Here is a 57,671-nt window from a genome sequence, read left to right as displayed (position 1 = left end):
TGCCTTCATAAAATTTCTTTTTCGTCGCTGCAACCAGAGCTTGTTCAAGCGCTTCGAAAATTGCTTCGCGACTTACACCTTTTTCATTACTAACCGTTTCAACGACGGTAAGGATTTCGCGTGCCATAAGTCACCTATTTGTTCAGATTCTTATAAAATAAATTAATCTTGGTAGACCAGATTTGCTTTGTCGATATTACTACTATCAATTTCAAGTACTTGTTGCTTTTCAACTTCAACCTGAATGATTTCATTCTCCAGATCTACTGCAACTAATTTGGCTTGAAACTTACGACGATTATCTACAGCACTGATCAGACGTAATGCGACTTGTTGACCGATATATGCCGGCATCTGTTCCAACTGGAAAAATGGTCGATCCCACCCTGGAGAAGACACTTCAAGTGCATATTCGCCGGAAATTGGATCATGAACATCAAGCATGGCACCCACTTGCTGAGTAACACGCACGCAATCTTGCACACCAACACCACGGCCAAGCTCAGCCTCGCCGTCTTCATTGATCATTGGTTCTACATTTTCATCAACAACTTTGTCAATATAGATACGTAATAATGAACGTTTGCCTTGTGGGATAAATTCAATCCCCCAAAGATCTACATCACAAGCTTGCACTGCAGGAGCGATTAAATCTTGGAGTGCTTGGGTTTTATTTGATAACTTCATTTACTCTCGTCATTCTTGTGCGATTCAATAGTCTTGAAGACCGATGAGACAGACCTACTATAGTGAAGCATGACTATTTGACCAATTGATGTCGACACTACACGATAGCCAATAAAAAAGGGCGTAATCGCCCCTATTATTACACAGAAAACTAAAGTCCACTGTGCAAAAAGGCCCACCTTGTTGTGAGCCTCTTTTAGAAACTTGGTAGCGGGAGCTGGATTTGAACCAACGACCTTCGGGTTATGAGCCCGACGAGCTACCAGACTGCTCCATCCCGCATCAACGTGCAAAAATTATATACAAATATGAAATATTTTTCAATCTAAATACTTCGTACTTGCTCTGATTTAGTTGCACCTAAATCAAATTGGTAGCGGGAGCTGGATTTGAACCAACGACCTTCGGGTTATGAGCCCGACGAGCTACCAGACTGCTCCATCCCGCAACAAAACGCAAAATTTCTTAATTTAACAATTTAAATTACTTATTTTAGTTTGCTTCTAAAACAAGGTTGATTGGTAGCGGGAGCTGGATTTGAACCAACGACCTTCGGGTTATGAGCCCGACGAGCTACCAGACTGCTCCATCCCGCATCAACAGATTTGCTGCATACACCAACTTAATCTTCTGGATTCATAAGTTGGTGCGGAAGGGGGGACTTGAACCCCCACGCCCGAAAGCACTACCACCTCAAGGTAGCGTGTCTACCAATTCCACCACCACCGCAGCTGTGACGCATTCTAGTAGCATCGTCACAAAAAAGAAAGGATTAATTCTAATTATTCGCTCGTTTTAGGTGCAGCTGGCGAAGTTTCACCCGAATTGATTGTTGCTGGCGCTGTGGTTTGTACAGATTTTAAACTATACGCTTCTGTGGTTTGCTGTTTGGCAAATACTGCGAGCGTTAAACTGGTAATAAAGAATAAAGCCGTCAAGATCGCGGTTAAACGTGTCAAGAAGTTGCCTGAACCCGATGCGCCAAACACAGTTGCAGCACCGCCACCACCAAAAGAGGCACCAGCATCCGCACCTTTACCATGCTGTACGAGAATCAAGCCGATCATTAATACAGCAAGAATAATATGTACCACCAGCACAAAAGTATGCATGATGAACTCCTCAATGATTATTTAAGCGCAAACGCCTGAGCAATTTGATAAAAAGATGCAGCATTTAAAGATGCTCCACCCACTAAGGCGCCATTAATATCTGGACAGGCCGCTAACTCTACTGCATTTTCCGGTTTAACACTACCACCGTACAAAATCGGCATAGTGCCACCAAATGAAGTTAACTGTTTCAAACCTTCACGAATTTTGGCATGCATATTTTGTGCATCCGCAGGTGAAGCAGTTTTGCCTGTACCTATCGCCCAAATCGGTTCATAGGCAATAACGATGTTTTGCCACTGTTCAGCACTAACACTAGCCGCAATATCACAAATCTGTTGCAGTACCACCTGATCCGCCTGACCATTTTCACGCTGTTCTAGGCTTTCACCCACACAATAGATAACAGTTAGGCCTTCGGCTAAAGCATGTTTGACTTTTTCACGAATGACTTGCGGATTATCACCAAAAAATTCACGACGTTCTGAATGACCAATTAAGACATGTTCAATCGCACTGTCTTTTAATAAAGTGGCACTCACCTCGCCCGTAAATGCCCCAGTCCCTGCCATACGCGATACATCTTGCGCAACAACAGCAACCGGTCTACTCGCTTGCTGTAACTCACTCTGTACAAAACTTAGCGCGATTGAAATCGGAGCCACCGCTAAATGACATTGTGCTGCGGTAATTTCATTCTTGTTCAATAATTCTTTAAATTCATTTATAAGTTGTTTGGCATTGGCCTGCATTGGATTCATTTTCCAATTACCCACAACCCAAGGCGTGATCGTCGAATCCGACATACTTAACCCATTCACAAAACAATTGATTTAAACGGCGACATTCTACACGGAATTCCCGATTTTGAAGATAATTTTCTTGACGGTTTGGTATGAACTTTACTTTTTTATATTTTTTTCAGTCAGTAAAATAGTAAAAAATGTCAGTTTGATTAGACTGGTTCATGCTTTTCTACAATACATAGCCAGACACAACATTTTAAGATATGGTATTTTTATACAACAAAAGTATAATTTTACGATACCAATTATAAACAATTTAATTGAAGTAGGCATATTGCGAATGACAGCACTACAAGGTTCTCCACGTTTTACCGGTTTTATTCGCCGTTTGGTCGAAGATGGGCTCATTTCCACAGAAAATATGCAGGCTGCAATCGTCAGTGCAAAAAAATCCAATCAAGATATTGTTCCTTATCTGATTGAGCATCAAAAGCTTAAGCCCATCACCATTGCGGAAAAAATTTCTGAAGAATTCGGTGAACCTCTATTTGACCTGTCAACTTATGATTCTTCTCATATTCTTCGGGATGTCGTTGAAGACAAACTGATTACCAAATTCAAAATTTTACCGATTTTCAAGCGCGGTCATCTACTTTTCGTCGCAACCAGTAATCCCACCCATATTGATGCCATGGATGCGATTCGATTCAATAGCAAGTTAAATATTGAAGCGGTGATTGTTGAACACGATAAACTCGAAAAAATTATCGAACAAAATTTCACTGAAGATACCACTTTTCATTTTGATGAAGACTTCGATATTGATATTCAAGAAAGCAATATCGAAAAGACTGAAGATGATGATGACCCTCAAGAAGATGAGGCCCCGATTGTCAAATATATTAATAAATTATTAATCGATGCGATTCGCATGGGGGCATCAGACTTACATTTTGAACCTTATGAAAAAGTTTATCGGGTACGTTATCGTGTGGATGGGGTATTACGTCAAATTGCCACCCCTCCTCTGCAATTGGCCAATCGTCTTGCTTCACGTCTAAAAGTCATGTCACAGATGGACATTGCGGAAAAGCGAGTTCCTCAAGATGGACGTATTAAACTTAAAATATCAAAAAATAAAGCGATTGATTTCCGTGTCAACTCACTGCCGACACTGTTTGGAGAAAAAATTGTACTGCGTATTCTCGACCCCTCGAGTGCAATGCTCGGCATTGATGCCTTAGGTTATGAGCCAGAACAAAAAGCCTTGTTTATGGAAGCACTCGAAAAACCTCAAGGCATGTTACTGATCACAGGCCCGACGGGTTCGGGTAAAACCGTTTCCCTGTATACCGGTTTAAATATTCTAAATAAAGAAGATACCAATATTTCCACCGCCGAAGATCCCGTCGAAATTAACTTGGAAGGGATTAATCAGGTCAACGTCAATAATAAAGTCGGACTGACCTTTGCCGCCGCTTTAAAATCATTCTTACGTCAAGATCCAGATATTGTCATGGTCGGTGAGATTCGCGACCTGGAAACTGCTGAGATTGCGATCAAAGCCGCACAAACGGGTCATATGGTGATGTCGACCCTACACACGAACAGTGCACCAGAAACATTAACTCGCCTAAGAAATATGGGCGTCCCTTCCTTTAATATTGCAACCTCTGTAAACTTGGTGATTGCACAACGTCTGGCTAGACGACTCTGTTCACAATGTAAAACACCGATTGAAATACCCAAAAACAGTTTGTTAGAAATGGGCTTTACCGAACAGGATATACAACATCCAGATTTCCAACTCTACCAACCAGTGGGGTGTTCTGAATGTCGCGAAGGCTATAAAGGGCGTGTGGGGATTTATGAGGTAATGAAAGTTACACCTGAAATATCCAAGATTATTATGGAAGATGGCAATGCAATTCAAATTGCGGAAGCATCGGCAAAATCGGGGTTTAATAATCTTCGTAGTTCAGGCTTAAAGAAGGTCATGCAAGGGGTCACTTCACTGCAAGAAGTCAATCGTGTGACCAGCGAATAAAGTAAGTATTTAAAATAAGGATAAATGCATGGCTGTCAAAAAAGCACAGATGATGCCAACCTTCAGTTATGAAGGAGTTGACCGCAAAGGGGCAAAAATTAAGGGGGAATTGCCTGCACGTAATATGGCTTTAGCCAAAGTCACATTACGCAAGCAAGGTGTGACCATCAAAACCATTCGGGAAAAACGCAAAAATATTCTCGAAGGGCTACTCAAGAAAAAGGTCGGCACGCTCGATATTACCATTTTCACCCGTCAGCTCGCCACGATGATGAAAGCCGGTGTTCCCTTAGTACAAAGCTTTGAAATTGTGGCTGAAGGTTTAGAAAATCCAGCCATGCGTGAAGTGGTTTTGGGCATTAAAGGGGAAGTGGAAGGCGGTAATACGTTTGCAGGGGCTTTACGCAAATATCCGCAGTATTTTGATAATTTATTCTGTTCTTTGGTTGAATCTGGTGAACAATCTGGTGCCTTAGAGACCATGCTGGATCGTGTCGCCATCTATAAAGAAAAAAGCGAACTGTTAAAACAGAAAATCAAAAAGGCCATGAAATATCCGATTGCGGTTATTGTGGTTGCCGTGATCGTGACTATCATTTTGATGGTCAAAGTTGTGCCTGTATTCCAAGACTTATTTACTTCCTTTGGTGCGGATCTGCCTGCATTTACCAAAATGGTGGTGAATATGTCGGAATGGATGCAAAAATACTGGTTTATTCTAATTATCGCGATTGGAATTTTAATCGCTGCATTTCTAGAAGCAAAAAAACGTAGCAAAAAGTTTCGAGACTTCTTAGACAAGGCAGCCTTAAAATTGCCTATTTTTGGTGACTTGGTCTATAAAGCGATCATTGCACGCTATAGCCGTACTTTAGCCACGACCTTTGCTGCGGGTGTGCCGTTAATTGATGCACTCGAGTCTACTGCAGGCGCCACCAATAATGTGGTCTATGAACAAGCCGTGCTTAAAATCCGTGAAGATGTCGCAACTGGTCAACAGCTGCAATTCGCCATGCGCGTCACCGATAAATTCCCGGCCATGGCGGTGCAAATGGTCGCCATTGGAGAGGAGTCTGGGGCACTAGACGCCATGCTGGATAAAGTCGCAACCCACTACGAAAATGAAGTCGATAATGCCGTAGATGGTTTAACCTCAATGATGGAACCTTTAATTATGGCAATTCTAGGTGTCCTCGTTGGTGGTCTCGTGATTGCGATGTACCTGCCAATCTTCCAAATGGGCTCTGTGGTTTAATGCAAGATTTAATCAATATTTTTATTCAAAACCCAACTGCCCTATATGCTGCAGTTGGGCTTTTTAGTTTATGCATCGGTAGTTTTTTAAATGTCGTGATCTACCGTACACCAAAAATGATGGAACAAGAGTGGCGCCAAGACTGCCAACTCCTGCTTCATCCGGAACAAGCAATTATTGATGAAGAAAAGCTAAGCCTAAGCAAGCCCGCATCAACCTGCCCCAAATGTAAAAACCCTATTCGCTGGTATCAGAACATTCCTGTCATCAGCTGGTTGGTTTTACGTGGTCAATGTGGTACTTGTCATAACCCAATTAGCATCCGCTATCCTTTGGTTGAATTACTCACTGCCATTTGCGCCTTAACAGTCGTTGCAGTTTATGGTCCAACCATTCAGATGTTGTTTGGCTTAATTTTCACTTATACCCTAATCGCGCTCACCTTTATTGATTTTGATACCCAACTTTTACCCGATCGCTACACTCTGCCTTTGGCCGCTTTAGGATTGGGCATCAATAGCTATGCGATTTATGTCTCTCCCACGACAGCAATTTGGGGCTATCTGATTGGCTTTCTATGTCTATGGATTGTCTATTACCTGTTTAAAATCATTACAGGTAAAGAAGGCATGGGTTACGGTGATTTTAAATTACTGGCGGCTTTAGGTGCATGGATGGGGCCTTTAATGCTGCCATTAATAGTCCTGTTATCCTCGTTGGTAGGTGCCATTATTGGGATTATTTTGCTCAAAGTGCGCAAGGAAAATCAACCTTTTGCATTTGGTCCCTATATTGCGATTGCAGGTTGGATCGCATTTCTTTGGGGCGAACAAATTATGAAAGTTTATCTTGGACAATAGGTATGCAAAAGCCTTTCATTCTTGGTCTTACAGGTGGTATTGGCAGTGGAAAATCTGCCGCCAGCCACTGGTTTGAAGCACAAGGCATTCAGGTGGTGGATGCCGATATTGTAGCTCGTGAAGTTGTCGAGCCTGGCCAACCTACCCTACATGCGATTCAAACAGCCTTTGGTGACTGGGTACTGGATAAAACGGGTGCCTTAAATCGTAAAGCCTTACGCGAACATATCTTTCAGCATGCTGAAGCGCGTAAAGTTTTAGAGGGCATCACCCATCCTGCCATTCGCCAATCTATCATCCAACAATTACAGCGTGCAAGCAGCCCCTATGTAATTTTGGTGTCTCCCCTGCTCTTAGAAACCAATCAACATCAACTCACGGATCGTGTATTACTGATTGATGCCAGTGAAGATTTGCAAATTGAACGCGCCAGCCAGCGGGATCGACAAAACATTCAACAGATTCAAAAAATTATTCAAGCGCAAATGCCACGCAAGCAGAAACAAGAACTTGCACATGATATCGTGCTGAATGATGGGCATTTATCGCATCTATATGCGCATCTTGAACCTTTACATCAGCAATATTTAGACCTAGCCCAGCAAAAGCAGTCGAATTAACGCGACTTCTTTTGTTGCTGCAATTGGCTGCTTAAACTGTCTTTACGTAACCAACGCCAAGGCTGTAATGCCCCCACGCCCATTCCCAATAAACCGCAGATAATGGCAAAACTTAAAGGCTCATGCAGCAAAGGGACCGCTAAAATTGCAGCAATAAAAGGCGCTAAAGTCACAATACTACCAGCCTTAAAAGCCCCTAAACGCTTAATTGCTTCTACATAGGTCAGCGTTGCCACAATCACCACAAAGATACCGTGGAATAGCGTTTGCATCAGCAAATGCATCGGTTCGGGCTGATCGAGATGTTTGGGTAAAAATAATAAATAGATTGGCAAATAAATGATCGCTGACCAAATGGCGACACTGGCCATGGAATGCCAAGCAGAAAGTTTCCATTGCCGTAATAAAACCGTGAAAATCCCCCACCACATCGCACTCAGTACAAACAACAAATCACCAAAACCAAAGGCAACGCCAGTTTCCTGATACATCAAATAAGACATTGAAGCAATTGCAGTCAGCATAATGGCCAGACTCAACCAGGTATGCCGATCAAAAGGTTGTTTAAACAGTAGATAGGCCGCGATGGCAGTACACAGGGGTAAACAGCCATTCAGGAAAATTGCCGCATGTGCTGCGGGTACATAATGAAATGCACTATAGGAAGTCAAACAATATGCCACACCACCAATCAACGCTAAAATCACGGGTTGCTTGTGCCATAAAAATGCCGTGTCTTTTTTATAAATTAAGATCGGCATTAAGATACAGAACGCCAAGGCAAAACGCAGTGCGGTAATATCCCACGCACTAATATGCCACTGTGCACTTAAACGAGAGCTCAGTGTAAAACCGCCCCAAATGCACATCGTAATGGCAACAAATAAATAGCCTTGGGAGCGGTGAGAAATCATGTTTTAGACAATATTTTTTGACAAGAGACGTGGCTTAAATACTTTGACGTTGGCGACAAGCCTCATACAACGCCATACCTGTTGCGACGCTAACATTTAAGCTTTGCAGGTTGCCCGACATTGGAATATAGACGGTCTGATCACATTGGGACTGGGTAACTGGACGTAAACCTGTATCTTCAGCCCCCATCACCACGCACACCGCGGTGCCTGTAAAATCGAACTGTTGCAATGGCAGTGCTTTTTCATCCAGCATGGTACCAACTACACGTACGTTAAACTGCTCTTTAATTTGTCCCAAAGTCCTTGCCAGATTCGTCACCTGAATAAATTTAACCTTTTCCGCCCCACCGGCAGCCACTTTACGTGCAGTCGGTGTTAAGCTGGCAGAACGATCGCGCGGGACAATTACTGCTTCAACGCCCATCGCTGCTGCGGTACGAATACAGGCACCTAAATTATGCGGATCGGTCACTTGGTCTAAACCAAGCAACAAACAATTTGGCGACTGTTTCAGTAAATCTTCTAAATCTTTTTCATTTAAAGTCGGATGCGGACGAACTGCCGCCACGACACCTTGATGAAAAGGCAGACCGGCCAACTTTTCTAGACTGTCTCGACTGGCCTTCTGCACACTAATCCCAAAAGGTTCAGCCAATTGTAAAATCTTCTGCAGGCGTTGATCGTCGCGACCTTTTAAGGTGAACAAAGTCAGAACACGTTCAGGCTCCAATTCTAACAGCGACTCTACCGAATGAACGCCATAATAATATTCAGGTTTTGCCATGAACGACCTCGAGCAAACACAAAGACAGGGAGAAAAGAAAACAGAAAATCCTGCAAAGTTGCCTTTACAGGATTTTGTCATGGGCAGTAGTTTAACCGATTTTGATTAAAATAGCTGTGTAAATCGATCCGAGACTTAGCCTTCTAAATGGCAAACATAGTCCAGAACTTCATCCGTTTCAATTTTAAAACGGCTATTGCCAGGGACATAAAATGACTGCCCTGCACGGAACAACTCGCTTTCTTCGCTATCGGCAATTTTAACGCGGCACTCACCCGAAATAATTTCCATACGCTCAGGCACATGCGTTTCAAACGTTAGCGCTTGTTCAGTCGGAAGAATAACGCCGAGTGTTTTTTTAGTTCCATCTTCAAATTGAACCGTGTGGCTAATACATAGACCACCAAAGTAAACGTTTGATTTTTTGATAACTGATACATGATCAAACTGAGCTGACATGCGTATTCTCCAGATGATGCGCATAAATATCTTAATGATTGATGTAGTTTAAATAGGCAATAACAACTAATCAATCGGTGTTTGTCTGCAAAAGGCATTTTTCGTAGAAAATCTACAGTCACACTTTAACCACTCTGCATTTTGCGGAAAAGTTTAAAAGATCATCTGGAAAGATACAAATCACTTTGCGGTTAAAACTTTACTATGCAATTGAAGAATTTACGCTAATATACATCTAAACACAGTTTCAGCTTCGCTTGATGCTTGTGAGAATTAAAAAACTTGACTATCTTACAGAAACCAAACTTTTCGCAGCTTGGACGCGTTTATGCTGACACATTTAACTCTCATCAATTTTGCCTTAGCTGATCACTTAGCCATTGATATTGATCAAGGTTTTAATGTTTTAACAGGCGAAACTGGTGCAGGAAAATCTTTATTACTAGATGCCCTTTCGGCCTGTTTAGGTGAACGCACCGATACCAATTACGTACGCTATGGTGCAGACAAAGCTGACATCACGGCTGTGTTTAGTTATCAAACACAAAGTCCTGAAGCGAACTGGTTACAACAGCACGAGCTGGATGATGACTCTGGTGAAATTCATTTAAGACGCGTGATCTTTGCCACAGGGCGTAGCAAAGCCTGGATTAATGGTCGTCCAAGCAGCCTGTCTGAGCTGAAAGAACTGGGACGCCTCTTGGTACAGCTCTACAGCCAGCACAGTCAGCAACAACTTTTAGAGCCGCCTTATCCAAAACACTGGCTTGACCGCTACAGCAATTTTGCTCAACCTGCCCAGCAGGTCAAAGATGCGTATTCACATTGGCAACAAACCATTCGTCAGCATCAGGCTGCGCTGGATGCTCAAGCGACACGTAAGCAAAGAATTGAAACGCTTGAATTACAGCTTGAAGAATTAGAAGAGGTGGTGCAACTCGAATATAAAGACATTGAACAAGAATTCGATCGCCTCAGTCACCATGAGCACATCATGCAAGACTGTAGTTATGCCCTAAATGCCCTAGATGACGCAGAACAAAATATTAATCAAGAACTCTCAGGGCTGATTCGGCGTCTAGAATCTCATGCAGGACGTAGTGAGCAGCTGGCAGAAATTCATACCTCTCTCCTGAATGCACAAAGTGAACTGGATGATGCCACTGGCAATTTACGTCAGTTCATCGATCGCCAAAGCTATGATCCCGAGCGTATGGAAGAATTAAATACGCAGCTCGAGGTATTCCACCGTTTTGCCCGCAAATACCGTACTCAGCCCGAATTACTCAAAGAAGAACACCAAGGCTGGCAAAGCGAGTTAGAGCAGTTACTTGCACTCGAAGATCCTGAAACCCTCGCCGAGCAAGTCGAACAGGCGCATCAGGACTTTTTGAATAAGGCCCAGCATTTAGATGACATTCGACGTGAAGCAGCAGCACCGTTAGCCAAACAATTAACGGAACAAGTCAAACTATTGGCACTGCCAGAAGCGCATTTTGAGTTTAAATTTGAAGCGCTTGAGCACGCTTCTGCCGATGGTCTGAGCTTTATTCAACTGTTGTTCACTGCGAATAAAGGGATTCCTGCCCAACCCTTGGCACGTGTCGCTTCGGGCGGTGAATTGTCACGTATAGCCTTGGTCATGCAGGTGATGAATGCCGAGAAAACCGAAGCTGAAGTGCTGGTCTTTGATGAAATTGATGTCGGGATTAGTGGGGGCACTGCAGAAATCGTGGGGCGCTTACTGGCAGATTTGGCACAACATGTACAAATTCTTTGTATCACCCATCAGGCACAGGTCGCGGCTCAATCGGATCAGCATTTACTGGTGAAAAAACAGCAAACCGATCCGGCCAGCAGCACCATCATTTCTCTAGAAGAACAACAACGTATTCTAGAGCTGGCACGCATGACCGGTGGCGTGGAAATTAGTGAAACCACACTGCAACATGCCAAACAACTGCGCCAATTAAAATTTCAAACGGCGTAAATTTAGTGCCAAAGCCGTAAAAAAAGATTGGTGAATACTACAAAGTCTTGTAAGTTGAAAGGATACAGACTTGCTCATCGTAAAGATGAATTTTTAAGGAGAAATGCTTAGGTGACCAAACAATATCTCACGCATCGTTGCCTGATTGCCCCGCCAGAAATGAAAGATGAGTTTTTTGCTCATACCGTCATTTATTTGGCTCGACATGATGATGAAGGTGCGCAAGGCATTATTATCAATCGACCTTCTGGCATTTCCGTAAAAGAATTACTTAATGATCTAGAAATTGATGCGGATAATGTGCATCCACATGATGTGTTACAGGGCGGTCCTTTACGTCCCGAAGCAGGTTTTGTCTTACATACTGGGCAACCAACTTGGCACTCCTCGATTGCAGTGGGTGAAAATGTCTGCATTACCACTTCTAAAGATATTCTCGATGCCATTGCCCATAATGAAGGAGTGGGACGCTATCAAATTGCCCTAGGTTATGCCAGCTGGGCGAAGCATCAACTTGAAGAAGAAATTGCCAAAGGCGATTGGCTGATTTGCGATGCCGACATGGACCTGATTTTTAATCTGCCTTATGGCGATCGTTGGGATGCGGCCTATAAAAAAATGGGCGTGGATCGTACTTGGTTATCTTCAGAGATCGGTCATGCCTGATTTGTCTCAACCGCAATTGATTATGGCATTTGACTTTGGCACCCAAAAAATGGGCATGGCGGTCGGGCAATCAATTATTGCCAGTGCCAATCCTCTGGCGTTATTCCCAATGAAAGATGGCATTCCACATTGGGATAATCTGCTTAAATTGGTCAAACAACACCAACCAAACTTATTTCTGGTTGGTTTACCGTTAAACATGGATGACAGCGAGTCGGAACTTTCGACCCGTGCACGAAAATTTGCCCGTCGCTTACGCCATCAAACCAATATTGAAACCTTGATGGTCGATGAACGCCTGACCACCCGTGAAGCCCGCGATGAGTTAGATCATTATCAGGCTCAAGGTCGTGGAAAAAAACTGACTGCCGACAGTTTGGCAGCTGCTTTATTGATAGAAAGCTGGTATCGCCATCCTGAAGGCGTTCAGCCTTAAAGCCTTTGATGGAAAAGGAACTTTTCAACTTTTCCATCGCTCCTACTGCTGGGTTTGAATATGAATGGTTGCAGTGCGACCCGCAACAAAAGCCAATTGGTTTTTCGGCATTTCATCCAGCACAATTTTGACGGGTACCCGCTGTGCGAGGCGCACCCAAGTAAAGGTTGGGTTTACATTTGCCAATAAAGTCGAACTACTCGAACGTTCACGGTCTTCAATCCCTGATGCAACCCCCTGCACATGACCTTTAATGATCTGATCATCACCCATCAATTGCACCGTGGCAGGATCACCAATTTGAATATGGTTCAATTTGGTTTCTTCAAAATAGCCCACCACATAAAGTTGCTGGCGATTCAGCAAGGCCGCAACCGCATCCCCGGTTTTGACATAATTGCCGACTTGTAAACCAAAATTCGACAGCGTTCCATCTGCAGGAGCCACAACTTCAGAACGCGCCAAATTGAGTTGCGCTAAATGTAGATTACTGTTCGCCACTTCAATCAATGCCTTTTGCTGTACAATATTGGCTTGGGCTTGCTCAATCGCTGCCAACATTTGCTCATGCTCGGCATGGGACTGATCACGTGCCGCAAACATCTGATCCTGTTCTTGTTTTGAAATTGCACCATCCATTAAATTGGCATAACGGCTGGCATTTTTATCGGCCAAATGAGCATTGGCTTTGGACTTCACCAAGTTAGCTTTGGCTTGAGCCAAGGCCGCCTCGGCTTCCGCCAGTCCGGCATGGGCTTTGGCTAAATCAGATTTCGCCTGCTCCACATCCAGTGCCTGACGTGCCACATCAATTTTAAACAGAACCTGCCCTTTCTTCACGGTTTGGTTGTCTTCAACCAAGACTTGCGTGACTAAGCCCGAAACATCCGAAGAAACTTGCATGACATCACCTCTGACCCGCCCATCACGTGTCCAAGGTGCTGAATTATAGTAATTCCACAAATGCACCACCACGTAGATCGCGGCCAATAGCATGACCACGGTCACGATCGGTCGGATGACCTTACGCGTATCTAAGGTATTCATGTCGGTTTCCTCTTTCCTAATTCAATCATCTGTACGGCCTAAACACCCCAAAACACCAAAGACACTTCATGGATGCCCATCAACACAAGCAGATACAGGCAGAGATTGAAGACACCCGGCAACGCAATCCAACCTTTATCTATCCACGAATCAGTCAAAATAGACACCCATTTAAACAGCAGATAAGCACAAACTGCCTGTATTAAAAAAACAGGAATATAGATGCCATAGGCATTCAACTCGCCCATCTCAGACTCCTTTTTCTGCTGCATCCTCTGCATTCACAAAGGCTTGTTCATGAAAAATGCTGCTGCGGATATTGTTGAGATTCATTCTGACCCGTGTACAGAGTTCAGCATTTGGTTCATCCCTCAACTGCTGCTCGACTTGCAACAGTTCAGCAAACACGTGTTGTTTCAACACCTCAGGTAAGAGCCGTTGTTTCTCTTGTGCCAGAAAGGCCTGTTCCAGACGATGTTGTAACGCAACCAATGCCTGTTGCAGATTTCGACTAATATTCGGGTTCTGCACAAATTCAGCCAGACGGCTCAGATTGATGGCCGCACTGGTTTCAATCAGGGCCAGATTCATCGCCTGTTTGATCGGCTCAGACTGTACCAGCTTGGTATTCAGCACACCGATGCGATCTAACATACTGCGTAAATGAATGCGAAACTGCACTCCATATGGCATAAATAAGGCTTCACGCATCGCACGGTAATGCAAAGACAAAATACGACTGGCACTGGTTTCGGGTGACATGGCGCGAATAAAATAAATCGCCAAGATCGAAATAATCGGACCCACGACACCCGCCATTGCCGTATCAATCAACAGTACGGCATCCGTGCTATAACGGTTTTGTAAATTCAAACTCATGATGAAATTGATCAACATGGGCAAAGCCAAACCCATTAACGGCGGATTTGGAAACATACTCAGCAAATACAAGGACAGTGGCGCCAGTACAACGGCCAACTGCCAGAACTCGTGGACCTCAGGCATAATGACAAAGGCATAGAGCATGGTTATGATTGCTGCGTAGACCGAGCCACGAATAAACAAGCGCAATGCAGGCACTGGATTGTCCAAGCCTGATAAAATACAAACACTGACTGCTGTCAGCTGCGCCATCATATAGCCTGCATGCCAACCACTATAAATCCACAGCAAAAATGAAGTGATGGTCGCAATGACCGCCGCCACCGCACTGCGCACCGCCACCCCATGATCCCGATGTAAACTCGGATAAGACGTGGTCAAGGTCACAATTTGCTCGGGAATGCGCTTATCGCCTCGCTGAATCAAATCCCACAGGCACTTGATGGTCACCACATTTTCCATAAAGTGGCGAATATCCATTTTGAAGGCATTCAAAATAATCTGTTGTTCAGCCGTTGCCAGTTCAGATAAGGTGGCAAAATCCTGCTCAAAATTGTCTGGAAGTTGCTTTAATTGTTCCGCAGCTACCTGCTGTTGTGACTGTAAAAATTGCAGTACATGTTGATGTAGCGTGGGTAAAACCTGCCGATAACGGCGATCGATCTGATCCAGCTGGGCGATGCGTTCCGACATCGCCACCAAGTTGGCCACGGTCATGCTGACCTGATGCAATAATTCTTGCAGTGACTTGGTCATGCCTTGTAAGGCACTGCGTTCATAATTCAAATGTACTGCCAAGGCATGAATATCAGAAGTATCCCGGGTGATAGCTGCCAGCAGTTGGGTATAGCTGCTGCTATGCTCGGGATCGGTCAAAATACGACGAAACACCTGACGCGTATCATCCAGTGTTTTTTGCACCCGTTTCTGCAGCAAACTGCCTAAATGTACAGGAAACAGCGTGCTGGACACCACGGCACTACACAGTACTGCCACTGAAATCTCTAAGATACGTCCTAAAGCCATATCAAATACACTATGTGTGCTGATGCTGTTGATCGAGCTACACACCACCATGACCGTGGTATAACCCGCCAACATAAACACATAACTGCGCGGCGTGCGGTCTAATAACGAAATATACAGGCATAGCCCAACCCATCCCGCCAGAACCAAGGTAAAGAAGATTGGCAGATCAATAAATTGAGGGGTCAGTACAATTGCCACAATTCCGCCAATCAGCGTCCCGAGAATGCGATAAACCGCCTTAGACGACACCATCCCTGCATAAGGATGCGCCACAATAATTACGGTGCCTGCTGCCCACATGGGATAGGTCAAATCGAGGGAAAATGCGATAAACAGCGCCAATAACATCGCAATAAAGGTTTTCATCGCAAAAACCAAATCCATGCGACTCGGGCGAAAAGCCAATATCGGTTTAATTAATAACATCGTCCCATCCTTTAGACGAAATCAGACGGATTACCAGTTTCAAAGTCACACCAATGCCGACAATATCAATATGCAAGATCTGCCCATCCCGCGCAAATTGCGGTAACAGAAATATTTATGTAAATGAGGGTGCAGATCTTGACGTGGGAGAAACGTCATTTCTGCTATTCATGCGTAAATTTTGCGCTGCAAAATTTACAGTGAGAAATTTAATGCTGCTATTTTGCGAATAATCACAGCAAAAGTCAAATAAAATATCTTATTATGATAATTTAATTATATTAATATCTAATTTTTAAGTTTTCATTAGCCAAATTATCACCAAACAGCTTGCTTTGACTCACTCGTCGATTTATTACAAAAGCCCTGCAAGCCCCAGCACAATTTGTTATAACATTACTTTAAATGTCTTTTTATTTTTGACGTTGTGGCTTGTTATGACACTTTCTAGTTTTGGTAAAATTCTCACCGTTTTAGACCTGTTTTCAGTGTCTCGCCCAATCATTAATGTCGATATCATTAGTGAAGAACTTGGCCTTTCTAAACCAACCAGCTATCGCTATTTAAAAGAATTGGTTTCTGCCGAACTCTTACACCGCCTGAGTGGCACTTCTGGGGACTATACCCTTGGCTCAAAAATTGCCGTTTTAGATTATATTTCGCGTAAATCCGATCCGCTGGTACAAATCAGTATTCCGTTTATGAAAGAGATTGTGGAACGTACAGAATTTTGCTGTCTGTTGACCCACCTCAATCATGATTCCTGTATCGATGTGCATCATGAAGTATTTAAAGATCTCACATTATTATCTTATGGGCGGGGCTGTCCACGTCCGGTCTATGTCGGCTCATCTCCAAAGACCATTATTTCGCACTTACCCAAACAGGGAATTTTGGATTATTACCACCGTTTTGCCACGCAACTTGCCGAAGTGGGTTTTGCCAGTGACGAGCAAGAATTTTTAACGAAAATGAAGAAAATTAAGAAACAGGGTTATTATTTTTCCAATGGAGAAGTCGATCCGAATGTTTCTGGTTTATCTGTCCCGATTAAATTCTCGAGTAAAGAAGCACCAATGACTTTGACCTTATTGGGTTCTAAAAATCGCTTCGAATTCGTAGACTTACAAAAGCTCATTGCAATTTTGCAAAGCAATGCCGCGCTCATTGAACAAAAATTCATGGGTTTATCCGATCACAATAGCATTTAAACTGAAGGTGGCTGTATACAAGAATTGAACAAAGCTATAGTGTCAATTTTATTGAATTAAGCATCAGATTCTCATACTATGATTATAGTTCTTCAGCGGCTTTATGTTTCCATGACATAAAAGACGCCCAACTCTCCCTCAGAAGTTGCAGTTGTTGTAGTTAAAAAGCTCAAGCCCCGTCTTGGGCTTTTTAATGCCTGTTAGATTGCTACGAAAATTCAGACATAAAAAAACTCCATGACTGGAGTTCTTTCTATTTCAACCCTTAAGGCTGCTTCAAATATGGCCATGCGGCTTTTAAATAAATAAACATCGACCATAGGGTCAGTATCACTGCGGTATAGAGCAGCAGATAAGCCAACGTTTCTAAAGGTTGCCAATTCAACAAGAACACTGAAATTGCAATCATTTGAAAGGCCGTTTTATATTTACCCACGGTAGACACTGCCACATTGGTTCGCGCCCCCAGCTCAGCCATCCACTCTCTTAACGCAGATACGGTGATTTCACGCGAAATAATCACAATCGCAGCAAAAGCCATGGAAATTGAAGGCTGCCATTGCACCAATACAATTAACGCAGCTGCCACCATAAGTTTATCCGCAACAGGATCGAGAAAACGACCAAACGCCGAGGTCTGGTTTAAAGTTCTGGCCAGATAGCCATCAAACCAATCTGTCACTGCCGCAAGCACAAAAATCGCAGTCAAAATAATATGCCGCGTCATGCCGCCATCATGCCCAGCCACACCAATCGCAGGTGGCCAGTAAGCAATCAATAAAAATACAGGAATCAAGGCGATACGCGCCAAGGTCAAGATATTTGGAATATTCAGGATTCGACCTGCTGTCATAGACACCGCCAACTTTTCCCCTTATGTGCGATGAAATAATCCGCCAGTTTGAGCGAATTGGCACACCGTAATTAGGGCTCACTTTATACGAATTGCTGGAACGTGTCACTAGGCAAACACGGTCACTGTTTGTCTCGAAATGGCAATCAGTCGATTTTCGGCATCCCATAAATGCGCATATTCGGTGGCATAGCCCTCAGCCGCATAATCTGTAAAGACTTTATATTTAAACCAATCATGCAAATTTTGCTGTAACGGATTCACATAGGTCACGTGCCAAGTTAGCGAACTGGCTGGTGCCAAAGCCTTAAACAGCGGCAACACGCCGGGTGGCCAAATATCAAATAAAGTCATTAAATCGGCAACATTTAAAGCTCGATTCTCATGCTGTACAGGGTCAAAACGACACCAGCCACCGAAGTCGCTTTGCTCACTGGCGCTACAAGGGATCTGCCCTTCGGCCCAGCGTACATCAAATTGTTGATAGCATTCTGGAAAATGTTCATGCTGCATGCTGTGTAGGGTTTCAGGCTCGGGATAATCAGGCGCTGTACGTTCCTGACGGACATGAATTTCTGATGCACGGGCTGCACCAAAACTGGCAATCAAAATACTTTGCACCGCATTGTCCTGCCATAGCCGCACTTCAATGCTGGTGACCGACTTGCCTTGCCGTAGAATTTCCGCAGTCAACCTTGCCGCCCCTTGTTGTACCGGACCCACAAAGGTCACACTGCTACTGAGTATGCGTTTACTCGGATCGGCAATACTGCTCACGGCTTTGTGCATCATCAGACCCGCAACCACTCCCCCATAGACCGTCCGTCCTTGTAGCCATCCAGTGGGAATCTCAATCCAATCATTCTGTTCAATGGCCTGATACACAGCTAACAGCGACATATTGTTCTCATTTTTTATCCCGTGGAGAATATTGTTCACCAAGTTCCAGCATTTGTGAATGATCAGTGACTACTGCGTCAATGAGTGTTTTTGCTATTTATCCGTGTTATTCATGCAAGATTTTATAAATGGTCCGTGCCATGACCTCACCCAATCCCGGGACTAAAGTCAGCTCATTTTCCGAAGCTTTCAGTACACCTTGAATCCCGCCAAAATGGGTCAATAAATCCCGACGGCGTTTAGGTCCCAACCCCGGAATGACTTCCAAAATAGAGGATCCACGTTTTTTATCGCGCTTGGCACGATGCTTGGTAATGGCAAATCGATGCGCTTCATCCCGCACTTGCTGAATCAAATGCAAGGCTTTGTGGTCTTCGGGCAACTGGATTTTAGTGCCATCGGTAAAATGTAGGGTTTCCAGCCCGGGCTTACGCCCTTCCCCTTTCGAGACCCCAACCATAAACGCATCCAACTCTAAATCCTGCATCACTTGCATCGCCATATGCAATTGCCCTTTACCGCCATCAATCAACAATAAATCAGGCAACATGTGCTTTTTATAGCGACGAGTTAAAGCTTGACGCATGGCGGCATAATCATCACCTTCGGTAATATCTTGAATAGAGAACTGACGGTAATCACGTTTGCGAGCTCCCCCCGCGTCGAACACCACACAAGAAGCTACAGTTTCTTCCCCCATGGTATGTGAAATGTCGAAGCATTCAATCCGATCGACCGGGCGACCCACCACCTGTTCCAACTGATGAAAACGCTCATTCAGTTCTAGATGATTCGCCAACTTGCCTTTAATCGCATGCTGCACATTCATCTGAGCCAGCTCTAACCATTCTGCGCGCGTTTCTCGCACCTTCTGTTTAATCTGGATTTTTTGTTCAAAATGCTGCTGTAAGGCTTGTTCTAATTCTTTGCGATTGGGAATTTCCACATTCACAATCAATTCATTCGGCACTTCATCCGCCACCTGAAAATAGAAGTTCGCCATAAACTCAGACAACATCTCGCCCAAATCATCCCCCAACATATCTGGGAAATAGGCTTTTCCACCGAGCATTTTGCCATTGCGTACATGCATGATTTGCACACAGGTCACACCTGCCTGATAGGCAATCGCCAGAATGTCGGCCTCACCTTTAATTTTATAAATCGCTTGCTGCGCCTGCACATCACGTAATAACGCCATTCGGTCACGGTAAAACACCGCTTTTTCAAATTCGAGGGCTTCGGCAGCCGCTTCCATTTTCTGAATCAACTCCTGATTCAGTTCTTTAGTATCGCCTTTTAAAAAGCGGATCGAGTTGTTGACATCTTCCTGATAATCTTCGGGACTGATTAAGCCCACACAGGGTGCGGAACAGCGCTTGATTTGATACTGCAAACATGGACGCTTACGCTGCGAAAAATAGCTATTTTCACACTGGCGCACATTAAACAGTTTTTGCAGCACCAACAGCGTATCACGTGCATTATAGGCACTCGGATAAGGACCAAAAAACTTGCCGACCTGATGCTTGCCCTTACCACGACCACTGGCAATGCGGGGATACGGCTGATCTGCCGAGATAAAAATATAGACATAAGATTTATCATCGCGCAGCATAATATTGTATGGCGGGCGATGCAGCTTAATCAGGTTTTGCTCAAGCAATAGCGCTTCGGTTTCGGAACGCACCACCAAGGTTTCAATGTCATAAATCCGCGCTACCAAAGCCTGTGTTTTCGGATGCTCAAGGGTTTTGACAAAATAACTCGACACCCGATTTTTCAGATTTTTGGCTTTGCCCACATACAGCAATTCGCCATCTTTGCCCAACATCCGATACACCCCCGGTAAGGTGGTCATATGGGCGAGAATCTTTTCAATATGTTCGCGGGCGTTTTCGTTCACAGTGTCTTGAAACCTTGAAGAGTTATGGGAGGATGTGGAGTGCTTCAGCCAATTTTCAAGCCAGTGGCTTAAATCGCTTTAGGCTGGATCAATCGCAGTTTGAGCAAAACTTAAAAGGCTTATAGCACAATGTCTTGCAGCCGTTCTGATGACTGAACAGCTGGCAGCACCTGACCATATAAATCCATATGGGTATCACCCCAGACTTTTAAGGCCATTAAAATCTCACGCAGACTTGCACCCAAAGGCGTTAAACTATATTCCACTTTCGGCGGCACTTGCGGATACACTTCGCGGTGGATCAGGCCGTCTTGTTCCAGTTCTCGCAGCTGATTGGTCAGCATGCGCTGTGTCACATTCGGAATCCGTTTACGAATTTCTCCAAAACGTAAAGTATGCTCAGTCAGTAAATGCCATAAAATAATACTTTTCCATTTCCCGTCTAAAATGCCAATTGCCGCTTCGACTGCGCAGCCTGGACTGCAATTGAATCGGGAATGCTTTGTTTTGGTCATGTTCATAGTATCCTTTTATACACTATATGCAGAATTTAACCGTATACACGCAATTTAAAACTACATTAAGATTTTCATCATAAACCCAATTTGAGATTAAGAATATGAAAGCTGTGGGCTATTTACAGGCAGGTGGTGCCGAACAATTACAAGACATTCAGCTGCCAACCCCAACCCCGAAAAACCGAGAAGTTTTGGTGGCAGTCAAAGCCATTTCAGTCAATCCTGTGGATTGTAAAATCCGGACTCGTGTTTCACCTGAGCAGGGACAATATAAAGTCTTAGGCTGGGATGCCGCAGGTGAAGTGCTCGATGTCGGCCCGGAAGTGGAACATTTTAAAGTCGGAGATCAAGTTTGGTATGCGGGCGACCTCACCAAAGCGGGTACCAATGCCGAGTTTCATGTGGTGGATGAACGGATTATCAGTCTAAAACCACAGAATCTGAGTTATGCCGAAGCAGCGGCACTCCCGCTTACCTCCATTACGGCATGGGAGATGTTGTTTGACCGCCTGCAAGTGCAACAGCATGATCACCCGCAAGAGTCGATTCTGATTATTGGCGCTGCTGGAGGTGTCGGCTCGATGGCCATTCAACTGCTCAAAGCCAAGACCCAGCTCAAAGTGATTGCTACAGCCTCGCGCCCTGAAACGCAGGCTTGGGTCACACAGTTAGGAGCAGACGTCGTTCTGGATCATCGCCAGTCTTTAGCTGAACAAATTCAGGCACAGGGATTAACTGCGCCTCGTTACGTCTTTTCCACCACGCATACGGGCAGTTATCTCACCCAAATTGCCGAACTGATTGCCCCGCAAGGACAGTTTGGATTAATTGATGACCCTGAACATCTAGACATTAACCTGTTTAAACGTAAATCGATTGCCGTGCATTGGGAGTTTATGTTCACCCGCTCCATGTTCCAAACGGCAGACATGTCGGCACAAGCCCATTTACTGCAACAGGTCGCGCAACTGATTGAAACAGGAAAAATCAAAACTACCCTAAATCAGGTCATGGGTAGCATCAATGCCGAAAATATTCGTCAGGCACACCAAGCCATTGAGTCTGAACGTACGCAAGGCAAATTGGTACTCGAAGGCTTCTAAAACAATAAAGCCCCATGCTCATTCACACGGGGCTTTATCGATGTGTTTATTGGGTTTTTAGACAGATTGCTGAGCTTGATGCAAAGCTTGAGTAAAGCCCTGTTTATCTTTGGGCGAAATCAAGATAAATTTGGCTTGACCCTGTTTTATATAATCAATGCGCAGACGATCTAAAGACAACGCAGGCGATGCAACCGAGTTATTGCTGGGACTCACCTTTGTAATTGCGGACAAGGGAATTTTCCAAGTCAAAAACAAGCAGCTAATCAGCAATTGCCCTGATGCTATCCGATACTGGGTATTGAGGACTGGCCACCACAACACGGCAATGGTCAACACATAGGTAACGGTATGAATCGGATACTGTGCCATGGTGCCTTTGGCATACATGGTCAATAATAACTGGATTAACAAGCCGGTCATGGCAATAATAAAACCTAAAATCCACCAATCTTTTTTTGAACGAAATTTTTGCATATTGCCCCCTATTTGGCTTTTATCTTACACAAAATTTGGGATCATGTAAGATCATAGCGTACTGAATCCCTGCATAAAAAAACGCCCCAAAGGGCGTTCTCAAAACATTAATTCTTAAAAAACATAAGGGCGGACAAAAATCAGGAAGAAAATCCCCAGCATCAGGAACCATTTTAAAAAATAGTACACTTGACGATTGCTTTTCTTTAAGGCTTTGGCTTTTAAACGCAACTGATACACATAGCCAAATACCTTGTTTAATCTACCTGTCTGGTCGCCTGTTTCATTCGGTGAACTGGCAGCGGTCATGACATTTTTACCAAACCAATGATTGAACTTTTGCATCAGACGCGCTTTTAACGGACGCTCAACATCAGCAAAGAAAATAATCCGGTTCTGATCCGTTTTATTTTCCGCATAGTGAATATAGGTTTCATCAAACACCACACTTTCACCATCACGCCATGAATAACGCTGTCCATCCACATCAATAAAGCAGCGATCATCATTCGGGGTAATTAAACCCAGATGATAACGGAGCGAACCTGCATACGGGTCACGATGACGAACCAAGCGGCTATCGGGTGCCAATTCGGTAAACATGGCGGCTTTAATGCTAGGCAAGGTCTTTAATAATGCTGTGGTTTTTGGGCAGAGTTCGGCTGCAGAAGGGTGCGCTGAGTCATACCATTTCAGATAAAAACGCTTCCAGCCAGTTTTGAAAAATGAGTTAAAACCAAGATCATCATAACTACTGGATGCCTTAATGCCGCCACGCTCATACAAGGCTCTGGCTTCATCGCGAATCATTTCCCAATTTTCATCTAAAACTTGCAAATCTTTAAAATATTGCGTTTCCACATAAGGTTGATTCGGCACCTTGGAAAACAGGTACATTAAAAAGTTAATTGGAGCCAATAAGGTTGAATGGTCAAAAAATTGACGGTAAAAAGAATGACGCACTTTACCGCGATTTTGGATATACAACGCTGAAATCACAAAAATCGCCAAGATAATCCACTTAATCATACAGCACTCTTTTCATTGCTTCTGATGACCACACTGTGCAGCATGATCATGGGGCTAGACACTAATTTTGGCGAAATACTAGCAAATTTGAATAGAAATTTCATGTCGACCGATTGGCGCGCGCTTTGACTCAGGCTCCCGCATCCAAAAAACACACAGCGAAACTTGCATGCCTATTGGCGATCTTTTCAGGCGAAACCCCACCATAAATACGGTTCAAATTTACTGGAAAATTCCAAAATACAATTGACTTTTTTGACACAGCTTGCATAGTGGTGAAGGCATATTTCAGCAATCTAAAACGACACAACAATTTTAATCACAGTATAATTTTTTCATAAAAAACAGAAGCATCTTATTTAACGGTTTCAATAGGAAATTTTTTCTCAAGAATAATTGCTGTAAATGAAATTAAAATTGATGACCATTGCGTCACTGCTTGATACAACTTGTTATGTTCTTTTTGGATATAGTTATCGTAAGATTAGCGAAGCATTCATGTGCGCAAAACAAGCGAACACGCTTCAAAACATCAACTTAGAAGTCCTCCAAAATAAAGGAGATCAGGCATGATCCACGCTGGCAATGCCATTACCGTCCAAATGCTTTCGGACGGAATTGCAGAATTCCGCTTTGACTTACAAGGTGAGTCGGTCAACAAATTTAACCGTGCAACGATTGAAGATTTTAAAGCTGCTATTGCTGCTGTAAAAGCAGACAGTTCAGTAAAAGGCTTGGTCGTTACTTCAGGTAAATCAACTTTCATCGTTGGTGCAGACATCACAGAGTTTGGTGAAAACTTCGCACAAGGTGAAAAAGCGATTATCGACTGGGCAATGCCAGTACATGACATCTTCAACAGCTTTGAAGATTTAGACATTCCTAAAGTTGCTGCCATCAATGGCATGGCATTGGGCGGTGGTTTTGAAATGTGTTTGGTCTGTGACTACCGTGTCATGTCTGAACAAGCACAAGTGGGCTTACCAGAAATCAAACTCGGGATCTTCCCTGGTTTCGGTGGTACGGTACGTTTAAGCCGCGTGATTGGTATCGACAATGCGGTTGAATGGATGGCGATGGCTGCGCCGAAAAAACCTGCTGCTGCGCTGAAAGATGGTGCTGTAGATGCGGTGGTGGCTGCGGACAAACTTCAAGAAGCAGCAATTGACTTGGTTAAACAAGCCCTTGCTGGTCGCGTAGACTGGAAAGCCAAACGTCAAGAAAAACTTGACCCAGTCAAGTTAAACCAACTTGAACAAATGATGGCGTTCAATACGGCGAAAGGTGCGGTGCTTGCAAAAGCTAACCCTGCTCAATACCCAGCGCCAAAACTCATGCTGGATTCATTACAAGCAGGTGCAAGCCTTCCTCGTAATGACGCATTAAAAGCTGAAGCTGAAGGCTTTGCCAAAGCTGCGGTAACACCACAAGCAGGTGCATTGATTGGTTTATTCATCAATGACCAAGTGGTGAAGAAAACTTCGAAGAAATATGAAAAAGGTGCACATCCTGTAAACCAAGCGGCTGTATTGGGCGCAGGGATCATGGGTGGTGGTATTGCTTACCAAGCGGCAAGCAAAGGCACGCCAATCATCATGAAAGACATTGGTAATCCGCAACTTGCTTTAGGTATGAAAGAAGCCAATGGCTTACTGACTAAACAAGTTGAACGTAAGAAGCTGAAGCCTGCGCAAATGGGTGAAACGCTTGCACGCATCCGTCCGACTTTAAGCTATGACGAGTTTAAAGAAGTGGACATCGTGATTGAAGCTGTGACTGAGAACCCTAAAGTAAAAGGCATTGTACTTGCTGAAACTGAGAAAAATGTTCGTGAAAACACGATCATTGCATCAAACACCTCTACGATTTCAATTACACGTTTGGCTGAAAACTTACAACGTCCTGAAAATTTCGTGGGTATGCACTTCTTTAACCCAGTACACATGATGCCGTTGGTTGAAGTGATCCGTGGTGAGAAGACTTCGGCTGAAGCGATTGCAACGACTGTAGTGCTTGCTCAGAAAATGGGTAAAACACCAATCGTAGTCAACGACTGCCCAGGCTTCTTGGTTAACCGCGTATTGTTCCCTTACTTCGGTGCTTTCGACCTTTTATTGAAAGACGGTGCTGACTTCCAACAAGTCGACAAAGTCATGGAAAAATTCGGCTGGCCTATGGGTCCTGCTTACTTGATCGACGTTGTTGGTATCGACACGGGCGTTCACGGTGCAGAAGTGATGGCGGAAGGTTTCCCTGACCGCATGAAGCCAGATTTCAAAGGCGCGACTTTAACCATGTACGAAAACAAACGTCTTGGTCAAAAGAACGATGTTGGTTTCTATAAGTATGAACTCGACAAGAAAGGCAAAAAAGCCAAAGTGGTTGATCCAGTAGCTTATGAACTTGTGGCTTCTGTTGCGACTGCTGAAAAGCACGAATTTGATGCACAAGAAATCATTGACCGCATGATGCTGGCTTTCTGTAACGAAACTGTTCGTTGCTTAGAAGACAACATTGTTGCAACGGCTTCTGAAGCAGACATGGCGATGATTATGGGTGTAGGCTTCCCTCCATTCCGTGGTGGTCCATGCCGTTACATCGACCAAACTGGTGTGGCTGAATACGTTGCACTTTGCGACAAATATGCCCACTTAGGTAAAGCTTATGAAGCGCCACAAATGTTGCGTGACATGGCTGCTAACAACAAAAAATTCTACGGTTAAGGAGCAACGTGAATGGCTACTTTAAATCCACGTGACGTTGTCATCGTTGATGGCGTACGTTCAGCAATGGGTAAAACCAAAAACGGTATGTTCCGCAATGTACGTGCTGACAGCTTATCTGCTGAATTGGTTCGTGCACTCGTTACTCGTAACCAGTTTGATGTCAACGAAGTTGAAGACGTAATTTGGGGCTGTGTGAACCAAACGCTAGAGCAAGGGATGAACATTGCTCGTAACATTGGTTTATTGGCTGACCTTCCTAAAACTGTTGCAGGTCAAACGGTTAACCGCCTGTGTGGTTCTTCGATGCAAGCACTGCACACCGCGGCTGCACAGATTGCCACCAACCAAGGTGATATCTTCATCATTGGCGGTGTAGAGCACATGGGTCACGTCGGCATGATGCACGGCATCGACCTGAACCCAGAAGCGTCTAAACACTATGCTAAAGCATCGAACATGATGGGCTTAACTGCTGAAATGTTAGGTCGCATGAATGGCATTACCCGTGAAGAACAAGATGCGTTCGGTGTTGAATCTCACCGCCGCGCTTGGGCTGCAACGCAAGAAGGTCGTTTCAAAAACGAAATCGTAGGTGTTGAAGGTCATGATGCCAATGGCTTCAAAATCCTGTGCGACATTGACGAAGTCATTCGTCCAGATGCGAACCTAGAAGCGTTCAAAGCATTACGTCCAGTATTCGACCCTAAAGGTGGTTCGGTTACTGCGGCAACATCTTCAGCTTTGTCTGACGGTGCATCTGCAATGTTGCTCATGTCTGCTGAACGTGCACAAGCTTTAGGTCTTAAGCCACGCGCTGTAATTCGCTCTATGGCGGTTGCAGGTTGTGATGCAGCAATTATGGGTTACGGTCCAGTACCTGCAACGCAAAAAGCACTTAAGCGTGCAGGTTTAACTATGGCGGATATTCAAACCATCGAGTTAAACGAAGCGTTTGCTGCTCAAGGCTTATCTGTGATGAAAGGCTTAGGCGTGTATGACAAGCAAGACATGATTAACTTGAATGGTGGTGCGATTGCGTTGGGTCACCCATTGGGTTGTTCTGGTGCACGTATTACCACGACCTTATTGAACGTGATGGAACAGAAAGATACGCAAATTGGTCTTGCAACCATGTGTATCGGTTTGGGTCAAGGTATCGCGACCATTATCGAACGTGTTTAATGTTTAGTTAAATACTGAGATAAAAAGAAACCCCGCAATAAGCGGGGTTTTTTATAAATTAAACAAATATTTGAGATTTAAAATTGGATTCAGTATATTGATTATGCCCATGTTGTAGGACATGGGGAAGGTAATCTGTTGTCAAGTATTGCACCACTCAGTATTAGAACTATTTCTAGTGCTTCTGGTGAAACAATACAAACTGTTTGGAACCAACTGCAGATAATGTATATTGAACTCCACAGAATGTAATCAATGCTTCTCATAGTATAATCCTTTCGCGATCTAAAGACGATGTAGGAGTTTTTCTTCTAGAGGGTACGTAATTGTGGGTACTTGGGTATGCTCAAGGGACTCTGTTCTTAGAATGGAGCGTGTACTACGAGGATTATCGTCAGCCTTTCCTTGAGTTTTCTAATAATGATTATTGATCACCTATTTTTTAAAGAACGCCAAAAGAAGTATTTACATTTCGATTATCCTCTCTCGCCTGAACAAGTTTATAAATACGTTGTAAATCCTAAAAACATTGAAAAACATGCCTTTTATCCTTTCATACACTTTGAATTAAGCTCAAGAAAAATTAAGAAAAATGGTTTTAAGATCGTAAATGGCAAAAAGAAAATTCTTATTGAAAAGAAAGAACCTAAAATTCGTCCAATTAAATATTCGGCTCATATTGATGGACACATCTATGCTTACTATGCCGCGTTACTAACACCAAATTACGAGAGATTACTTGAGTCATCAAATTTGACAGATAGTATTTTAGCTTTTAGGAAACTCCCTCATGCTCCTAATAATATTGATTTTGCAAAGAAAGTTTTTGATGAAATAAAGCTAAGACAAAACTGCGTAGCATTATGTTTCGATATTAAAAGTTTCTTCGATGAACTTGACCACCAAATTCTAAAAAAAGCATGGCTAAAAGTTTTAAACTTAGAAGAGCTTCCTAAAGATCACTATCAAGTCTTTAAATCTATTACAAAATTCTCTTATGTATGTAAGAAAGATATCTATCAATCTTTAGGGTTATCACCAAATCGAAGTCATAAAGATTTAAAAAGACTATGTTCAAGCCATGATTTCAGAAATAAGATTAGAAAAAATAATTTAATTATCAAAGAAAATGAGAATAAAGGAATTCCTCAAGGATCATCTATAAGTGCTTTTTTATCTAATATCTACATGTTGGATTTTGATAAGAATATAAAAATCTATTTGTCAAAATTAAATGCTTCATATTACAGATATTGTGATGACATTCTAATAATCTGTGATTCTGATCTAGGAATGAAAATTGCTCTAGAGACAGAAAAAAGAATAAAACTATTGAAAGTCCAAATTCACCCCGATAAAACAAGGCGAGTTTATTTTCAAGATGGCTTACATGTATATAACAAATCCCATATGAGTAGAGAGCCTCTCCAATACCTTGGTTTTACTTATGATGGTAATAAAATTTTATTACGAGATAGTGGGTTAGCTAAATATTCACATAAAGTCATGAAAGCTGTCAAAATGACTAATAAGAAACTTAGAAGAATCAATATTGCACGAATCAGACGTGGAGAATCTCCACTTCCAATACATAAGAAACATATCTATAGACGCTTCTCATTTATCGGCTCGAGAAACTATATTAGTTATGCACTAAAAGCATCACGTATCATGAATGAGCCAGCCATAAAAAGACAAATCCAACCCCATTGGTCAAAAATCCAAAGCCATCTGGATAAACATGAACAAATTAATATGGAACTATATGACTGTATCGAATGTAAAACAAAGTAGTATTTTAATCCCGTAACATTTAATCTTTAATTTTTTAAATCAGATCTATATACAAATTACATGACCTAAATTGACACTAAAAAGAAAAAAAATCTAATGTGAATCCATCGCTATACAAAAAATAAGAGATAAAAAGCTTTTACATCCATTTGAATCTTTTAATGGTAGGCTTAACCACAATAAAAATCTGCTTTATAAATTCTTCATAATTCGGAGTGACGAATGTTTTCATCACCAGTAAAAACCCTCATTGGTGTAGGCGTAATGGCTACACTTTTCACAGGCTGTGCCACTAAAACCCTCATTACCAAAGATACTAAAACCTATACCCGTTCCAACAAAGTCACCTTAGTCGAAGACCAAGTGGTGGCTTTTGGCAAGCCCGCCCAAGCACTCACGACTCTACCTGCCAATAGCTTGGTCATCGCAGGGCAAAAAAATAGCTATATCTTGACCCAAGGCGGAGCACAGTTTGTCACACTGATTAGTAAACTTGAGCCGAAAAATATTCAAATGACCAAAGCACTCGATTTTTATTCAGAAAAAAATGATGGTCATTTCACTGGTACACTGCCGCTGTCTTATATCAAACTCAAAGAAGACATTAGTAAAAAAGACCTCGAATTCTTTATCGAAAATGGTGCAAAAGAGTGTTCGACCTCTAGCGATGAACGCATGCAAGCGCAGCGATTCTGTTTCGACGTGGCTTTGGCAGGTGTGGTCTACCCTGCGGCAAATAATCTCAATACGCTAAAACCGTTAAGTAAGCCGTATCAGGTCAGTATTTATACCTATCAAGAACAAAGCTACCAGTCGAAATCTAGCTTGAATCCATTTGAAAAGCTGGTGCTGCTGCCTTTTGCGGTTGCGATTGATGTGGTCAGCCTACCTTTTCAGGCAGCTGAGAAAATTTTTGATTGATGCAGCATCCAGCAGTCCATGCCAATCTGCTTGGACTGCAATGTTTTGGCTAGCTTTAAGCCAATAACTCTTCCATCAACCAAGCCATGTATTTTTCCTTGTCCATAAAATCGGGGGCATTGCCCGTATCTAGGCTGAAATACTGACGGTTAAATTCAATCACGATTTGTTCGGTATGATGCCAATCTTCGATTAAGCGGAAATACTGGCTAAAAAAATAACGATTTTTACCCCAGTTACTTAAACTTTCTAGTTTTGGGTAGGCTTTATTTTCTAAAAACTCGGCATACACCTGTTGAATATCATCAAAGACCTGAATGGTTTTCATTGCTGTACCTGCTTTAAATCTGATGCGTCGGAATGTTCAACAGCACTAACTTAACGCAGTTATTTGAAAGCTGGATGACAAAGCGCGATTATGTTTAGTCATGCTTCTGTTCAAGCGCTTGCTGATTTTGTTGCTGTATTTTTTGCAGCTGTGCATTCAGGTCTAAGACTTGTTGGTACAAGGCATTAAACTGTTTCAACGGCGCATCTTCATAAAACATAAAGGTGTTGTTTTTGTTCTGCCAGCGGTTATTTTTCAACACCAGAAAAATCTGGTCTGCTTTTTCCAGAATCTGTTTTTCGATTTCAAACAGCGCGAGTGCTTCATTTTGCTTTTTGCTTTCGCGTAAATTCTCTGCCAGCTGATTGCGATAACGCGCTTGAATCGGCAGTTGTTTGGCTTGTTCCAGCGCATTTTGTTGTGCTTGCTCAATGGTGACTTGATACTCGGTCGCCAAGGCATGCGCTTGCTGTAGCATTAAATCAGTTTCTTGATAATCCTGCTTTTTATCTTTGCTTAAACGCTCAATATTTAAAAACTCATCCCAGTGAATGGCTTTTAATTCGCGTAAATAGGCATTGCGCGCTTCGGCACTTTGAATCATCTGGCTCAAAACAAAGTTGGCCATAACCTGATAATCGCCCTGCAAGCGGGCATCGGTAACATCCACCTCAATCGGTTTGTCCCAGTCTTTGGCCTGTGCATAAATCAAGTCGGTTTTTTCATATAACACTTGTTGATATTGTTGCAGTTGTACTTCTTCTTGTTGTTGGGCATGGTATTGATAAAATAATCCACCAAATACAGCAGCAGTCGCTAAACCTAAAATCAGAAAGATACGTGGCATAATTTGCTCCGACACCGCTTTGCTTCTATCATAGCAAATATCACCACATGGTGAAAATTTAAGCAAAAATCTTCTCACAACATCAGCTTAGTGCAGATCAATGCAGCCACTTATGACACGCTATTTTACAGTTGCGACTTGAGGTCGTTGCAGGGGATGGACTGGAATCGTGGGCACAAAATTGTAATCCATTTGTCCTATGGTAATTTGCTCACACACAATCTGCACATTTTTAATATTCCGATCCATACCAAACGGTTGCAGCATAATATACAAACCTTGGGTCGGGTCTGCGGACTGCAAACCTGTGGCAATATTCAGTACATGCTCGCGTAATAGCGGTGGCAAACTCTCCAAATCAGGTCTGGCCGCAACCGGCAATCTATCTAAATGATGCACAAGAGTCGGATCGACCACAAAAGACTGAGCATCACCTTATAACTGAATAATACGATGCTGAAGTACTCTGCGAATATTTTCATCGAATTGAGAAGGAATGACACCTGTTACTTCACGTCATTCCGACTCGGCCATCATTTTAAAGGTGGGCAAACGGACCACTTCACCATGGGCTTGCAGATGGTCTGAAATCACGGAAATAATGAAGGCAACCACAACAAGAGACGCTATCCCTGTCAGCCATGTGATCAAATGGTGGGCACATCGGCAGCAGCTTCAGCTCTTGTAGTTTTTTCATTGTCATGCCGTGTTATGGTCAGATAAACAGTTTAATCTCGATGCAATCGAGCCCACAATTGAACTCAGTCAGGTTGGCTTTTTTGTATGGAATGACTTTAAATTGCAAAACCTAACCCCAACATTGGCTTAATTGCTTTTTTATTTTGAGAATTTTCATGCGTGTTGATATCTGGTCAGATGTAGTGTGTCCATTTTGCTATATCGGAAAAAAACGTTTAGAAGCTGCGGCAAAACAGGCTGGTGTTGAGCTTGAAGTGCATTGGCACAGTTTTGAACTCGACCCAGAAGCCCCGCCCCGCCAAGAAATTTCCAACTCAGAGCGTTTAGCGCAAAAATATGGCCGCACTTTAGAAGAAGTGGAAGAACTGCAACGCAATATTGCGGCAATGGCTGCTGAAGAAGGCATTGAATTTAACTGGGAAAATGCCAATTCTGGCAATACCTTTAATGCCCATCGTATTATCCATTTGGCGCAAAGCAAAGGTCTGGGCTCAGAAGCCAAAGAAGCCTTCTTTTATAGCTATATGACCCAAGGTTTAGCAATCGGTGAACGTGAAACCCTTGAAGATGTGGCAGCACGTATTGGACTCAACCCAGTCGAAGTCGATGATGTCTTAAATTCAGACGAATATGCAGACTTTGTTAAATTCGATCAGGAAGTGGCACGTGATCAACTCAAAGTGACCGGCGTACCTTTCTTTGTGTTTGACCAACGGATTGCCTTAGCCGGCGCCCAACCGCGCGAAGTGTTCTTACAAGTACTCGACAAAGCACTCGAACCGACGGATACGGCTGAAGCGGACCAGTGCAATGACGAAGGTTCTTGTGATGTACCGCAACAAGACCCTAAAGCATAAGCGCATTGTAAAGCTTTAAAAGATGTGCTGATTAACCTCCTGACCTATGTGTGAGGAGGTTTTTTATTGCTCGGTATTTTTAATCCGTAGATGAAGCCATTCACTCCAGAGTGCTGACCAAATGCATACCGAATACACCATGACTCCATCAGTAAAAACAGTTTCTGCCTAAAAGTAATATGCTTGCTACACATGAAACTAACAGGATTTACATCGCGTTGGGCTAGGCTAAAACCTCATTTGAATACCCAACTGATGAGGTCAATATGAACATGCAAGCAATACATAACCTTAATGCATCAAATTCGTCCGAACACGCTGCAACACCCACCCAATCTTCCTTACAACACTCACGATTCAAACCCGCAATTCAGGGGGTAATTTTAGGCGCAATCGCAGGACGTTTTTTACCCAAAATTAGCCCATTTTCAGGAGCCATTATTGGTCTAATTTCGGCAAAAATCTATCAAAAAAGACAGGCACAGTGCCGTTAAACTGTTTATTTTTCATCATTTTTTCCATCCAGCTCAGATTGTCTTAACCGCCAAGGCAATCTTAGAGCAAAAACTCTATAATATTGATTTATAACAATAAAATAACTTAACAGTCATTTTTTCTGGGCCACATCACCCTCCAAATCTGCTTATTTTTTGATACTATTCACCTGTATTTATTTGTTCCTATCCGTTTTGGATATTCTCTCTGTAATCAAGGTGATTTTTATGAAGATCATGAAATCTATTTTGGCTGTTGCTGTGGTTGCTTTTTCTGCTGAAGTTTCAGCACAAGTGGTGTTTATTCCGAACTTCCCTGAACCAGATCAAGTGCAAACCCAAACGGCTCAACCAGCAAGCACTGAACACGTGGCTCAAGACCAAACTGCAACACCGAAAAATGCGGCTTAAGTGTTTAGACGGCATAAAAAAACAGCCCTTTCTCGGGCTGTTTTTTTTATCTAAAAAGCATCCTCGCTCGCTCGAATAGACTCTGCAATACGTCCCGACAAGGCCCATGTATCCATCCCTGTCAGCAGCTTAAAACGACCGTAATAATTATTTTTCATTAAAAATTTTAAATAAATGTCATATTCCAATAAAAATGCGTCAAACATGACAAAAATTTTCATGCTTTTTTCCAATAAATCCATATAATCGAATCATCTAGGTCGTTGAATGAAGAGTTTAAATTCATGCATATGCAAGATATTCAGGCGCTGATTCAAGGTAAGGTTCTACCGCAAGCCATCAATTTAGATGAATTGATTGCGATGGCAGAACAGTATCCGCAACATACCTCTACGGAATATAAATTACTGGAACTCGCGACCAATATTGTCTTGGCCAGTTATTTAGAACAGGCTCAACAGCATCTTTAAAGACGTCATATGAATGTTTTAGAAAAAGCCCAATTGGCCAAGGAAATACAAGGTCTGATTCATGGCTTAGATCAACGATCTTTGTCCTTTTATGAAATCGCCAAATCTAAAAGTCGTCTGAAAGAAATATTCTTGTATTGTGATGAGCCCATCTTTAGAAAACAAATTCTCAATTTTAAAAGCCTGATGCAGCCTGAGCGCACCGCGCAGGAGTTTGCACAGCAATCTTTATATGTACAAAGTTTTCGGGGTGTATTTCGTTCAGAGCAAGCCTTAGAGCATGCCCTAGAACAAAGCCCTGAAATGGGTTGGGGAATTTTATATCAAGCCGACTTAGGCTTCCAATTTTGGTATATCCCTGCTCCGCATCGTACTGCACTTCTCAGTGATTGGGAGGGGCTGGAGCATAATTATGCTTGGATGCAAGAACAACAAGAACTGTATCATGGGCTTAAAACCGATGCTGAATTGCATTTAGAAGCCCTTGAAGCCCCTAAAGGGTTTAAAGCAAGTAAGAAACTCCGTGCGACGGCAACGCGTACACAACCTCAACCATCTTTTTCTTCTGCCCGCGTAGCCGATTCGACCATGTCAACCAGTGCCATTCATTTTGAACCATTATCTCTTCAGCAACACGCTACAGCCCATCATACGGCAGAACCGAAACCAAGCTTCAATGACACATTCAGCGATGTAGAGTCAAACTTGCAGCCAACATCGGAACCAAGCAAGAAAGTTGCCGTCACACCTGCCAACATTCGCGCCCTGTTTACACCAACCGAAACAGCTCAAATTCTGCCGCAAATGCTTGAATTAGGAAGCTGGAAATGTGGCTTAAAAGCCCTCGAGTTCCCGCAAGCACAAGAATATGCGCTATGTAGCCTCAGCCTAGAAAATGTACCTGAGCTGTTTACCAGTTTGGACATGATTGTTCCAGCTTCTCGATTAGAACAATTGGCGAATCAACCCGTCTATTTGGCCGAGCAAATCAATGCCCAAGGGCAGTTTATGAAATATTTGGCAATCTTAGGCGCTGAAGATCAACTGCAGGCTATTCGTTTTGCCAATATTGTCAGCCAGCATTATGCCTATCAAGTCACCGCGTTAAAATTGCTGGAAACGGATCATGCCTTAAAATGCTGTAAGAATACGACCCAGTTATTTGAGTTATATAGCGAACAGGCACAATTGGTATGGAATACGGAACAAGCGCTTCCCTTTATTCCAGCCAACTGTTTGCAAAAGCATAAATTAATTGCGTTTGAAGAAACCTCTGCCAGCTATACCACGCCACTTATTCTGCTAAAAGAACGACAAAAAATTCGGGTCATTCATGGTCAGCAACGCTTGCAGTTATCGCGCCAAGAAACCGCCTACCCTTATATCCTGCTGGATCGTAATCAGGGGATTTCATGGCAGCTGATCCAACGGGTGGTTCAGACATTGCCCCAGCCAATTTCAGCCACAAAACTGCATGAGGCACTCCAAATTTATATTGACAGTTAATTTATTTTATTTTGTAGCAAAAGCTTGATTTTCATCCCTAAAATTTACCAAACTGGAGAGGTAAATTTAGAATAAAAGATCTTGATAATGCCTACAATGAGAAGAACTTTTACCCAGCCACTTATGTTGATGGTTGCCTTGGGGATAGGCCAGACCTCAGGCTGGGCAAATACGACCGAAACTTCAGAATTATCCTCTACCGCGCCACCCTATTTGATTGAACAAGCACCCGAGCAAGAGGATGGTGTACTTTATACCATCCCGCGTTGGATTGATGCCACGCCAACCATGCTTCCCGAACAGTCAGATGAGCAAGTGGTCCCCTCTACGACCCTGACCGAAAATCAGACCTGGCTTGACCGTAAGCAAAAGCAGATTCGCAATTGGGCAGATGATACTTCGCAAAATATTGATGGCTGGTTTGGAGACCAGGAAACCGATACCCCAGCCTCTGCGACCTTAAGGGTACTGATTGATAACCGCTGGAATAAATACGATGAATACGATGTTAAGCCCCGTATTCGCGGAAAAATCAGTTTGCCAAATTTAGAGAAAAAACTCAGCTTGGTCTTTGGTGATGACTCATTAGATAACGAATTATCCAATAATGTCGCGATTACCAATGAGAATCCTCCAAGTCCTGATAATGACAAAGCTTATGACCGTCGCCAGAACCGCGATGCCAATAGCTCCTTTGCATTACGTTGGTCAGATATCACCAAGCGACTCCCTTTTGATACTGACTTTGATGTGGGTTTGCGTTCTGGCGATGATATTTATTTGCGCTTAAAAGCACAAAAAGACTGGACCTTGGATAATGACTTCTTCTTTCATGCGGAACAAATCTATCGCTATGGATTAGACAGTGAAAATTATTTAAGAACCAACTTGGAACTGACTCATGCTCGTCCAGATGAGGCATTTATTAGTGATCAATTCAGCCTAACTTATGCCGATGAGCAAAAAGACGACTTAAACTGGGACAACTATATGTTCCGCCAACACCAGTTTTTTCAGGGTAATCGTTTTAACTATGGTCTGTATACAGGCGGATACTTAGATGATTCCGACCTGCGTCTGAACAGTTGGGGACCCTTTGTTTCTTGGCGTCAACCGTTATGGCGTGAATGGTTCTATGTACAAACCGATATTAACTATTTTAACGACCAGCGTGCCGACCACAGTCATTATTTAAGCACTTTATTGCGTCTTGAGGCACTGTTCTAAAAAGACCTGTGGATAAGTGGGGTGTTATCCACATCAGCACGCAATAAAAAAGGCAACCGATTATCTCGGTTGCCTTTTTTGCATCTAGTGTTCGCTTAGTTTAATAACAACTGATTAATGCGTTTCACATATTCAGCCGGATTTTCAGGTAATCCGCCTTCCGCAATCACCGCCTGATCAAAAATCACATTGGCCAGATCTTCAAAATGCGATGTACCATCCAGTTTTTTCACCAATGGATGTTCAGGGTTAATTTCCAGAATTGGTTTGCTTTCAGGCACCGCTTGACCCGCTTGCTTTAACATCCGGATCAATTGTGGTGAAAGTTCACCTTCGCCAGTCACTAAACATGCCGGAGAATCCACTAAACGTGTCGTCACACGTACTTCTTTGGTTTTACCCTTCAATGTATCAGACAACTTATCCACCACAGGCTTAAACTGTTCAGCTGCGGCTTCAAGTGCTTTCTTTTCTTCGGCATCTTGCAAATCGCCCAGATCAACCGCACCTTTAGAAACGTTCTGTAATGGTGTCCCCTCAAACTCTTGGACGAAGTTCATCGCCCATTCATCCACGCGGTCCGCCATTAACAAGACTTCAATGCCTTTTTTCTTGAACAGCTCCAATTGCGGTGAGTTTTTCGCGGCATTCAGACTTTCCGCAGTCACATAATAAATGGCTTTCTGCCCTTCTTTCATGCGTGCCTTGTAGTCGGCTAAAGAAGTATTAATCTCGTCATTGCTCGAAGTTGCATAACGCAACAACTTCAAGATACGCTCACGGTTACCAAAATCTTCACCCAAGCCTTCTTTTAAGACCGAACCAAATTCCGTGTAGAAAGTTTTGAACTTCTCTTGGTCTTTCTCATCTTCCGATTTCGCCAAACTATCCAGTAATGTCAAAATACGACGTGCATTACCTTCACGAATAGTGCGCACATCGCGGCTTTCTTGTAACAGTTCACGACTGACGTTCAATGGCAAGTCTGCGCTGTCTATCACACCTTGCACAAAGCGCAGATAGTTCGGAATGAGATGATCCGCATCATCCATAATAAAGACACGCTTCACATACAGCTTAATACCAGCTTTGGCTTCACGTGTAAAAATATCATGCGGCGCTTTGCTCGGGATGTATAGCAGTTGGGTATATTCGGTACTGCCTTCAACGCGATTGTGAGACCATGCCAATGGCGCATCAAAATCATGGCTTAAGTTTTTGTAAAACTCGATATATTGTTCTTCGGTCACGTCATTTTTACTGCGTGTCCATAAAGCACTGGCAGAGTTAATCGCTTCCCACTCATCGGTTTTGACCATCTGGCCACCTTTCGGGGTTTCACCTTCGGCAACTTCTTCTTCCTGCCAAACTTCTTTCTGCATTTCAATTGGCAGGCTAATATGGTCTGAGTATTTATTGATGATTTGCTTAACTTTGTAGCTTTCTAAATAGTCCAAAGCATCTTCACGCAAGTGCAAGATAATATCGGTACCACGAGTCGCCTTGGTAATTTGCTCAACCTCAAAGTCACCTGTACCGGCACTGATCCAACGTACCGCTTCATTTTCAGCTGTACCCGCGTGACGGGATTCCACTGTAATCTTGTCTGCAACAATAAAACCAGAATAGAAACCGACCCCAAATTGACCAATCAATTGTGCATCGGCTTTTTGATCACCCGTCAATTTCGACATAAAGTCTTTGGTCCCCGACTTGGCAATCGTCCCAAGATTATCAATCGCTTCTTGTTGGGTCAGACCAATCCCGTTATCGGAAATGGTCAGGGTTTTGTTTTCTTTATCCAAAATCACGCGTACATGTAAATTTGGATCATTTTCGTAAAACTCGGGATGATTAATTCCTTCAAAACGTAATTTATCGCAGGCATCCGATGCATTTGAAATTAATTCACGCAAAAAGATTTCTGGATTTGAATAAAGTGAATGTGTGACCAAATGTAGTAATTGTGCCACTTCAGCCTGAAAGCTATGTTTTTGTGTATTGTGTTCGCTCATACAGTGTTCCTCGAATTCATTCACACAGTGTTTTTATCAGATGCTTTATGAATTGGAGTGCAAGGATGATTTTTCAATACCGATCGATGTTTTTTTCAACAATTATGTGTTTAATATGGTCCACGTTGATATATCTGCTGCAAATATAAATCTAGCCGTTGTTGGCGCATGGCATACACATCACTTAAACAGCGTGAATTGTCGCGACACTGATTGCGTAAACGTAACCATTTCACCTGTTCATCCTGAATCATTGAGCGTGTCCCCATCGGCACCAAACGTTTTAAAATGTGATAGGTCGTTGCCATTTTAACATCGGCATCATTAAGACTAGGCTGAGTACAAATCTGATGTTCAGTCAATGTTTCCGCACGCGAACAGTCAAAACTGGCTGCAAATGAACTTAAAGGGGTTAACCCAACAACAAGTAAAATTATTCTTAAAATTAACATAGGCGTTCTAAACTTTATTTTTACCATTCAATTTAAACAAAATCATAAGCTTAAAATGTAATGTTTTGCGTGTGCTTAGTGAATGATTGTTGTCTTAGCCACAAAAAATTAGACAGAAAAAAACCCCATCAAATGATGAGGTTTTAGCGCTGTTATTATTATTCTTATTTTTATTGCTTAGAATTTATAGCTATAACCGATGGTGTAAACCACTGGATCAATATCTAAATCAAATTTCTCTTTACCCACTGCTGCAGCCGTCGCTTCATCTAACGTAACTTCAGGACTTAAATCAGCATAACGGACATCAAAATATACGCCCCAGTTTTTCGCATCGGCTGGTTGGTAATTAAAACCAACTTGACCTGCAAAACCGTAATCGGTTTTTACATCTTTTACTACGCCTTCTTCATCCCAAGCAATAAATGCAGTACCACCAACACCAATATAAGGGGTGAAGCGAGTAGAATTCTTGAAGTTGTATTTTGCAGTAATTGTTGGCGGTAAATGCTTCAACTTAGCAACTTTATCACCGTTAAGAAGCACATCGTGATTAAACGGTGTTGCTAATAACAATTCAGCCGAAATAGGAGAGTTACCAAAGAAATATTCAATAGAAGGCGTAAAACCAAACTCGTGATCTGCTTCAACTACCGCACCTGGAGCTAAAGTATAATCACCAGTTGGCGATAGTACAGAAGCCCCTACTTTTGCTTGCCAACCACCTGCCATTGCAGATGCAGAAATCCCCATTAAAGCAATAAGAGCAACTTGTTTTAACATATTAAAGCAACCTCTATAATAAAAATCTTAACACTTAATTAATATTAAACAAGACTGTTATTAATATGCAACACTTATTAATTAATATAAATACGATTTATTTTTAAATACATGATTATTATAAACATTTATTTTAAATAGACTAATAAGGTTGGTTTTAAATACCAACCCCATTAATCAATTTTTTATTATATTCAGAGTGCAGCACTCAGGTTTAAATATTAAAATATATTTTAAATATATCTATAATTAATCTACATAAATAATAGATTAAAATACTCGGGATTTTTATTATAAAACCATCGCAGCAATCCAGCCAAAGACCAGTAATGGAATATTAAAGTGGATAAATGTTGGCACCACACTATCCCGCATATGATCATGCTGACCATCCATATTCAAGCCCGAGGTTGGTCCTAAAGTGGAATCTGAGGCCGGTGAACCCGCATCACCTAATGCTGCTGCAGTCCCAATAATGGCAATCGTTGCTGCAGGGCTAAAGCCAAATTGAATACACAGGGGAACATAAATAATCGCGAGAATCGGCACCGTAGAAAAAGAAGAACCAATACCTAAGGTAATTAATAAACCAATTACAAGCATTAAAAATGCCGCCAAAGCTTTACTATTTCCGATCCATTCTACCGATGCTGTAACCAAGGCTGGGACCTGATTGGTGGCTTCAATGACAGCAGCAAAACCTTGCGCTGCAATCATAATAAAGCCAATTAATGCCATCATCCGCATACCACTAATGATCACATCATCGGCTTCTTTCCACTTGAAAATGCCTGCGCAGCTTAAAATAGCAACCCCAACCAAACCCGCTAAAATCATCGAATCGGAATAGAGTTGCACCGCTAATGTCGCGATCACCGCAAAAGCTGCCATCCATAAAGTAAATTGGGCAATTTTCGGTTTTCCATCTTGGCTTTGATTAACATCAGCTGAAATTCGATGAATGGTATTTCCGACTTCTAAATCTTCATAGATACGCGGTTTACGATAGCTAAAAAACAAGGCCACCAATAAACCTAAAAACATGCCCGATACTGGAATAATCATGGCATGTGGAATCTGCTCATTGCTAATGGCAAAACCATAAGGCTTACCAAAGGTATTGATGTTATGTGCCAAAATATCATTTAAGAAAATCGCACCAAAGCCAACTGGCAAACACATATAGGTTGCGACTAGACCAAAGGTCAGCAAACATGCCACAGCACGTCGGTCAAGTTTGAGATGGTTAAAGACACTTAATAACGGTGGAATCAAAACTGGGATAAAGGCGATATGCACGGGAATTAAGTTCTGCGAAAATACTGCAGCTAAAGCCACGGTAAAAAAGATGACATATTTCACCTTCTTTTGCGTAGTGTGATCCGCTTCATTTTTAACGGTTTTAATCAGTTTATAGGCCAATAAATCGGGTAAACCTGAACGGGCAAGTGCCAAAGCAAAGGCGCCTAAAATACCATAAGCCAAAGCAATTTTTGCCCCACCGCCTAAACCATTATTAAAGGCATCTAAAGTTCCTTGCAGCCCCAAACCAGCAGATAAACCTCCAGTGACGGCACCAATAATCAGTGCAAATACCACTGGCACACGAGCTAAAGACAGTCCGAACATGACTGTAATAGCAGCAATAATCGCGAACATAACAAACAAGCATGATAAAAAAGAAGCATTTTAACAGAGTTAAAACTGAAAAATGCCTCTGTTTATCATCTGCATTTTTTGATTACAGTAACCGTATCCGCTTTATTTAATCGAGATGTATTTGCTGCTGAATAAACCTTTGAATATGCTGTGCCACTTGCTCGGGCTGACTTAGAATTGCCCAGTGATTCGCGTCTAAATCAACCCTTTGAAATTTTTGCGTCCATTTGGGCATTTCATCAATCAATGCTGGACTGACAAAATTATCTTTTTTTAAAACAATTGCTTGTACTGCACACTGTGCAAAACGCTGCCGAGGTTTACTCAACCTTGGAATAAAGTTGGCGCGATACAACCCCACACCATACTGCCCATCTTTGGCAATATGCCCATTCAGCGGTAAATTCTGAGTCTGCTCTAAATGTTGCAAGAACTGGCCCCAGTGTTTGGGTTTAAAAAAGCGCCAAAGCGTAGGGGCGATCAGCGGCAAATGAAAAGCCATGATATACCAAGACTTGGATAACTGTTTTAAAAACTGTCGTGGCTGCTTTTGCAGTTGCTCCCGCATCCAATACGCAGCATGATCTAAACATGGACCCGAAATACTGCTAAAAGATAAAATCCGTTGCCCAAAATCGATATCCGTCACCGATTCCCAAGATTGAATGGATCCCCAGTCATGCGCAGCCAAATGAAATTCACGCTCTGCTAAGACGGCATCGACCACAGCTTGTAAGTCTTGTGAAAGTTGTGACAAAGCATAGGCTTGAATCGTCTTGGGTGTGGAAGACTGTCCCGCCCCGCGTACATCATAGGTCACAATATAAAACTGATCGACCAAGTGCTGAATAACTCGCTCCCATACCTCCTGATTATCAGGATAACCATGTACGAGAACTAATGCGGGATGCTCAACATTGCCCCATGTTTTGACATATAAACGTTGCTGATCGGAACTGGTTACCCACTGCGTTTGCACTTGCATAGCTTTTTTCCTTTTTGTTTTATCGTATTTTTTTCTAGATTCAGACGAACTAACAGCTGTAGATTTGCATTTTTAAGGACTACGGTTAAGATGAAATCATCCCCCTAAAAGAACTATTTTATACGATGAGTATTCTCAAAAAATTACAAAATTTTCCCACGCTCACCAAATTCATGCTCAATCGTTATGCCCCCTACCGTGGTGCAGGGATCCAAGTCGACCGTTTAGACTTAGCGAATTACCATATTCGGGTCAAAATGCCTTTAACACGTAAAAATCAAAACATCGTCGGTGTACATTTTGGTGGCAGTTTGTATTCCATGGTAGATCCATTCTACATGTTGTTGCTGATGCATCACCTTGGCTCAAAATACATCGTGTGGGACAAAGCAGCCAAGATCCTGTTTTTATCGCCTGGCCGTGGAACAGTCTATGCAGATATTCGACTTGATGCGGCTGAGATCCAACACATTAAATCCTTGACGGAAGATTATTCCCCCATTAATCGTGTTTATCTGTTAAATATTTATGATGATGCGGGAGTTCGTATTGCTGAAGTAGAAAAAACGGTCTATATCCGTCGTAAAAAGCCCAAATCTGATCGTCCATAAAAAAAGGCACATACCGTGCCTTTTCGCCTCATCCGCCCATCTTAGCGGTTATTGTTCTCGATTGCTGCACCAGCACCACCACCGATTGCACCACCAATTGCAGCACCTGTACTACCACCAAAAATAGATTTGCCGATGACCGAGCCAATACCCGCACCTACGCCACTATAAGTCGCATTTCGAGTCGAGCCACTTTGTGATTTACTGCCTACAGCAGCCCCTGCACCCGCGCCTAAAGCAGCCCCAGTACTGCCACCGATGTTGCTTCCTACACCACCACCAACAGCCCCGCCTAATGCAGCTGCGCCAATACGCTGTTCTGATGCAGACATATTGCTACACCCAGTGAACAAAAATGTAGAAACCGTAGCAATCGCTGCCAAATTCAATAATTTTTTCATGAGCGTCTCTCCATTTCCCATTTTCATGAGGAATACCATACAACAGCAATGAGGATTGAAGATGGATTTTTATATAAAAATCCTCGTAAAATTACGAGGATTTTGTAATAAGAAAGATGTTGAAGTACGGAATATTTATTGCTCCTTAATCACCATCACATCTTTGGTGGTCTTACCATCACTCTGGATCACCGCATGAGTCGCGCTATTGCTATGTTCAGGATTTTTCACTTGATCAATTTTCAAATTTTTCTGAACAGGTTCTTGCCCTTGTTTAAATTCTACTCCTGAAGCATCTAGATGCTTAGCTTCAGCAATCACCTCACCCTCTCTCATCACTTTGGAATCCACTTCAATTTTTGAAGTCGGTACAATGACACTGCCTTTTTGTAGCATCGGTGCTTTCATTCTTTCATCAGAAAATTCCGCTTTGTCATCGATAATCACTACATCACGTGCAACCACATCTTTGCCTTTATTGCTCACTTCAAAAATGGTGGCATTCACAGTTCTCACAGGCTCTTTGCCTGGCATGCTGCGAATGATTTGAGTTTTCACAATCGGCACGACAGCTTTATCTTCAATCACAATCGTGTTAGGCATCGGTGCCGCCCATACTGAACTGGAAACCAGCGTTCCTAACATACAAGACATTAATTTATTGTTAACTTTCATATTTTTAATACCTTTGTTGATCATTGATTTTTGCTTTACGTTTAAGCATAGAACCTTACCGTTTTGCTAATGTGATTTTTTATAGTTGTTCTGCGTCATAATGTAAAAAAGCCACCCGAAGGTGGCTTTTTATCAGAATTTAAGGACTAATTACAGACCATTAAACTCATCATTAAATGCTTGGCTCAGTGCTTGGTCAACATCAGAGAAGTCATTGTGAAGCTCAAGCTCTGCAGCTTCTGCTTCTTGGCGACGACGTTCTAAGTGGTAAGCCAAACCAGTACCTGCAGGAATTAAGCGACCTACAACGACGTTCTCTTTCAAGCCACGTAAATCATCTTCTTTACCGGTTACAGCCGCTTCAGTTAACACACGTGTGGTTTCCTGGAACGATGCAGCAGAGATGAACGAGTCAGTAGAAAGCGATGCTTTGGTAATACCCATCAACTGGCGTTCAAACTTCGCTGGGAACTTGTTCTGAGCAAGTACAGCTTGGTTTTCACCGACAACGCGGATGTAATCCACTTGTTCGCCTTTGATGAAGCTGGTATCACCACCGTCAGTGATGTCTACTTTACGTAACATCTGACGGACAATTACTTCAATGTGCTTGTCGTTGATTTTTACACCTTGGAGACGGTAAACGTCTTGAACTTCGTTCACGATGTAGTTGGTTAATGCAACTTCACCTTTCAAGCGTAAAATGTCATGTGGGTTTTGTGGACCATCAGAAATGGTTTCACCACGGTTCACATGCTCACCTTCAAACACGTTGATTTGACGCCATTTTGGAATCAACTCTTCGTAGATTTCAGAACCATCATCTGGAGTAATTACCAGACGGTTCTTACCTTTGGTCTCTTTACCAAAGCTCACGATACCTGACACTTCTGCCAAGATTGCATGCTCTTTCGGCTTACGTGCTTCGAACAAGTCCGCAACACGTGGAAGACCACCGGTAATATCACGAGTACGTGAAGATTCTTGTGGTACACGACCAATAACGTCACCCACACCAATAGTTTCGCCATCACGGACAGAAAGAATGGTGTTTTGTGGCAAGAAGTAGAACTGTTCGCCGCCATCAGCAGTATCTAATACCACTGCAGGACGTAAATCTTTACCAGAAGCAGGACGTGCTGTTACAGGCAAGATTTCAACAGTCGTCATACCTGTTGCATCATCAGTTTTCGATGTTGCTGTAACACCATCAGCGATTTGGCTGAAACGAATTTTACCTGCAACTTCAGTCACGAGTGGATGTGTATGCGGATCCCAAGTCGCTACGATACCACCAGCTTCTACAGCTTCGCCATCTTTCAACAAGATTGACGCACCGTATGGCAGTTTATAACGCTCACGCTCACGACCTAAGTCATCAGCAATACCAATTTCACCTGAACGAGAAACAGAAACCAAGTGACCTTTTGCGTGCTGTACAGTTTTCACGTTATGGAAACGTACAGTACCTTTGTTACGTACTTGTACACTGTTCGCAGCAGAAGTTCGGCTTGCAGCACCACCCACGTGGAAGGTACGCATCGTTAACTGTGTACCCGGCTCACCAATTGATTGAGCAGCCATTACACCCACAGATTCACCTGGGTTCACCAAGTGACCACGTGCCAAGTCACGACCGTAACATTTCGCACATACGCCAAATGTAGATTCACAGTTTACAACTGAACGTACTTTAACTTCATCGACACCCGCTTCTTCAAGGAAGTTAGCAAGTTTTTCATCGATTAAAGTGTTACGTGGAAGAAGAACTTCGTCAGAACCTGCTTTCTTCACGTCTTCAGCAACTACACGACCCAATACTCGAGTACCTAAGTTCTCGATCACGTCACCGCCCTGAATGAACGGAGTCATAACCAGACCGCCCAACGTACCACAATCTGGCTCAGTAATTACCAAGTCTTGCGCGACGTCAACAAGACGACGTGTCAAGTAACCAGAGTTCGCAGTTTTCAATGCTGTATCGGCCAAACCTTTACGCGCACCGTGCGTCGAAATAAAGTACTGAAGTACCGTTAAGCCTTCACGGAAGTTCGCCTTAATTGGCGTTTCAATGATCGATCCATCTGGTTTTGCCATCAAACCACGCATACCTGCAAGCTGACGAATCTGCGCCGCACTACCACGGGCACCAGAGTCAGACATCATGTAGATACTGTTGAATGATTTTTGCTTCTCGTCTTCACCCTGTTTGTTTTTCACAGTGGTGTAAGACAAGTTGTCCATCATTGCTTTTGCAACTTGGTCGTTGGTACGTGCCCAGATATCGACTACTTTGTTGTAGCGCTCACCCGCGGTTACGAAACCTTGTTCAAACTGTTGTTCAATTTCACGAACTTCAGTTTCAGCTTTTTCAATAATTGAATATTTCGCTGGTGGAATAACCATGTCTTCCATACCCACCGATACGCCTGAACGTGTCGCTTGACGGAAACCAAGGTACATCAATTGGTCAGCAAAGATAACGGTATCTTTCAAACCTAATTTACGGTAACAAGAGTTAATTAACTTCGAGATGTTTTTCTTGGTCATCTCAACGTTAATTTGTTGGAAATCCATACCTTCAGGTACAACTTCCCAAAGTAAGCAGCGACCTGGTGTAGTATCTACAACAATAGTTTGCTGTTCACGGTTACCGTTTTCATCAATCACAGTTTGGTGTACACGTGCTTTAACACGAGCGTGTAATGCGACTTGACCTGTTGCCAATGCGCGGTTTACTTCGTGAGTATCCGCAAACACCATGCCTTCACCTTTGGCATTGATTGCATCACGCGTGATGTAATACAAGCCCAAGACCACGTCCTGAGATGGAACGATGATTGGTTCACCGTTTGCAGGTGACAAGATGTTGTTGGTCGACATCATTAACGCACGCGCTTCTAATTGCGCTTCTAGTGTTAATGGTACGTGTACCGCCATTTGGTCACCGTCGAAGTCGGCGTTAAACGCAGCACAAACGAGCGGATGTAAACGGATTGCTTTACCTTCAATTAGGATCGGTTCAAACGCTTGAAGACCCAAACGGTGAAGTGTTGGTGCACGGTTCAACATGACTGGATGTTGACGAATCACCGATGCTAGAACGTCCCAAACTTCCGGCGTCTCACGCTCAACCATTTTCTTCGCAGCTTTAATGGTTGTTGCCTGACCTGATGCTTGTAATTTCGCGAAAATAAATGGCTTGAATAATTCAAGTGCCATTTTCTTCGGAAGACCACATTGGTGTAAACGAAGGTTAGGACCAACGGTAATTACCGAACGACCCGAGTAGTCAACACGCTTACCAAGTAAGTTTTGACGGAAACGACCTTGCTTACCTTTGATCATGTCTGCCAAAGATTTCAATGGACGCTTGTTCGAACCGGTAATTGCACGACCACGACGACCGTTATCAAGCAACGCATCTACAGACTCTTGTAACATACGTTTTTCGTTACGTACGATGATGTCTGGCGCAGCAAGGTCAAGAAGACGCTTCAAACGGTTGTTACGGTTGATGACACGACGGTAAAGATCGTTCAAGTCAGAAGTCGCGAAACGACCACCTTCAAGAGGAACCAACGGACGAAGATCTGGTGGAAGTACTGGAAGTACGTTCATCACCATCCATTCAGGCTTGTTGTTCGACTCTTTGAATGCTTCCATCAATTTCAAGCGCTTAGACGCTTTCTTCAACTTCGTTTCAGAAGTTGTTTGTGGAATTTCTTCACGAAGACGAGAAATCTCAGCTTCAAGATCGATGTCTTTTAACAAGTCTTGAACCGCTTCTGCACCCATTTTCGCAGTGAATTCATCACCGTGTTCTTCTAACGCATTGAAGTATTCTTCATCGTTAAGAAGTTGGTATTTCTCAAATGGAGTCATACCTGGGTCAGTAACTACATAAGATTCGAAATACAATACACGTTCGATATCACGTAGAGTCATATCAAGTAACAAACCGATACGGCTTGGTAATGATTTCAAGAACCAAATGTGCGCAACTGGAGAAGCCAATTCGATGTGACCCATACGCTCACGACGAACTTTCGCAGTTGTTACTTCAACGCCACATTTTTCACAAATGACGCCTTTGTATTTCATACGCTTGTATTTACCACACAAGCATTCGTAATCTTTTACTGGACCAAAAATTTTGGCACAGAATAAACCATCACGTTCTGGCTTGAACGTACGATAGTTAATTGTCTCAGGCTTTTTCACTTCACCGTGAGACCATGACTTAATCATTTCTGGTGACGCAAGACCAATACGGATGCGATCAAACTCTACAGGAGCATGACCGTCTGAGTCCGTCTTTTTGCGCATGATATCGAGCAAGTCTTTCAATTTTTTTCTCCGTGTGTCGAGGAGATTTTCACTTCTCGACTGGGTCACAAATATTGTTTTTTAACTGAGTAATCCTCCCTCAGTCCCTCCTTCTTCTAAGGAGGGAAGCTCCTGCCCTTTCGAGTGGGAACTCCCCCTTTCTCAAAGGGGGCTGGGGGGATTAAATGGAACTAATTAGTCACCATTTTTCAGTTCAATGTTGATACCTAAAGAACGGATCTCTTTGGTCAATACGTTGAACGACTCAGGCATACCTGGGTCCATGTAATGGTTACCATCTACAATGTTCTTATAGATACGGGTACGACCTTCAACGTCATCCGACTTCACAGTAAGCATTTCTTGAAGCGTGTAAGCTGCACCGTAAGCCTCAAGTGCCCAGACCTCCATCTCACCGAAACGCTGACCACCGAACTGAGCTTTACCACCCAATGGCTGTTGCGTTACTAATGAGTAAGAACCAGTAGAACGTGCATGCATCTTGTCGTCAACCAAGTGGTTCAACTTGAGCATGTACATATAACCTACAGTTACAGGACGATCGAAACGCTCACCTGTACGTCCATCATAAAGAACTGTTTGACCAGAACGTGGAATTTCAGCAAGTTCAAGTAACTCTTTGATTTGGCTTTCTTCAGCACCATCAAATACTGGCGTAGCCAAAGGCACACCAGCGCGCAAGTTACCTGCCAAGGTTAAAATTTCATCATCAGTTAAGCTGTCTAGATCTTCTTGCTGACCGCCCACTTTGTTGTAGATCTTGTCAAGGAAGATACGTAATTCAGCAATTTCACGTTGTTGTTTGAGCATCTTATCGATTTGATCGCCCAAACCTTTCGCTGCCATACCCAAGTGAGTTTCAAGAATCTGACCCACGTTCATACGCGATGGTACGCCCAACGGGTTCAATACGATATCAACTGGCACACCATTGGCATCATGTGGCATGTCTTCAACAGGCAAGATGTTCGATACAACACCCTTGTTACCGTGACGACCCGCCATCTTATCACCAGGCTGAATACGACGTTTAACTGCGAGGTAAACCTTCACAACTTTCAATACGCCAGTTGTCAGTTCATCACCTGTAGAAAGTTTGCGTTTTTTCTCAGCAAATTTCTCATCAATTTCAAAGCTCTTCTCTTTCAAGAACACTTGAATTTGCGTTAAACGCTCAGCAATGGCTTCATCAGTCGGTTGAATTTCAAGTAAGTCAACTAATTCTAAGCCAGACAACATATCTTCAGAAAGTTTGTCGCCACGCTTAGTGCCGCCACCGCCATTAGACTCTTGACCGGTCAACAAGCGAACAATACGTTCACGTGCTGCTTCTTCGAAGATTTTGTATTCTTCTTTCAAGTCTTTACGGTAAGCATCTAATTGAGCTTTCTCAATCGCAAGTGCACGTTCATCTTTCTCTAAGCCATCACGCGTAAAGACTTGAACATCGATCACCGTACCTTTAGTGCCAGACGGAACACGTAAAGAAGAGTCTTTTACGTCAGCCGCTTTTTCACCGAAGATTGCACGAAGCAATTTTTCTTCTGGAGTTAATTGAGTTTCGCCTTTAGGGGTTACTTTACCAACAAGGATGTCGCCTGCAGCTACTTCAGCACCGATATAAACGATACCTGATTCATCCAGTTTAGAAAGTGCAGCTTCACCTACGTTCGGGATATCGGCTGTAATTTCTTCTGCGCCCAACTTCGTATCACGTGCTACACATGATAATTCTTGGATATGAATCGAGGTTAAACGGTCTTCTTGAAGCACACGCTCAGAAAGCAAGATCGAGTCTTCGTAGTTATAACCATTCCACGTCATGAACGCGACGCGCATGTTTTGACCCAGCGCAAGTTCACCGCCATCAGTTGATGGACCGTCAGCCAATACGTCACCACGAGCAACTTTGTCACCCATACGCACAACAACGTTTTGGTTGATACATGTATTTTGGTTAGAACGCGTGTACTTGATCAGGTTGTAGATATCTACACCTGCTTCACCTGCGACCATCTCTTCTTCGTTCACACGAATTACGATACGAGAAGCATCGACGTACTCAATCGCACCACCACGGTTTGCGATAACACAGACACCCGAGTCACGCGCTACGTTCGCTTCCATACCTGTACCCACTAATGGCTTGTCAGCCAATAATGTCGGAACAGCCTGACGTTGCATGTTCGAACCCATTAATGCACGGTTCGCGTCATCGTGTTCAAGGAACGGAATCAATGATGCAGCAACAGATACAACCTGTTGAGCAGATACGTCCATATGCGTCACTTTTTCAGGCGGCATACGCACGAAATCACCTTGGTGACGTACAGAAACGAATTCTTCAGTCAAATGATTGTCTGCATCTACTGCAGAGTCGGCTTGCGCAATAACCGTGCCTACTTCTTCAATCGCAGACAGGTATTCAACTTCATCTGTTACACGACCATCAACCACTTTACGGTATGGTGTTTCCAAGAAACCGAAATTGTTACATTTCGCATAAACAGAAAGCGAGTTGATCAAACCAATGTTTGGACCTTCAGGCGTTTCAATTGGACATACACGACCATAGTGAGTTTGATGTACGTCACGTACCTCAAAGCCTGCATGTTCACGCGTCAAACCACCAGGACCAAGTGCCGATACACGACGTTTGTGTGTAATCTCAGACAATGGGTTGTTTTGATCCATGAATTGAGATAACTGGCTTGAACCAAAGAATTCTTTGATTGCAGCAGCAACTGGTTTCGCATTGATCAAATCTTGCGGAGACAAGTTATCTGTTTCAGCTTGGCTTAAACGCTCTTTTACAGCACGTTCAACACGCACTAAACCAACACGGAATTGGTTTTCAGTCATTTCACCAACTGAACGTACACGACGGTTACCTAAGTGGTCGATATCGTCCACTTCGCCTTTACCGTTACGGATCTCAACCAATGTTTTTAATACATCAGTGATATCGTCGTTCGACAGAATACCTTCAACTTCACGCGACTTCTGGTCAGTACCCACTTCATAAGGACGACCTAAACGACGGTTGAACTTCATACGACCCACTGGCGATAAGTCATAACGCTCAGAAGAGAAGAACAAGTTGTTGAATAAGTTTTCAGCCGCTTCTTTTGTTGGTGGCTCGCCTGGACGCATTACTTTGTAGATTTCAACAAGTGCTTCTTCACGACCTGTTGTGGTATCTGCACGTAGCGTGTCCGCGATGAATGAACCACGATCAATGTCATTCGTGAATAGAATGTTGAACTGTTTCACGCCGCCTTCAGCCAATTTCACCATGATTTCATGGCTTAACAGTGTATTGGCAGAAATAACTTCGCCATCACGTAAAGTGATGTCTTCAGCAGTGATACGCTCGTACAAGTATTCATCTGGTACAGGAAGCTTGGTTAAGCCAGCTGCTTCCATTTGACGAACATGACGTGCGTTAATACGTTTACCTTGTTCAACAATCACTTTACCGTCATTGTCGGCAATGTCGAATTGCGCCATTTCGCCACGTAGACGTTCTGGAACAAGGTCAATTTGGTAGCTACCCATGTCTAAGTAGACAGGTACTTTCTCGTAGAACAAGTCTAGAATTTGTTCATTGCTATAATCCAATGCACGAAGTACCACAGTCGCAAGTAATTTACGACGACGGTCAATACGTACATAGACTAAGTCTTTCGCGTCAAATTCAAAGTCTAACCATGAACCACGGTAAGGAATAATACGTGCTGAATAAAGCACTTTACCGCTTGAGTGAGTTTTACCCTTGTCATGGTCAAAGAACACGCCTGGTGAACGATGTAACTGAGATACGATTACACGCTCAGTACCATTGATCACGAAAGTCCCGTTTTCTGTCATGAGTGGCATTTCACCCATGTAGACTTCTTGCTCGCGTACGTCTTTGATTGATTTCGTTTCACGATCTTTAATGATCAAACGAATTTTTACGCGCATTGGTGCCGCATAAGTTGAGCCACGAAGAATACATTCGCGCACATCAAACTCAGGTTTACCAAGACTATACTCAACAAATTCTAAAGCAGCATTGCCAGAATAACTTTCTATAGGAAAAACTGAACGAAATGCGGCTTGGAGACCGATATCTTCGCGGTTTTTTGGAGTTTTACCATCTTGAAGGAATGTTCTGTACGAGTCGACCTGGATCGACAGCAAGTACGGAGCATCCATTACTTGGGGCAATTTACCAAAATTCTTACGGATCCGTTTCTTTTCGGTATATGAGTATGCCATCTGGAGTCCTCGGAAAGTAAACTAAACCCGCCTGCAGAACGGGTTTAGAAGGAATTACGCAGGCCGATATGGCCACCACTGTTTACAAATGCTGCAATTTTTAGTGGTATTAAAACGCTTAACAATATTTTTTGAATAGAAAAATATTGGTAAGCGTTTAATATTTGTCTTTATTGTTTAAATTTGATGATTTTTAAATCAAACAAATTAAAGTCGAGCCGATTATTGTAACGCAAAAAGGCTGATGACCCAAGAGCCATCAGCCAATTTGTGGAGCCGATTATAAAAAATCGACTCCTCTTAAGATTACTTAAGAGTAACTGTAGCACCAGCTTCTTCAAGTTTCTTCTTAAGTTCTTCGCCTTCTTCTTTAGACACGCCTTCTTTAAGAACTGCAGGAGCGCCTTCAACCATATCTTTAGCTTCTTTAAGACCAAGGCCAGTAGCTTCACGAACTGCTTTAATTACAGCAACTTTGTTAGCACCGAAAGAAGTCAACTCAACGTTGAATTCAGTTTGTTCTTCAGCAGCAGCAGCAGCGCCAGGAGCAGCAGCAACAGCTACAGCAGCAGCAGATACGTTAAATTTTTCTTCAAAAGCAGAAATTAATTCAACAAGTTCAAGAACTGTTTTTTCAGCAACTGCGTTTAAGATTTCTTCGTTTGTTAAAGCCATGAGAATAACTCCAAATGGATATTGAATGGTGTGGAAATAGGATTAAGCCGCTTCTGACTCGTTTTTCTCTTTGAGCGCTGTAATAAGGCGACCCAATTTCGAAATAGGAGCTTGAAGAACAGATGCAAGCATAGTAAGCGCTTTTTCTTGGTTCGGAAGATTTGCAATAACGCTAACTTCAGCACCTTGGTAAACTTTGCCGTCAAATGCTGCAGCTTTAAGTTCAAATGCTTTGTTAGTTTTTGCAAATTCTTCGAACAAGCGTGCAGCTGCACCCATGTCATCTTCAGAAGTTGAGAAACCGAGAATGGTTGGGCCAACAAGGTCATCATTCAAGATATCAAATTGAGTATCTTGAAGAGCGCGTTTAGCTAAAGTATTACGCACGATACGTGTAGTAACACCCAACTTACGAGCTTCAACACGAAGTTGTGTCAATTGCTCTACGCTTGAACCTTGATAGTTAGCCACAACAACAGAAAACGCTTTAGAAGCAACTTCGCTTACTTCTGCAACGATCTGTTTTTTGTCTTCGATAAGAAGAGCCATTGTAAAACCTCCTAACGGTGATTTATGTACCCGCTTAGGTACACCCCAATTCGTAAGTTCTCTCAAACTTACACGCGGAGGAGGAATAAATCACACCACCGCGTCTACTCAGGCTGGACTATTAAGAAAAGAGCATAAAACTCATTTCGCCCGAGGTCTTTGACGCTGATAAACATACATTTATCAATTCAAAGTTTGCCTAAGTTCGCAAAATACGACTGAGCGTTTCTTGCGCAAAAATCAAAGCAGCGCTTTGATTTTTACTCAGGGCTTTAAAATTCTGTCTAAGTAAAAACTTAGTTAGAAACGTTGTTTACATCAACAACAAGACCAGGACCCATAGTTGAGCTCAAAGTGATCTTTTTGATGTATACACCTTTAGATGTTGCAGGCTTTAAGCGTTTCAAGTCTGCAATCAAAGTTTCAACGTTTTGACGAACAGCTTCAGCAGAGAAATCTACTTGACCGATCGCAGCATGGATGATACCAGCTTTGTCTACGCGGTAACGTGCTTGACCAGCTTTTGCATTTTTAACCGCACCAGCTACGTCAGGAGTTACAGTACCCACTTTCGGGTTTGGCATCAAACCACGTGGACCAAGGATCGTACCTAATTTACCTACAACGCGCATTGCATCTGGAGCAGCAATTACTACGTCAAAGTCAAGGTTACCTTGTTGAATGCTTTCAGCAAGATCATCAAAACCAACGATGTCAGCGCCTTCAGCTTTAGCCGCTTCTGCAGCCGCGCCTTGAGCAAACACAGCAACACGTACAGTTTTACCAGTACCTGCAGGAAGTGTAGTCGCACCACGAACAACTTGGTCAGATTTACGAGGGTCAACACCTAGGTTTACCGCAACATCCAAAGATTCTTTGAATTTCGCAGCAGGAAGACCAGCAAGAACAGCTACTGCTTCTTCTAAAGTGTAAACTTTGTTTGCTTCAATAGCAGCAGCAATGGCTTTTTGACGTTTAGTTAACTTTGCCATGTCTTATAGCTCCACTTCCAAGCCCATAGAACGTGCAGAACCAGCGATGGTACGAACACGAGCGTCTAAATCAGCACCAGTTAAATCTGGCTCTTTAGTAGTCGCGATTTCTTCTAACTGAGCACGAGTCAACTTACCAACTTTAGTTTTGTTAGGTACAGATGAACCCTTTTGGATACCAGCAGCTTTCTTAAGAAGAATAGATGCAGGTGGAGTTTTCATGATGAATGTGAACGACTTGTCGTTGTACACAGTGATCACTACTGGAATTGGAAGACCTGGTTCAACTTTTTGTGTCGCAGCATTGAATTCTTTACAGAATGCCATGATGTTAACACCACGTTGACCTAGTGCAGGACCAATCGGTGGAGATGGATTTGCTTTACCAGCTGGAACTTGCAGCTTGATATAGCCGTCAATCTTCTTAGCCATTTCAATTACCTCTGGGTACGAACGCCTTTTAAAGCTCCCCAATATTTCATGTAGTGAAAATCACTACAACAACAATGCCCGATTCAAAAAATCGGGCGTTTTTAACCAATTCAGATTAAATTGTTTTTTCGACTTGACGAAATTCCAATTCAACTTGTGTTGGTCGATTAAATACATTAATCGTCAACGTTAAACGTGACTTATCGTACAGAACTTCTTCCACCACGCCTTTAAAGTCGGTGAATGGACCGTCAATTACGAGTAATTCTTCGCCTGGTTCAAACATCGTCTTCGGACGAGGTGCTTCACCAGTATTGCGTACGCGAGCAAGAATCGCATCTGCTTCACGTTGTGTAATTGGTGCAGGCTTTTCTGCCGTACCACCAATAAAACCTAAAACTTTTGGACATTCTTTAACAATGTGCCAAGTTTCATCATTCATTTCCATTTCGACCAATACATAGCCAGGAAAGAATTTACGTTCAGACTTACGTTTCTTACCATCCTTCATTTCCACTACTTCTTCAGTAGGAACGAGGACTTCACCAAAGCTATCGGCTACAGCGCTACGCTGGATTCGATCATTAAGTGAACGCATCACTTGTTTTTCATAGCCTGAATAGGCATGAATAATGTACCAACGTTTCATAGCTCTCTTACCCGATAATAAACTTCATTAACCAGCCTAAAATGTAATCAAAGCACCACAGTAAAATGGATGCAACAACGACTACTGCAAGCACCTGCCAAGATGTGGTCATGGTTTCTTGCTTGGTTGGCCATGTGACACGACGTAACTCAATACGCGCATCTTTTAGCAAACGAACAAAGCCTTTGCCTTGATGGGTGGCGTATAATAAACCTAAAGCCACTACGATACAAGACAAAATTACACCAACACGCACCCAAATATCATTTGCTGCCGCCCAGTAGGCTGGCAAGTGTTGATTAACCATGGTTGCACCAATGAGCAAAATCAATGCAATAATCCATAGCACAACATCTAATGGAGAGCCAGAACTAACAACTTCAGCTGAATTATTTCTTTGAGGGATTGGCGCGTCGCTTAATGCGTCACGCGATTTATCATTCGACATTTTTTTACTCGTCGTAGAATTCGCGATTTATTATATGACTAGTTTAGCCAGCATCAAGCTCTTTTACTAAAAAAGTGGCAGGCCAGGAGGGACTCGAACCCCCAACATTCGGTTTTGGAGACCGACGCTCTACCAATTGAACTACTAGCCTGCAGAGTAAGTCGAGAATCGAAATTCTCGACTTAAAACTTATGTACCTATTATGCAGTTACTTTCGCAACAACACCAGCACCTACTGTACGACCACCTTCACGGATCGCAAAACGTAGACCTGGGTCCATTGCGATTGGGTGGATTAATTCTACTGACA

Annotated in this window: 56 protein-coding genes and 5 tRNA genes (1 of these 61 running past the window's edge); 20 read left to right on the top strand and 41 right to left on the bottom strand. The window is 42.9% G+C overall.

The features are described from left to right. The 8 genes from nusA to tpiA all read right to left on the bottom strand — a co-directional run. Nucleotides 1-127, bottom strand: the 5' portion of a protein-coding gene (nusA, locus tag ACX17N_RS10555) for a transcription termination factor NusA (RefSeq protein WP_458892529.1). 1,358 nt of this gene lie to the left of the window's left edge; the window shows 127 of its 1,485 coding nt (coding positions 1-127); its start codon is at nucleotides 125-127; its stop codon lies beyond the left edge, outside the window. Nucleotides 128-162: 35 nt separating this feature from the next. After that, a complete protein-coding gene (gene rimP, locus ACX17N_RS10550) occupies nucleotides 163-687 on the bottom strand; it encodes a ribosome maturation factor RimP (RefSeq protein WP_458892528.1) in 525 nt (174 codons plus the stop codon). Nucleotides 688-892: 205 nt separating this feature from the next. Further along, nucleotides 893-969, bottom strand: a tRNA-Met gene (locus ACX17N_RS10545). An 89-nt stretch (nucleotides 970-1,058) separates the two neighbouring features. Beyond that, a tRNA-Met gene (locus ACX17N_RS10540) sits at nucleotides 1,059-1,135 on the bottom strand. 71 nt (nucleotides 1,136-1,206) lie between these two features. Then, nucleotides 1,207-1,283, bottom strand: a tRNA-Met gene (locus tag ACX17N_RS10535). Between the two features lie 48 nt (nucleotides 1,284-1,331). Then, nucleotides 1,332-1,416 (bottom strand) — tRNA-Leu (locus tag ACX17N_RS10530). A gap of 53 nt (nucleotides 1,417-1,469) precedes the next feature. Continuing rightward, on the bottom strand, nucleotides 1,470-1,799 hold the full coding sequence (gene secG, locus ACX17N_RS10525) for a preprotein translocase subunit SecG (RefSeq protein ID WP_458892527.1): 330 nt from the start codon (nucleotides 1,797-1,799) through the stop codon (nucleotides 1,470-1,472). 17 nt (nucleotides 1,800-1,816) lie between these two features. Beyond that, on the bottom strand, nucleotides 1,817-2,605 hold the full coding sequence (gene tpiA / locus ACX17N_RS10520) for a triose-phosphate isomerase (RefSeq protein ID WP_458892526.1): 789 nt from the start codon (nucleotides 2,603-2,605) through the stop codon (nucleotides 1,817-1,819). Nucleotides 2,606-2,885: 280 nt separating this feature from the next. On the opposite strand from tpiA, the gene pilB reads away from it, so the two are divergent. From pilB to coaE, 4 genes are read left to right on the top strand one after another with little or no spacing between them, the layout of a single operon-like run. Further along, the gene (gene pilB / locus ACX17N_RS10515; RefSeq protein ID WP_458892525.1) at nucleotides 2,886-4,592 is read left to right on the top strand and encodes a type IV-A pilus assembly ATPase PilB; all 1,707 of its coding nucleotides are present in this window, start codon (nucleotides 2,886-2,888) and stop codon (nucleotides 4,590-4,592) included. A gap of 28 nt (nucleotides 4,593-4,620) precedes the next feature. Further along, nucleotides 4,621-5,847 (top strand): type II secretion system F family protein, encoded by a 1,227-nt coding sequence (locus ACX17N_RS10510; RefSeq protein WP_458892524.1) that lies wholly within the window; start codon nucleotides 4,621-4,623, stop codon nucleotides 5,845-5,847. Continuing rightward, on the top strand, nucleotides 5,847-6,707 hold the full coding sequence (locus ACX17N_RS10505; RefSeq protein WP_458892523.1) for a prepilin peptidase: 861 nt from the start codon (nucleotides 5,847-5,849) through the stop codon (nucleotides 6,705-6,707). Before ACX17N_RS10510 ends, ACX17N_RS10505 begins: the two co-directional genes overlap by 1 nt. A 2-nt stretch (nucleotides 6,708-6,709) precedes the next feature. Then, nucleotides 6,710-7,327: a dephospho-CoA kinase gene (gene coaE, locus ACX17N_RS10500; protein ID WP_458892522.1), complete on the top strand. Its 618-nt coding sequence runs from the start codon at nucleotides 6,710-6,712 to the stop codon at nucleotides 7,325-7,327. On the opposite strand, the gene ACX17N_RS10495 is transcribed toward coaE, so the two are convergent. From ACX17N_RS10495 to ppnP, 3 genes are all read right to left on the bottom strand, one after another. Further along, nucleotides 7,324-8,238, bottom strand: a complete 915-nt coding sequence (locus tag ACX17N_RS10495; RefSeq protein WP_458892684.1) for a DMT family transporter — start codon at nucleotides 8,236-8,238, stop codon at nucleotides 7,324-7,326. The genes coaE and ACX17N_RS10495 overlap by 4 nt on opposite strands. Before the next feature lie 37 nt (nucleotides 8,239-8,275). Continuing rightward, the gene (gene rlmB, locus ACX17N_RS10490; protein WP_458892521.1) at nucleotides 8,276-9,028 is read right to left on the bottom strand and encodes a 23S rRNA (guanosine(2251)-2'-O)-methyltransferase RlmB; all 753 of its coding nucleotides are present in this window, start codon (nucleotides 9,026-9,028) and stop codon (nucleotides 8,276-8,278) included. 135 nt (nucleotides 9,029-9,163) lie between these two features. Next, complete coding sequence (gene ppnP / locus ACX17N_RS10485; RefSeq protein ID WP_016168405.1) at nucleotides 9,164-9,487, bottom strand: pyrimidine/purine nucleoside phosphorylase; 324 nt, start codon at nucleotides 9,485-9,487, stop codon at nucleotides 9,164-9,166. A 328-nt stretch (nucleotides 9,488-9,815) separates the two neighbouring features. On the opposite strand from ppnP, the gene recN reads away from it, so the two are divergent. The 3 genes from recN (at nucleotide 9,816) to ruvX (ending at nucleotide 12,579) form a co-directional block, all read left to right on the top strand. After that, nucleotides 9,816-11,477, top strand: a complete 1,662-nt coding sequence (recN, locus tag ACX17N_RS10480) for a DNA repair protein RecN (RefSeq protein ID WP_458892519.1) — start codon at nucleotides 9,816-9,818, stop codon at nucleotides 11,475-11,477. A gap of 111 nt (nucleotides 11,478-11,588) precedes the next feature. Then, entirely contained in the window at nucleotides 11,589-12,143 is a 555-nt protein-coding gene (locus ACX17N_RS10475; RefSeq protein ID WP_458892518.1) for a YqgE/AlgH family protein, read from the top strand. Beyond that, nucleotides 12,136-12,579, top strand: a complete 444-nt coding sequence (gene ruvX / locus ACX17N_RS10470; protein ID WP_458892517.1) for a Holliday junction resolvase RuvX — start codon at nucleotides 12,136-12,138, stop codon at nucleotides 12,577-12,579. Before ACX17N_RS10475 ends, ruvX begins: the two co-directional genes overlap by 8 nt. A gap of 42 nt (nucleotides 12,580-12,621) precedes the next feature. Here the strand turns inward: ruvX and ACX17N_RS10465 are convergent, their stop codons facing one another. The 3 genes from ACX17N_RS10465 to ACX17N_RS10455 are packed head-to-tail and all read right to left on the bottom strand — an operon-like array spanning nucleotide 12,622 to nucleotide 15,963. Beyond that, a complete protein-coding gene (locus tag ACX17N_RS10465; protein WP_458892516.1) occupies nucleotides 12,622-13,626 on the bottom strand; it encodes an HlyD family secretion protein in 1,005 nt (334 codons plus the stop codon). 38 nt (nucleotides 13,627-13,664) lie between these two features. Next, entirely contained in the window at nucleotides 13,665-13,874 is a 210-nt protein-coding gene (locus tag ACX17N_RS10460; RefSeq protein ID WP_458892515.1) for a DUF1656 domain-containing protein, read from the bottom strand. Nucleotide 13,875: 1 nt separating this feature from the next. Beyond that, complete coding sequence (locus ACX17N_RS10455; RefSeq protein ID WP_458892514.1) at nucleotides 13,876-15,963, bottom strand: FUSC family protein; 2,088 nt, start codon at nucleotides 15,961-15,963, stop codon at nucleotides 13,876-13,878. A gap of 437 nt (nucleotides 15,964-16,400) precedes the next feature. On the opposite strand from ACX17N_RS10455, the gene ACX17N_RS10450 reads away from it, so the two are divergent. After that, nucleotides 16,401-17,174, top strand: a complete 774-nt coding sequence (locus ACX17N_RS10450) for an IclR family transcriptional regulator (protein ID WP_458892513.1) — start codon at nucleotides 16,401-16,403, stop codon at nucleotides 17,172-17,174. 265 nt (nucleotides 17,175-17,439) lie between these two features. Here the strand turns inward: ACX17N_RS10450 and pgsA are convergent, their stop codons facing one another. The 4 genes from pgsA to ACX17N_RS10430 form a co-directional block, all read right to left on the bottom strand. Continuing rightward, the gene (pgsA, locus tag ACX17N_RS10445) at nucleotides 17,440-18,027 is read right to left on the bottom strand and encodes a CDP-diacylglycerol--glycerol-3-phosphate 3-phosphatidyltransferase (RefSeq protein ID WP_458892512.1); all 588 of its coding nucleotides are present in this window, start codon (nucleotides 18,025-18,027) and stop codon (nucleotides 17,440-17,442) included. A 108-nt stretch (nucleotides 18,028-18,135) separates the two neighbouring features. After that, the gene (locus ACX17N_RS10440) at nucleotides 18,136-18,927 is read right to left on the bottom strand and encodes a thioesterase family protein (protein ID WP_458892511.1); all 792 of its coding nucleotides are present in this window, start codon (nucleotides 18,925-18,927) and stop codon (nucleotides 18,136-18,138) included. A 106-nt stretch (nucleotides 18,928-19,033) separates the two neighbouring features. Continuing rightward, the gene (gene uvrC, locus ACX17N_RS10435) at nucleotides 19,034-20,833 is read right to left on the bottom strand and encodes an excinuclease ABC subunit UvrC (RefSeq protein WP_458892510.1); all 1,800 of its coding nucleotides are present in this window, start codon (nucleotides 20,831-20,833) and stop codon (nucleotides 19,034-19,036) included. 119 nt (nucleotides 20,834-20,952) lie between these two features. Then, entirely contained in the window at nucleotides 20,953-21,348 is a 396-nt protein-coding gene (locus tag ACX17N_RS10430; RefSeq protein ID WP_458892509.1) for a winged helix-turn-helix transcriptional regulator, read from the bottom strand. A 104-nt stretch (nucleotides 21,349-21,452) separates the two neighbouring features. On the opposite strand from ACX17N_RS10430, the gene ACX17N_RS10425 reads away from it, so the two are divergent. Then, entirely contained in the window at nucleotides 21,453-22,454 is a 1,002-nt protein-coding gene (locus ACX17N_RS10425; protein WP_458892508.1) for a zinc-binding alcohol dehydrogenase family protein, read from the top strand. A 57-nt stretch (nucleotides 22,455-22,511) separates the two neighbouring features. Here ACX17N_RS10425 and ACX17N_RS10420 read toward each other — a convergent pair whose 3' ends face one another. Both ACX17N_RS10420 and lpxO read right to left on the bottom strand, forming a co-directional pair. Further along, nucleotides 22,512-22,931 (bottom strand): PH domain-containing protein, encoded by a 420-nt coding sequence (locus ACX17N_RS10420; protein WP_458892507.1) that lies wholly within the window; start codon nucleotides 22,929-22,931, stop codon nucleotides 22,512-22,514. 114 nt (nucleotides 22,932-23,045) lie between these two features. Beyond that, entirely contained in the window at nucleotides 23,046-23,960 is a 915-nt protein-coding gene (gene lpxO, locus ACX17N_RS10415) for a lipid A hydroxylase LpxO (protein WP_458892506.1), read from the bottom strand. Nucleotides 23,961-24,529: 569 nt separating this feature from the next. Here lpxO and fadB point away from each other — a divergent pair. The 4 genes from fadB (at nucleotide 24,530) to ACX17N_RS10395 (ending at nucleotide 30,583) form a co-directional block, all read left to right on the top strand. Further along, nucleotides 24,530-26,683: a fatty acid oxidation complex subunit alpha FadB gene (gene fadB / locus ACX17N_RS10410; RefSeq protein ID WP_458892505.1), complete on the top strand. Its 2,154-nt coding sequence runs from the start codon at nucleotides 24,530-24,532 to the stop codon at nucleotides 26,681-26,683. Between the two features lie 12 nt (nucleotides 26,684-26,695). Next, nucleotides 26,696-27,868, top strand: a complete 1,173-nt coding sequence (fadA, locus tag ACX17N_RS10405; protein WP_458892504.1) for an acetyl-CoA C-acyltransferase FadA — start codon at nucleotides 26,696-26,698, stop codon at nucleotides 27,866-27,868. Nucleotides 27,869-28,288: 420 nt separating this feature from the next. Continuing rightward, complete coding sequence (gene drt2, locus ACX17N_RS10400) at nucleotides 28,289-29,662, top strand: antiviral reverse transcriptase Drt2 (protein WP_458892503.1); 1,374 nt, start codon at nucleotides 28,289-28,291, stop codon at nucleotides 29,660-29,662. A gap of 222 nt (nucleotides 29,663-29,884) precedes the next feature. After that, nucleotides 29,885-30,583, top strand: a complete 699-nt coding sequence (locus ACX17N_RS10395) for a YidX family protein (protein ID WP_458892502.1) — start codon at nucleotides 29,885-29,887, stop codon at nucleotides 30,581-30,583. Between the two features lie 55 nt (nucleotides 30,584-30,638). Here the strand turns inward: ACX17N_RS10395 and ACX17N_RS10390 are convergent, their stop codons facing one another. The 3 genes from ACX17N_RS10390 to ACX17N_RS10380 form a co-directional block, all read right to left on the bottom strand. After that, nucleotides 30,639-30,911 (bottom strand): hypothetical protein, encoded by a 273-nt coding sequence (locus ACX17N_RS10390; protein WP_458892501.1) that lies wholly within the window; start codon nucleotides 30,909-30,911, stop codon nucleotides 30,639-30,641. 94 nt (nucleotides 30,912-31,005) lie between these two features. Continuing rightward, on the bottom strand, nucleotides 31,006-31,758 hold the full coding sequence (locus tag ACX17N_RS10385; RefSeq protein ID WP_458892500.1) for a hypothetical protein: 753 nt from the start codon (nucleotides 31,756-31,758) through the stop codon (nucleotides 31,006-31,008). A 120-nt stretch (nucleotides 31,759-31,878) separates the two neighbouring features. Next, nucleotides 31,879-32,175, bottom strand: coding sequence for a hypothetical protein (locus tag ACX17N_RS10380; protein WP_458892499.1), 297 nt, complete (start codon nucleotides 32,173-32,175; stop codon nucleotides 31,879-31,881). A gap of 437 nt (nucleotides 32,176-32,612) precedes the next feature. Between ACX17N_RS10380 and ACX17N_RS10375 the strand changes: the two genes are divergently transcribed. The 3 genes from ACX17N_RS10375 (at nucleotide 32,613) to ACX17N_RS10365 (ending at nucleotide 34,219) form a co-directional block, all read left to right on the top strand. Further along, entirely contained in the window at nucleotides 32,613-33,314 is a 702-nt protein-coding gene (locus tag ACX17N_RS10375) for a DsbA family oxidoreductase (RefSeq protein ID WP_458892498.1), read from the top strand. Nucleotides 33,315-33,580: 266 nt separating this feature from the next. Beyond that, a complete protein-coding gene (locus ACX17N_RS10370; RefSeq protein WP_458892497.1) occupies nucleotides 33,581-33,808 on the top strand; it encodes a DUF456 domain-containing protein in 228 nt (75 codons plus the stop codon). A gap of 228 nt (nucleotides 33,809-34,036) precedes the next feature. Beyond that, nucleotides 34,037-34,219, top strand: coding sequence for a hypothetical protein (locus tag ACX17N_RS10365; protein WP_458892496.1), 183 nt, complete (start codon nucleotides 34,037-34,039; stop codon nucleotides 34,217-34,219). Nucleotides 34,220-34,269: 50 nt separating this feature from the next. On the opposite strand, the gene ACX17N_RS10360 is transcribed toward ACX17N_RS10365, so the two are convergent. Further along, nucleotides 34,270-34,440 carry a hypothetical protein gene (locus ACX17N_RS10360; RefSeq protein WP_458892495.1) on the bottom strand — a complete coding sequence of 57 codons (171 nt, stop codon included), beginning with the start codon at nucleotides 34,438-34,440 and terminating at the stop codon, nucleotides 34,270-34,272. A 69-nt stretch (nucleotides 34,441-34,509) separates the two neighbouring features. Between ACX17N_RS10360 and ACX17N_RS10355 the strand changes: the two genes are divergently transcribed. The 3 genes from ACX17N_RS10355 to ACX17N_RS10345 all read left to right on the top strand — a co-directional run bounded on the left by ACX17N_RS10355 (nucleotide 34,510) and on the right by ACX17N_RS10345 (nucleotide 37,422). Then, on the top strand, nucleotides 34,510-34,689 hold the full coding sequence (locus tag ACX17N_RS10355) for a hypothetical protein (RefSeq protein WP_458892683.1): 180 nt from the start codon (nucleotides 34,510-34,512) through the stop codon (nucleotides 34,687-34,689). A 9-nt stretch (nucleotides 34,690-34,698) separates the two neighbouring features. Then, a complete protein-coding gene (locus tag ACX17N_RS10350) occupies nucleotides 34,699-36,195 on the top strand; it encodes a hypothetical protein (RefSeq protein ID WP_458892494.1) in 1,497 nt (498 codons plus the stop codon). Between the two features lie 96 nt (nucleotides 36,196-36,291). Continuing rightward, nucleotides 36,292-37,422, top strand: a complete 1,131-nt coding sequence (locus tag ACX17N_RS10345; protein ID WP_458892682.1) for a hypothetical protein — start codon at nucleotides 36,292-36,294, stop codon at nucleotides 37,420-37,422. Nucleotides 37,423-37,517: 95 nt separating this feature from the next. On the opposite strand, the gene htpG is transcribed toward ACX17N_RS10345, so the two are convergent. The 5 genes from htpG to ACX17N_RS10320 form a co-directional block, all read right to left on the bottom strand. Next, complete coding sequence (htpG, locus tag ACX17N_RS10340) at nucleotides 37,518-39,437, bottom strand: molecular chaperone HtpG (protein WP_458892493.1); 1,920 nt, start codon at nucleotides 39,435-39,437, stop codon at nucleotides 37,518-37,520. 110 nt (nucleotides 39,438-39,547) lie between these two features. Beyond that, nucleotides 39,548-39,889 (bottom strand): lysozyme inhibitor LprI family protein, encoded by a 342-nt coding sequence (locus ACX17N_RS10335; RefSeq protein WP_458892492.1) that lies wholly within the window; start codon nucleotides 39,887-39,889, stop codon nucleotides 39,548-39,550. Between the two features lie 177 nt (nucleotides 39,890-40,066). Beyond that, the gene (locus ACX17N_RS10330; protein ID WP_458892491.1) at nucleotides 40,067-40,672 is read right to left on the bottom strand and encodes an OmpW/AlkL family protein; all 606 of its coding nucleotides are present in this window, start codon (nucleotides 40,670-40,672) and stop codon (nucleotides 40,067-40,069) included. Between the two features lie 291 nt (nucleotides 40,673-40,963). Beyond that, nucleotides 40,964-42,331 carry a Na+/H+ antiporter family protein gene (locus ACX17N_RS10325; RefSeq protein ID WP_458892490.1) on the bottom strand — a complete coding sequence of 456 codons (1,368 nt, stop codon included), beginning with the start codon at nucleotides 42,329-42,331 and terminating at the stop codon, nucleotides 40,964-40,966. A 106-nt stretch (nucleotides 42,332-42,437) separates the two neighbouring features. Next, the gene (locus ACX17N_RS10320; RefSeq protein WP_458892489.1) at nucleotides 42,438-43,316 is read right to left on the bottom strand and encodes an alpha/beta fold hydrolase; all 879 of its coding nucleotides are present in this window, start codon (nucleotides 43,314-43,316) and stop codon (nucleotides 42,438-42,440) included. 125 nt (nucleotides 43,317-43,441) lie between these two features. On the opposite strand from ACX17N_RS10320, the gene ACX17N_RS10315 reads away from it, so the two are divergent. Next, on the top strand, nucleotides 43,442-43,927 hold the full coding sequence (locus ACX17N_RS10315; RefSeq protein ID WP_458892488.1) for a DUF4442 domain-containing protein: 486 nt from the start codon (nucleotides 43,442-43,444) through the stop codon (nucleotides 43,925-43,927). Nucleotides 43,928-43,968: 41 nt separating this feature from the next. On the opposite strand, the gene ACX17N_RS10310 is transcribed toward ACX17N_RS10315, so the two are convergent. From ACX17N_RS10310 to ACX17N_RS10255, 12 genes are all read right to left on the bottom strand, one after another. Then, nucleotides 43,969-44,328 carry a DNA transfer protein p32 gene (locus ACX17N_RS10310; protein ID WP_458892487.1) on the bottom strand — a complete coding sequence of 120 codons (360 nt, stop codon included), beginning with the start codon at nucleotides 44,326-44,328 and terminating at the stop codon, nucleotides 43,969-43,971. A 135-nt stretch (nucleotides 44,329-44,463) separates the two neighbouring features. Beyond that, entirely contained in the window at nucleotides 44,464-45,003 is a 540-nt protein-coding gene (locus ACX17N_RS10305; RefSeq protein WP_458892486.1) for a hypothetical protein, read from the bottom strand. A 150-nt stretch (nucleotides 45,004-45,153) separates the two neighbouring features. Beyond that, the gene (gene rpoC / locus ACX17N_RS10300) at nucleotides 45,154-49,353 is read right to left on the bottom strand and encodes a DNA-directed RNA polymerase subunit beta' (RefSeq protein WP_458892485.1); all 4,200 of its coding nucleotides are present in this window, start codon (nucleotides 49,351-49,353) and stop codon (nucleotides 45,154-45,156) included. 174 nt (nucleotides 49,354-49,527) lie between these two features. Next, nucleotides 49,528-53,616: a DNA-directed RNA polymerase subunit beta gene (gene rpoB / locus ACX17N_RS10295; protein WP_458892484.1), complete on the bottom strand. Its 4,089-nt coding sequence runs from the start codon at nucleotides 53,614-53,616 to the stop codon at nucleotides 49,528-49,530. A gap of 306 nt (nucleotides 53,617-53,922) precedes the next feature. Further along, entirely contained in the window at nucleotides 53,923-54,291 is a 369-nt protein-coding gene (gene rplL, locus ACX17N_RS10290) for a 50S ribosomal protein L7/L12 (protein ID WP_016168444.1), read from the bottom strand. Nucleotides 54,292-54,333: 42 nt separating this feature from the next. Then, nucleotides 54,334-54,840 (bottom strand): 50S ribosomal protein L10, encoded by a 507-nt coding sequence (rplJ, locus tag ACX17N_RS10285; protein WP_458892483.1) that lies wholly within the window; start codon nucleotides 54,838-54,840, stop codon nucleotides 54,334-54,336. A gap of 296 nt (nucleotides 54,841-55,136) precedes the next feature. Further along, nucleotides 55,137-55,832, bottom strand: coding sequence for a 50S ribosomal protein L1 (gene rplA / locus ACX17N_RS10280; protein ID WP_458892482.1), 696 nt, complete (start codon nucleotides 55,830-55,832; stop codon nucleotides 55,137-55,139). Nucleotides 55,833-55,835: 3 nt separating this feature from the next. After that, nucleotides 55,836-56,264: a 50S ribosomal protein L11 gene (gene rplK / locus ACX17N_RS10275; RefSeq protein ID WP_001074682.1), complete on the bottom strand. Its 429-nt coding sequence runs from the start codon at nucleotides 56,262-56,264 to the stop codon at nucleotides 55,836-55,838. A gap of 115 nt (nucleotides 56,265-56,379) precedes the next feature. Further along, complete coding sequence (gene nusG, locus ACX17N_RS10270) at nucleotides 56,380-56,913, bottom strand: transcription termination/antitermination protein NusG (protein WP_100242785.1); 534 nt, start codon at nucleotides 56,911-56,913, stop codon at nucleotides 56,380-56,382. 7 nt (nucleotides 56,914-56,920) lie between these two features. Further along, nucleotides 56,921-57,361, bottom strand: coding sequence for a preprotein translocase subunit SecE (gene secE, locus ACX17N_RS10265; RefSeq protein WP_458892481.1), 441 nt, complete (start codon nucleotides 57,359-57,361; stop codon nucleotides 56,921-56,923). Between the two features lie 75 nt (nucleotides 57,362-57,436). Further along, nucleotides 57,437-57,512 (bottom strand) — tRNA-Trp (locus tag ACX17N_RS10260). A gap of 49 nt (nucleotides 57,513-57,561) precedes the next feature. Continuing rightward, the coding region (locus tag ACX17N_RS10255; protein ID WP_079275949.1) for an EF-Tu C-terminal domain-related protein at nucleotides 57,562-57,671 on the bottom strand (110 nt) is incomplete at its 5' end.

Source organism: Acinetobacter sp. GXMZU3951 (genome assembly GCF_054457875.1).
Note: the sequence above shows the minus strand (reverse complement) of the source record. Positions and strands in the feature narration are given on the sequence as shown.

Excerpts from the sequence above, each read along its gene's own strand:
- rimP (WP_458892528.1), bottom strand. The coding sequence starts at position 687 with ATGAAGTTATCAAATAAAACCCAAGCACTCCAAGATTTAATCGCTCCT.
- coaE (WP_458892522.1), top strand. The coding sequence starts at position 6,710 with ATGCAAAAGCCTTTCATTCTTGGTCTTACAGGTGGTATTGGCAGTGGA.
- ACX17N_RS10375 (WP_458892498.1), top strand. The coding sequence starts at position 32,613 with ATGCGTGTTGATATCTGGTCAGATGTAGTGTGTCCATTTTGCTATATC.
- ACX17N_RS10320 (WP_458892489.1), bottom strand. The coding sequence starts at position 43,316 with ATGCAAGTGCAAACGCAGTGGGTAACCAGTTCCGATCAGCAACGTTTA.
- fadB (WP_458892505.1), top strand. The coding sequence starts at position 24,530 with ATGATCCACGCTGGCAATGCCATTACCGTCCAAATGCTTTCGGACGGA.
- ACX17N_RS10505 (WP_458892523.1), top strand. The coding sequence starts at position 5,847 with ATGCAAGATTTAATCAATATTTTTATTCAAAACCCAACTGCCCTATAT.
- ACX17N_RS10315 (WP_458892488.1), top strand. The coding sequence starts at position 43,442 with ATGAGTATTCTCAAAAAATTACAAAATTTTCCCACGCTCACCAAATTC.
- ACX17N_RS10325 (WP_458892490.1), bottom strand. The coding sequence starts at position 42,331 with ATGTTCGCGATTATTGCTGCTATTACAGTCATGTTCGGACTGTCTTTA.
- ACX17N_RS10360 (WP_458892495.1), bottom strand. The coding sequence starts at position 34,440 with ATGAAAATTTTTGTCATGTTTGACGCATTTTTATTGGAATATGACATT.
- ACX17N_RS10335 (WP_458892492.1), bottom strand. The coding sequence starts at position 39,889 with ATGTTAATTTTAAGAATAATTTTACTTGTTGTTGGGTTAACCCCTTTA.
- lpxO (WP_458892506.1), bottom strand. The coding sequence starts at position 23,960 with ATGATTAAGTGGATTATCTTGGCGATTTTTGTGATTTCAGCGTTGTAT.
- ACX17N_RS10350 (WP_458892494.1), top strand. The coding sequence starts at position 34,699 with ATGAATGTTTTAGAAAAAGCCCAATTGGCCAAGGAAATACAAGGTCTG.
- ACX17N_RS10370 (WP_458892497.1), top strand. The coding sequence starts at position 33,581 with ATGAACATGCAAGCAATACATAACCTTAATGCATCAAATTCGTCCGAA.
- ACX17N_RS10455 (WP_458892514.1), bottom strand. The coding sequence starts at position 15,963 with ATGTTATTAATTAAACCGATATTGGCTTTTCGCCCGAGTCGCATGGAT.
- pilB (WP_458892525.1), top strand. The coding sequence starts at position 2,886 with ATGACAGCACTACAAGGTTCTCCACGTTTTACCGGTTTTATTCGCCGT.
- ACX17N_RS10440 (WP_458892511.1), bottom strand. The coding sequence starts at position 18,927 with ATGTCGCTGTTAGCTGTGTATCAGGCCATTGAACAGAATGATTGGATT.
- tpiA (WP_458892526.1), bottom strand. The coding sequence starts at position 2,605 with ATGTCGGATTCGACGATCACGCCTTGGGTTGTGGGTAATTGGAAAATG.
- ACX17N_RS10450 (WP_458892513.1), top strand. The coding sequence starts at position 16,401 with ATGACACTTTCTAGTTTTGGTAAAATTCTCACCGTTTTAGACCTGTTT.
- ACX17N_RS10310 (WP_458892487.1), bottom strand. The coding sequence starts at position 44,328 with ATGAAAAAATTATTGAATTTGGCAGCGATTGCTACGGTTTCTACATTT.
- rplK (WP_001074682.1), bottom strand. The coding sequence starts at position 56,264 with ATGGCTAAGAAGATTGACGGCTATATCAAGCTGCAAGTTCCAGCTGGT.
- rplL (WP_016168444.1), bottom strand. The coding sequence starts at position 54,291 with ATGGCTTTAACAAACGAAGAAATCTTAAACGCAGTTGCTGAAAAAACA.
- ACX17N_RS10355 (WP_458892683.1), top strand. The coding sequence starts at position 34,510 with ATGCAAGATATTCAGGCGCTGATTCAAGGTAAGGTTCTACCGCAAGCC.
- ACX17N_RS10365 (WP_458892496.1), top strand. The coding sequence starts at position 34,037 with ATGAAGATCATGAAATCTATTTTGGCTGTTGCTGTGGTTGCTTTTTCT.
- ACX17N_RS10390 (WP_458892501.1), bottom strand. The coding sequence starts at position 30,911 with ATGAAAACCATTCAGGTCTTTGATGATATTCAACAGGTGTATGCCGAG.
- ACX17N_RS10425 (WP_458892508.1), top strand. The coding sequence starts at position 21,453 with ATGAAAGCTGTGGGCTATTTACAGGCAGGTGGTGCCGAACAATTACAA.
- ruvX (WP_458892517.1), top strand. The coding sequence starts at position 12,136 with ATGCCTGATTTGTCTCAACCGCAATTGATTATGGCATTTGACTTTGGC.
- ACX17N_RS10385 (WP_458892500.1), bottom strand. The coding sequence starts at position 31,758 with ATGCCACGTATCTTTCTGATTTTAGGTTTAGCGACTGCTGCTGTATTT.
- rplJ (WP_458892483.1), bottom strand. The coding sequence starts at position 54,840 with ATGGCTCTTCTTATCGAAGACAAAAAACAGATCGTTGCAGAAGTAAGC.
- htpG (WP_458892493.1), bottom strand. The coding sequence starts at position 39,437 with ATGAGCGAACACAATACACAAAAACATAGCTTTCAGGCTGAAGTGGCA.
- ACX17N_RS10395 (WP_458892502.1), top strand. The coding sequence starts at position 29,885 with ATGTTTTCATCACCAGTAAAAACCCTCATTGGTGTAGGCGTAATGGCT.
- rpoB (WP_458892484.1), bottom strand. The coding sequence starts at position 53,616 with ATGGCATACTCATATACCGAAAAGAAACGGATCCGTAAGAATTTTGGT.
- pgsA (WP_458892512.1), bottom strand. The coding sequence starts at position 18,027 with ATGACAGCAGGTCGAATCCTGAATATTCCAAATATCTTGACCTTGGCG.
- rplA (WP_458892482.1), bottom strand. The coding sequence starts at position 55,832 with ATGGCAAAGTTAACTAAACGTCAAAAAGCCATTGCTGCTGCTATTGAA.
- ACX17N_RS10510 (WP_458892524.1), top strand. The coding sequence starts at position 4,621 with ATGGCTGTCAAAAAAGCACAGATGATGCCAACCTTCAGTTATGAAGGA.
- secE (WP_458892481.1), bottom strand. The coding sequence starts at position 57,361 with ATGTCGAATGATAAATCGCGTGACGCATTAAGCGACGCGCCAATCCCT.
- ACX17N_RS10465 (WP_458892516.1), bottom strand. The coding sequence starts at position 13,626 with ATGAATACCTTAGATACGCGTAAGGTCATCCGACCGATCGTGACCGTG.
- fadA (WP_458892504.1), top strand. The coding sequence starts at position 26,696 with ATGGCTACTTTAAATCCACGTGACGTTGTCATCGTTGATGGCGTACGT.
- ACX17N_RS10330 (WP_458892491.1), bottom strand. The coding sequence starts at position 40,672 with ATGTTAAAACAAGTTGCTCTTATTGCTTTAATGGGGATTTCTGCATCT.
- ACX17N_RS10430 (WP_458892509.1), bottom strand. The coding sequence starts at position 21,348 with ATGACCAAAACAAAGCATTCCCGATTCAATTGCAGTCCAGGCTGCGCA.
- ACX17N_RS10305 (WP_458892486.1), bottom strand. The coding sequence starts at position 45,003 with ATGAAAGTTAACAATAAATTAATGTCTTGTATGTTAGGAACGCTGGTT.
- ppnP (WP_016168405.1), bottom strand. The coding sequence starts at position 9,487 with ATGTCAGCTCAGTTTGATCATGTATCAGTTATCAAAAAATCAAACGTT.
- recN (WP_458892519.1), top strand. The coding sequence starts at position 9,816 with ATGCTGACACATTTAACTCTCATCAATTTTGCCTTAGCTGATCACTTA.
- drt2 (WP_458892503.1), top strand. The coding sequence starts at position 28,289 with ATGATTATTGATCACCTATTTTTTAAAGAACGCCAAAAGAAGTATTTA.
- ACX17N_RS10460 (WP_458892515.1), bottom strand. The coding sequence starts at position 13,874 with ATGGGCGAGTTGAATGCCTATGGCATCTATATTCCTGTTTTTTTAATA.
- ACX17N_RS10420 (WP_458892507.1), bottom strand. The coding sequence starts at position 22,931 with ATGCAAAAATTTCGTTCAAAAAAAGATTGGTGGATTTTAGGTTTTATT.
- rlmB (WP_458892521.1), bottom strand. The coding sequence starts at position 9,028 with ATGGCAAAACCTGAATATTATTATGGCGTTCATTCGGTAGAGTCGCTG.
- ACX17N_RS10345 (WP_458892682.1), top strand. The coding sequence starts at position 36,292 with ATGAGAAGAACTTTTACCCAGCCACTTATGTTGATGGTTGCCTTGGGG.
- secG (WP_458892527.1), bottom strand. The coding sequence starts at position 1,799 with ATGCATACTTTTGTGCTGGTGGTACATATTATTCTTGCTGTATTAATG.
- nusG (WP_100242785.1), bottom strand. The coding sequence starts at position 56,913 with ATGAAACGTTGGTACATTATTCATGCCTATTCAGGCTATGAAAAACAA.